The sequence below is a fragment of the Metapseudomonas resinovorans DSM 21078 genome (genome assembly GCF_000423545.1).
GTDB classification, from domain to species: Bacteria; Pseudomonadota; Gammaproteobacteria; order Pseudomonadales; family Pseudomonadaceae; genus Metapseudomonas; species Metapseudomonas resinovorans.
Window position 1 is genome coordinate 1 of record NZ_AUIE01000034.1, and the last position, 57,671, is coordinate 57,671.

Consider the following 57,671-nt stretch of genomic DNA (forward strand, 5'->3'; position numbering starts at 1 on the left):
TCCATGTGAGAGTAGGTCATCGTCAAGCTTCTATCCCAAACCCCCGAATCGTGAAAACGGTTCGGGGGTTTGTCTTTGCGCCGGAGAAAGTTTGCGGTGTCAGCGGCTTGTTGTGCTTGAGCTTGGCGACGGCCACATGGTTTTCGTTGGCGCGTATGTAAGCCTCGACCTGCTTGCGGTACTGGGCCAAGTTGATGCCGGTGCTGAAGTCGTTTAGCACTACCTCGGTCGATTCGCCGATCTGGCCGGTGAGCATGCTGTATACAGGGATGAATGTGCGGCGTTCGATCCTGTATCAGCGCTGGCTCGGCACGGATGGCTGGAATGCTCTCCATGACATCCAGTTGGTTGGCCAGCTCGCGGTAGGTGACGAAGTCGCCAGCGCAGCACTGCCAGCTGCAGATTGAGACAGCGCAGGTCGAACAGCTTGGCGGTGATGTGTTCGGCTCCTCGCTCGCTGGGCAGGCCGGCAACGTGCGCACGCAGGTCGCCCAGCGCAGCATCATCGAGATCGTTCCAGACACAGTGGTCGGCGAAGCGGACGACATATTCACGCTCGGTGCGCACGATGAAGTTGTCCTGATGCATCGCCGCCACTTCGCTATGCAGCTCGCCTGACCATCTGCAGGGTGCACCCCGGTTTGGACCGCTCGGAACCGCCCCTCTATAAGTCCTACGCGCTATGTGGTCTTTTGAGTCTGCACATGTGGGCAAAGGGCAGCGCACGATGGTGGCCGCACTGCTGCGCACGGTCTTCGCCCAGGACGGCCGTACCGAATGCCACCAGCAGTGGCGACTGGTAGCTGACCAATTGCGTGAGAAATACCCCAAGATCGCCGCGCTTATGGATGGCTGCGAGGACGAAGTGCTAGCGCACATGGCCTTTCCCAAGGCTCACCGGCAGCAGTTGCATAGCACCAACCCACTAGAGCGGCTCAACGCCGAGATCAAGCGACGCACCGAGGTCGTGGGCATCTTCCCCAATGATCCGGCGATCACACGGCTGGTCGGGGCGATGCTGATGGAGCAGAGCGACGAGTGGTGCCTGCAACGGCGCTACATGCAGTTGGAGGCCTTCGAAGCGGTCAGTGATAATCCGCAGGCCAAGCTGTCGGCAGTGATCAACTAAACGGCAAACTCAGTGGCCAGTGCCATGATGAGTTACACCACCTCCTGGGACACGATCGTGGGGAGCGTTCCACAACTACTCAGCGAGGGAACATGAGGATCGGTGCGATGATCGCTACAGGCACTTGGTGCCGCTGCGCTAACTGCAGGTGCGGTTTATTTGCATGGGAAGCTGAAGTAAGACGCTTTAGTAAGCCTTTGCTTTAAGTCGAAGGGGCATTGGTCTTCGACACGTTTTCGGTACACCGAGGCTGAAAAGAAAAAGCCCCCGAAATTCGCTAGGAAAATCAGGGGCTTAGTCTTGGTTTTTGGTGGAGCCGGGGGGATTTGAACCCCCGTCCGCCAGCTCTCCGCTTTCGGGACTACATGCTTAGCCAAGTCTACTGAGTTAGCTCTTTGCGGCCCGACTGGCAGGGTGCTCAGAGCGAGCTGTATGAGTTTTAGCCGTTACGTCTACAGCGAACTTGGCGGCGATCCTGTTCTATCTGACAGTCGTTTCGGGTTTACAGGCATCCCCTAATGACTGCTGGCAGCCGAAGCCGCCAGAAGGGTTAGGCCGCGAGGGCCGCCCCGTAGTTGTCGTCGTTGGCAACTAATAGTTTGCAGCAGCTAATTTACGAGGTCTGCTACCAGCTCGGCATGCCCCTAGAGTTTTGTTACCGGCGTCGAATCCTAATCGGCCCCAAATACTGCAGGGTGTACAACGGAGCGTAGTCTACGGCAAAGGGGCCAAAGCGTCGACCACGCTTTTGACCTAATGTCATGGGTGCTTGCTATATGATTGCAGGCTATTGTCAGGAAGACCTTTGAGCCGAGACGTCGCCATGCCGCGTTCTGCCCGAACCCCTTTGCGCCAGTGGATCTGGCGTGCCTTCGTACAGAGTGCCCTGATCCCGCTGATTCTGGTCGAATCGGTGTTGATCACGGCTTATCTGTTGACTAACAGTGCGATACGCGATGCCCAGGTGGACTACCTGCAGCAGAGCGCTCTGGAAGACCTTAGCAGCGCGGTGGTGCGCGAAGGCAAGGTGATCGATATGCGCCTGCAGGGCATCGAGGTGCCCACGCGGCTATTCCGCGACGCGGTAGGCCGGGCGTTGCAGGATCGCAGTTTCAAGCCTGATGACCTGGAGCGTCAGCGCCATGTGCTGAGCTCCGACGGTGTCTACTACACGCGCACCGACGACGGCCGTGCCGCGTCCTTCTATGCCAGCAGCACACCGGTGGAGCGCCAGGACCACGATAAGGCCCTGCGCCTGTCCCAGGTCGACCCGCTGATGCGCTCCATACGAGAGTCGAACCCGCTGGTGGCGGCTGTCTACTTCAACAGCTGGGACAGCTACAACCGCATCTATCCCTTCTTCATGACGCCTGAGCAGTATCCCCATGACATGGTGATACCCAACTACAACTTCTATTACCTCGCTGATGCCAAGCACAACCCGCAGCGCAAGACGGTATGGACTGACGTTTACCTGGATCCGGCCGGCCTTGGCTGGATGATGTCGGCCATTACGCCTGTCTACCGTGGCGACTTCCTCGAAGGGGTTGTGGGCCTGGATATTACCGTGGGGCAGATGCTCGGCGAGATCGGTAGCCTCAAGGTGCCCTGGCAGGGCTACGCGATGCTGGTAAGCCGCGACCACAGCATCATGGCGCTGCCTGAGGCGGGCGAGCGTGACTTCGGCTTGCGTGAGCTGACCCGTTTCTCCTACGACGAGGCGGTGCGTCGCGAGGTGCTCAAGCCCGAAGACTTCAATCTGGCTCGCCACCGCGAGATGCAGCCGCTGCTGGAGGCTATGGCTGTCGGCAAGGGCAATGTGCAGGAAGTGGAGCTGGGGGGGCGCAAGCAGTTGGTGGCCTGGGCCGAGATTCCGCAGACCGGCTGGCGGCTGATGATGGTGGTGGACGAGGCCAACATATTCAAGGAAACCAATCGCCTCGCCGAGCGTTACCAGCAGATCGGTTACTTGCTGATCGCCGGCCTGTGTTTCTTCTATGCACTGTTCTTCGCCTGGATGTGGTCGCGCTCGCGGCGCCTCAGCGGCGAACTCGCGACGCCCATGGCCGCCATCATGGGCATGATGAAGCGTATCGGGCAGGGCGATTTCCGCCCGCCCGCGCCGAGCAGTCGCATAGCCGAGCTGCAGGCCCTGGCTGAGGCGGTTCAGCTCAGCGGCGCCCAACTGCAGGCGAGCGAGGAGGAACGGTTGGAGGCCAGGCGCAACCTGGACCTGGTGCTGGAGAGCACCACGGAAAGCCTCTGGGAAGTAGACGCCATCACCCTCTCCATCAAAATGAGCGGGCGCTTCGTCAAACGCTTCGGGTTGCGCAGCGACAGCATCACCTTTGCCGAATTCAATGAGCGCGTGCACCCGGATGACGTGGAGCGGGTGCGCCGCCTGCGCATGTTGTTCTCGGTCAGCGACCAGGACAACTTCGACGCCGAATACCGCTTTGCCGATGTCGAGGGCCGTTACTCCTGGCTGCTCAGCCGCGGCAAGGTACTGGAGCGGGACTCCGACGGCCGTGCCCTGCGGGTGGCAGGCACTCATGTGGACATCACCCGGCTCAAGCAGGTGGAGGAAGAGCTGCGCATTGCCAGCCGCGAAGCCCAGGCGGCCAGCCAGGCCAAGAGCCGCTTCCTCTCCAGCATGAGCCACGAGCTGCGTACGCCGCTCAATGCCATCAATGGTTTCGCCCAGCTCATCGCTCTGGAAGCGGAGGGGCAGGAGGACCGTAAGGTGGAGGGCGACTACGCCCAGGAGATCGTCAACGCCAGCCGTCACCTCACCTCGCTGGTGGACGACATCCTCGATCTGTCGAGCATCGAGAATCGGCGCCAGAAGCTGCAGCTCAAGCCCGTGGATATAGGCCCACTGCTGGCCAGCTGTGCTGAGCTGATCCAGCCCGAGCTACAGGCTCGTCACCTACAGTTGCAGCTGGCGCCTCCACCTTCGCCGACGCTGCATGTGATGGCCGATGCCCGGCGTCTGCGCCAGGTGATGCTGAACCTGCTGTCTAACGCGGTTAAGTACAACAGCCCGGAAGGGATGGTGAGCATGGGTTACGAGATACGCCCGGCCGCCGTGCGCCTCTGGGTGGCCGACAGTGGTCCGGGCCTCAGTCAGGAGCAGCAGGCCATGCTGTTCCAGCCCTTCCAGCGACTGGGCCGGGAGAACTCCACCATTCCGGGCACAGGCATCGGTCTGGTGCTGTGCCGCGAGCTGGCGGAGTTGATGGGCGGTGAGATGGGCTTCAGCAGCGCGCCCGATATCGGTAGCCGCTTCTGGATCGACCTGCCAAGCATCGTTGGGTCGGATGACTACGAGCCGCCGGCGCTGGCCAAACTTGAGGTGGAAGAACCGCAGGTATTGCCGAAAGTGCTCTGCGTGGAAGATCACCCGGCTTGCCTCAAGGTGCTGCAGGAGGGCCTGCGGGACATGGCCGACGTGCGTGGAGCGGGGTCGGTCGGCAAGGCGCTGGGACTTCTGGCGGATATCACCCCGTCCCTGTTGCTGCTGGACCTGGATCTGCCCGATGGCGATGGTCTGGATGTGCTCGACTTCGTGCGCTCCAGCCCCCGACTGGCAATGATGCCGGTGCTGGTAGTGAGTGCGGCGGTGGATGAAAAGATCCTGGCCGAAGCACGTCGTCGTGGTGCTGACGCTTGCCTGAGTAAACCTGTGGACCTGAAGCAGGTACGCCGAATGGCACTCTCGCTGCTTGGTCAGGAGGCCTGACGCTCAGGATCCAGCTCGCGCTGGATCCTGAGTTGCTTTCTATTCGCTGGACTGCAGCAGATTCAGCGCTTGAGCCAGCACCTTCTCGGACTCGGCGTGATCGCCGGACTTATGTAGTTCCTCGCCCTCGACGCGAAGTTTTTTCACTTGCTCGAGTACGGCGGGGTCCGCGGGTGGATCGGTCTTCAGGATCTGGTCGATCTTCGCCATGTCCGCTGGGCAGTGTGAAGCGAGAACCGGGGCACTGAGCAGGGCGGCGGCAAGCAGAAGGGCAATACGGCGCATGTCGGACCTCCTTTTCGGGTTGACCGCTGGAGTATAGGAAAGCTCCAGCTTATGAGGTGGACTGCCCTGAAGCGAGTGGGGTTCAGCCGATGTGGCGCCGTGGTGGGCTGAAGCCCACCCTACAGATGGAAGTCCGGTTTTCGCCTTAGAGCGCTGCGCGAGCACGTGTCACGCGGTCCACCAGGTAGACCAGTCCGTGGTAGTCGATACCGCCATGCTGGGTCAGGCCGACTTCGCAGGTGCGACTGGTCGAGATGCCTTCCTCGCAGATTTGCACCGCGTCTTTCAGCGAGCGCAGCGAGTGCGCGTTCAGTTCTGGCGTGGTGAAGCCTTTGTCGCCTGCGAAACCGCAGCAGTGAATGCCTTCCGGCACAATCACTTCCCTGGTGCAACGCTTGACGATGTCGATCAACCCTTGAGCTTCCCCCAGGTGCTGGGTGCTGCAGGTGACGTGGACGGCCACTGGTTTGTCCTGGGGCGTGAACTCCAGCCGGTCCATCAGGTAGCTACGGATGAAACGCACTGGATCGAACAACTGCAGTCGCGAGTCCAGGCCGTCCTGCACCAGGCGCAGGGTGCAAGGGCTGGTGTCGCAGTAGACGGGGTCCAGGCCACCACGGCTGGCAGTCAGGAGCGCGTCCACCAGTTCGCGGCGCTTGTTTTCCGCTTGTTCGGCGTACCCCTTGGAGGCGAAGGGCTGACCACAGCAGAGGCTGTCCAGGTTCTCCGGGAACACCACCTGGTAGCCCGCCTTCTCCAGCAGCATGCGGGTCTTGTCGATAAGCGGCACCTGCTCGCGGTCACCCGCGGATGGGCCCATGGCGCGAGAGACGCAAGCCGCGAGGTAAACGACGCGAGGTCGCGCATCGGCGCTCGGCGGAGTGAAGTGGATGCGCGCTGCAGCCTGGGGCAGAGCGGGCGTCCATTGTGGCAGGCGGTTGCCTGAGAGTTGGCGCAGGGCACCGGATGTCTTCTCCAGCAACGGCGCTCCGAGTACCTTGCGTGCGCCATTGGCGATCCGCAGCGTCAGGCGTGCGCCCTTGAGGGCAGTGGCGAAGTGGTCGGCCAGCCAGTTGGCACTATCTGCATGGTGGGCGCTTTTCGCGCGCAGCTTGCGCACAAGGTCGCCCGTGTTAATGCCCACTGGGCAGCGCTGGGCGCAGAGGCCCGTGGCGGCGCAAGTGTCTACGCCCTGGTACTGATAGGCCTGTTCCAGCTCTTCGGTATCGACGCCGGCGCGTTGCTTGGCCTGGATGTCTCGCCAGATCACGATGCGTTGGCGCGGACTCAAGGTCAGTCCTTTGGACGGGCAGACCGGCTCGCAGAATCCACACTCGATGCACTTGTCGACGATCTCGTCCGCGGCTGGCAGCGGTTTGAGGTTTTTCAGGTGGATGTCGCGGTCGTTGCTGAGGATCACGTCCGGGTTGAGGATGCCGCGTGGGTCCAGCAGGCGCTTGATCTGCCACATCAGCTGGTAGGCATCGCTACCCCACTCCAGTTCGACGAAGGGCGCCATGTTGCGGCCGGTGCCGTGTTCGGCCTTGAGCGAGCCGCCGAACTCCACCGCCACCAGTTGTGCCACGTCATGCATGAAAGCTTCGTAGCGGGCGACCTGTTCGGGGCTGTCAAAGCCCTGGGTGAAGACGAAGTGCAGGTTGCCTTCCAGGGCATGGCCGAAAATTATCGCCTCATCGTAGCCGTGCTTGTCGAACAACTGGATGAGGCGATTGACCCCTTCGGCCAGTTGTTCGATGGGGAAGGTGACGTCTTCGATGATCACGGTGGTGCCGGTCTGGCGCACGGCGCCGACGGCGGGGAAGGTGTCCTTGCGGATTTTCCACAGCAGGTTGTAGACCGTCGGGTCTTCGCTGAAATCGACCTTTTGTTCCAGTGGGAAGTGGGCGATGGACGCCATGATCCGGGCCAGCTGTTCGTGCAGCAGGCTCTGGCTGGCGGCGCGGGACTCGATCAGCAGGGCGCAGGCGTCGCTCGACAGGCCCTTCACCCATTCGGGCATACCAGGCTTGTTCTCCACCGAGCGCAGGCTGCGACGGTCCAGCAGCTCCACCGCTGACACTGGCTGGCTCTTCAGCAGGGTAACGGCCTTGCAGCAGCTTTCCACGTCGGGGAAGACGATCAGCGCGCTGGCCTTGTGCGGGTGGTCGGGCACGGTGTCGTAGGTCACCGCACTGATGAAGCCGAGGGTGCCTTCGGAGCCCACCAGCAGGTGGCTGAGGATGTCCAGTGGTTCGTCGAAATCCACCAGGGCGTTGAGCGACAGGCCGGTGGTGTTCTTCAACCGGTACTTGTGGCGGATCTTCGCGGCCAGCTCGGTATTGGCGCGGGTCCTGCGGCCCAGCTCGGCCAGCTCGGCCAGCAGCGGGCCTTGGCTCTGGCGGAAGGCGGCAACGCTGGCAGCGTCTTCGGTGTCCAACAGAGTGCCGTCGGCCAGTACCAGGCGCAGACCGGCAAGGGTGTGGTAGCTGTTCTGGGCGGTGCCACAGCACATGCCGCTGGCGTTGTTGGCGACGATGCCACCGATCTTGCAGGCGTTGATAGATGCCGGGTCGGGGCCGATCTTGCGACCGAAGGGGGCCAGCCAAGCATTGGCCTGGGCGCCGATCACGCCGGGCTGCAGACGGATCTGTGCGCCGTGCTGGCGGATATCGCGGCCGTTCCAGTTATCACCCAGAACCAGCAGTACCGAATCGGTGATCGCCTGACCAGAGAGGCTGGTACCTGCAGCGCGGAAGGTCACCGGGACCAGTTCTGCATGGGCGGCCTTGAGCAGGGCGACAACTTCCGTCTCGCTCTCGACGCGGATCACCAGCTTGGGGATCAGCCGGTAGAAGCTGGCATCGGTCCCGAAGGCTAGCGCAGAAAGCGGGTCGTCGAAGCGACGCTCGCAAGGGATCAGGCGTTCGACGGTGTTGAGGAAAGGAATCGGCAGGCTCATGCGGTGTCCCGTCTATTGTTGCGGGCCGCGGCCGGCCCGCCGGGTTGTGTCGACCGGTCAGCGACCGAGTTCGCGTACCAGCGAGTCGGCGCTGATCTCGCCAACGGACTTGGCGCCGGTGAGCACCATGGCCACGCGCATTTCTTTCTCGATCAAGTCCAGCAGGTTGCTCACGCCTGCGCCACCGGCAGCGGCCAAGGCATAGACGAAGGCGCGACCGAGCATCACGGTGTCGGCGCCGAGCGCGAGCATGCGCACTACATCCAGGCCGGTGCGGATGCCGGAGTCGGCGAGGATCTTCAGTTCGCCCTTCACGGCGTCGGCAATGGCTGGCAGTGCGCGGGCGCTGGAGAGCACGCCGTCGAGTTGGCGGCCGCCGTGGTTGGAGACGACGATGCCGTCGGCGCCAAACTTCACCGCATCCTTGGCGTCTTCCGGGTCGAGGATGCCTTTGATCACCATCGGGCCTTCCCAGAAGTCGCGGATCCATTCCAGGTCCTTCCAGGAAATCGATGGGTCGAAGTTGGCGCCCAGCCAGCCGATGTAGTCCGCCAGTCCAGTCGGGTTGCCCCGGTAGGTGGAGATATTGCCCAGGTCGTGTGGTTTGCCGAGCAGGCCGACGTCCCAGGCCCAGGCCGGGTGGGTCATGGCTTGCAGTACACGGCGCATCGCCGCGTTGGGCCCGCTCATGCCGGAATGGGCGTCGCGGTAGCGGGCGCCGGGCACCGGCATGTCGACGGTGAATACCAGGGTGGTCACACCGGCGGCCTTGGCTCGTTCCAGGGCGTTCTTCATGAAGCCGCGGTCTTTCAGCACATAGAGCTGGAACCACATGGGCCGGTTGATGGCCGGTGCCACTTCTTCGATCGGGCAGACCGAAACGGTGGAAAGCGTGAAGGGAATGCCTTTGGCTGCTGCTGCCTTTGCCGCCTGCACCTCGCCACGGCGGGCATACATGCCAGTCAGGCCGACCGGGGCCAGCGCCACGGGCATGGACAGGGTCTCATCGAACAGCTTGGTCTCCAGGCTCAGCTCGGACATGTTCCTGAGCACGCGCTGGCGCAGGGCGATGCTGGCCAGGTCTTCAACGTTGCGGCGCAGTGTGTACTCGGCATAGGCGCCGCCGTCGATGTAGTGGAACAGGAAGGGCGGAAGCTTGCGCTGGGCGGCGGCGCGGTAGTCGGTGGAGGCAGAGATGATCATTTGGAGGATTACCCGGTTTTTCTATTGGCGGAGACCCCGGCTGGGCCGGGGCGCCGTCAGGCTTGTGCTCAGCGGGCGACCAAGGGGTCGCTGACGCCCAGCGCGTAGATCGCCACCAGTGCGATCAGGCCAGTGAACAAGACGTAGTAGAGCGTCGGCCAGACCGTCTTGCGCAGGGTGGTGCCCTCGCGGCCGAGCAGTCCGACGGTAGCAGACGCAGCGACCACATTATGGATGGCCACCATGTTGCCGGCAGCGGCGCCAATGGCCTGTACGGCCACGATCAGTGCCCCGGAGATGCCCAGGCTTTGTGCCACGCCGAACTGGAACTGGCTCAGCATCATGTTGCTCACCGTGTTGGAGCCGGCGATGAAGGCGCCCATGGCGCCAACGCTGGGTGCCAGCAGGGGATAGACGCTGCCGACGCTGTCGGCGACGTAGCGGGCCATGGTGATGGGCATGCTAGCCAGATCAGCAGCGTTGACGCCCGAGTTGATCAGGATGCGCACCATGGGCACGGTGAACAGCAGGACGAACCCCGCCCCGAGCAGCACGCTGCCGGATTCTTTCACTGCTGCAGCCAGCTCCCGTGCACGCATGCCGTGGAGGAAGAACGTGACGATCACCACGGCGATAAGAATCCCACCAGGGAGATACAGCGGCATGAAATCGGCCTTGACGCCGGATTCACCCAGAAGGTCCGGGAAGACCAGGGCGACGGACTTGAGCGCCGTGCCAACCTCGGGGAACACACGGCTGATGACCAGCAGGGCGCCGACCAGTACGTAGGGCAGCCAGGCGCGCAACGTGCTCATCGGACGTGCAGTCAGGCTGTCGAGCTTCATCTCGACACTGCCGAGCCACTCGTTCGGCCATTCGCTGGCCGGGGCAAAATCCCAGCTCCTTTTCGGAATCAGGAATCCCGAGCGAGCCGCGGTGGTGACGATGGCCAGGCCTACCAGGCCGCCCAGCAGGGAGGGGAACTCCGGGCCGAGGAATACACCGGTAGCCGCGTAGGGCAGGGTAAAGGCCAGGCCCGCGAAGAGGGCGAAGGGCAGCACTTCGAAGCCCGCCTTCCAGCTCTTCTCACGACCGAAGAAGCGGGTCAGCATCAGCACCATGATCAGCGGCATTACCGTGCCGACGGTGGCATGAATCAGCGCCACCTGGCTGGTGATGAGCTGCAAGAAGGCTTCCCAGGTGGAGCCATGCTGGACCAGTTGGGCTCCGATGGTGGCAGTATCCAGGCCGCTGTTCACGCCAATGACGATGGGGGTGCCGACTGCACCGAAGGAGACGGGCGTGCTCTGTACCAGCATGCCGAGGATTACCGCGGCCAGGGCGGGAAAGCCAATGGCGACCAGCAACGGAGCGGCGATGGCGGCTGGAGTACCGAAACCGGAGGCGCCTTCGATGAAACAGCCGAATAGCCAGGCAATGATGATGGCCTGGATTCGCCGGTCAGGGCTGATGGTGGCGAAACCGGCGCGAATCGCGGTGATGCCACCCGAATGCTTGAGGGTGTTCAGCAGCAGAATGGCGCCAAAAATGATCCACAGCACTCCGCCGGTAATGACCAGGCCCTGCACGGTGGAGGCCAGCACGCGGTTGAAACTCATGTCCCACACGGTCAACGCGATGCCCGCGGTCAGCAGGTAAACCAGGGGCATGGCACGCTTGGCCGGCCAGCGCAGGCCGATCAGCAGGATGGCCGCCAGGAGGATGGGGGAGAAGGCAAGGAACGCAAGCAGTCCGTTCGACATGTCGAGTCTCCGCTCAGCACTGCGCGTGGCGCGGTGGGTGGCAGGGGCGGGTGCTATCGGGCATGGCGTGGGGGAGAGGGTGCGGCATGCTGAAAACCTCGGCTCGTTCTTGGAATTGTTAGGAGTTGCTTTTGTAAAGTGGTAAGACCAATTTACAAGGCTGCGGGGAAAGAGTAAGAGCCGCGCATTCGTGATGTCAATTTCCAGCCTTGCGACTTTGGTCGAGCAGGACGAGGTTGCTGCGTCTGGACAGTGGGGATAGGCTTGCCTCCAGGGCTGGTTCCAGAGCTGGTTGGATGGTCAAACCAATAAGAGGTGAAAGATGGAAGTGGGGCTGGTGCGACAGCGCCGTTTGTCGGATGACATCGTCGACCAACTGGGCGCCATGATCCTCGAGGGGACGCTCAAGGCCGGTGAGCGCCTGCCCGCAGAGCGAGCGTTGGCCGAGCAATTCGGCGTTTCACGCCCGTCATTGCGAGAAGCCATCCAGAAGCTCGTGGCCAAGGGACTGCTGGTCAGTCGTCAGGGGGGCGGGACCTTCGTGGCCTCTGGGCTTGGTTCGACGTTCAGCGATCCGCTGCTGCAGTTGCTGGAAAACAATCCAGACGCGCAAAGGGACCTGCTGGAGTTCCGTCACACCCTGGAGGGCTCATGCGCGTTCTACGCCGCGCAGCGCGCCACGCCGGTCGACCATGAGCGGCTGAAAGCCGCTTTCGATACGCTGCAGGCCTGTTACGCCCCTGACAGCAAGGCCAGTCGCGAGGAGGAGGGGGCCGCTGATGCGCGCTTCCATCTGGCGATCGCCGAGGCCAGTCACAATGCCGTGCTGCTACACACCATTCGCGGGCTATTCGATCTGCTGAAGCACAACGTGGTGACCAACATTGGCGGGATGTACCTGCAGCGTGGCGAAACCCGCGAGATGTTGACCAGGCAGCACCGCGCCTTGTACGAGGCGATCATCGAGCGGCGTGCTGAGAAGGCACGGGACATTTCCCATCAGCACATCCAGTACGTGCAAGAGGTGCTGGAGGAAAGTCAGCTGGAGGCGCAGCGTTTGGCGCGGGCGCAGCGGCGGCAAAGCATCTGAGGCAAACAAAAACGCCGGGCATTGCCCGGCGTTGTCTTGTCCTGGGCTTATTCCTTGCCCTTGGTGCGCATGGCGCGCGCGATCTCGCGGTCGGAGTCGCGCTCCTTCTCCGTGGCGCGCTTGTCGAATTCCTTCTTGCCCTTGGCCAGGGCGATCTCGCACTTGATGAGGTGCTTCTTCCAGTAGATCGACAGCGCCACGCAGGCGTAGCCCTTCTGTTGCACCGCGCCGAACAGCTTGCCCAGCTCGCGCTTGTGCAGCAGCAGCTTACGGGTACGCACCGGGTCGGCGATCACGTGAGTGCTGGCCGTCTTCAGTGGGGTGATGTGGCTGCCGAGCAGCCAGGCTTCGCCGTCCTTGAGGAGCACATAGCTGTCCACCAGCTGTGCCTTTCCGGCGCGCAGACTTTTCACTTCCCAGCCGGCGAGAGCCAGCCCGGCTTCGAATTTCTGTTCGATGGAATAGTCGTGCAGCGCCTTCTTGTTGAGGGCGATGGTGCCTTCCGGATGTTTCTTTTGCTTAGCCATAGGCGGCGCATTATAGGGAGTCGCAGACGGCGCGGCTACGGCGGCGTAGGCTTGAGCGATACTGGCGAATCCCTGACAATGCGGCACTTTTTTGACCAGTCCGGCCCGACGTATCCCTAATGCAGCGCGGCTCGGAACCCTGTTTGAGGCCAAGATGACCACGCATATCCAGCGCTCCGCCCTGTTGCCGTTTCCTGCGCAGGCGCTCTACGACCTGGTCAACGATGTGGCGCGCTACCCGGAATTCCTGCCCTGGTGCTCGTCTGCAACCGTGATGGAAGTGAGCGAGAGCCATATGCTCGCCAGTCTCGAAGTCGCCAAGGGCAGCCTCAGCCAGCGCTTCGTCACCCGAAACAAGTTGGACAACGGGCAGGCCATCGAGATGAACCTGGAGGAAGGCCCTTTCACTCAGTTGCACGGTGTCTGGCACTTCAAGGCGCTTGGGGACAAGGCCTGCAAGATCAGCCTGGATCTGCGTTTCGATTACGCCGGCCCGATCATCAAGGCCACCTTGGGGCCGTTGTTCAATCAGGCCGCCAACACTCTGGTGGACGCGTTCTGCCAGCGGGCGAAGCAGCTTTATGGCTGATGTGATCCAGGTTGAGGTGGTCTATGCGCTGGCCGGCTGTCAGCGTTTGCTGCGCCTGACCTTTCCGCGCGGCATCAATGCTCGCGATGCGGTCATGCGCTCAGGGATGGAGCTGCATTTTCCCGAGCTGGACCTTGCCAACTGTCCGCTCGGTATCTTCGGCAAGGCACTGCCCAAGCCGGAGGAGCGTCTGTTGGATGAGGGTGATCGGGTGGAGATCTACCGGCCTCTGATTGCTGACCCTAAAGAGGTGCGCAAACAGCGTGCGGCGAAGGCCGCCCAGGTTCGTGCAGGTGAGCGGGACGCCTGAATCCCGTCCATGAAAAAGCCCGGGACCAGCCCGGGCTTTTTTGTTGCCGCAGGTTATTGCGGCGAGGTTTCCAGCGGTTCCGGAATCGGGACCGGTACAGGTTCTGCGCTATCCACTTCTTTCTGGATCTTCTCCAGCAGGGAGCCAGGTGCTGCCGGCTCTTCGGCCTTGGGCTGCGCTTGCTGCTCAGGTTTGGCCGGGGCGGTCGTGGTAGAGCTTTCGCCGCCGAGAATTGCTTCATCACGGCTCACGCCGGGCATGAAGTCGCCGGCCAGGCCGATCAATTGGTCGTTATTGTCGAACGCCAGACTGACGCGTTCCTGGAAGCGTTGGCCGCCACCCGGCTGGATGCTGTAGAGGTAATCCCAGCGTTTGGCGTGGAACGTGTCGGTGATCAGCGGGTTGCCCATGATAAACCTCACTTGACGCCGGGTCATTCCGGGCTTCAACTGGTCTATCATGTCCTGCGTAACGACGTTGCCCTGCTGGATGTCGATTTTGTAGACCCCGGGGAACGAGCAACCGGCGAGTGCGAGCAAGCCTGCGAAGGAGAGGCTGGTCAGCAGGAGCTTGGTGTTTTGCATCGGTGGGAGACTTCCACTATCTTGGACGGGCATCAAAAGTCCCGATCATACCTGCATTAAGGGAAGCTGCGAAAGCTGCATTCCTCGAGAAAGCTGACCATGGTTGAAAACAACGAACTGCGTAAAGCCGGCCTGAAGGTGACCTTGCCTCGGGTCAAGATCCTCCAGATGCTCGACTCCACCGAGCAGCGCCACATGAGCGCGGAGGATGTTTACAAGGCCCTGATGGAAGCTGGCGAAGACGTCGGCTTGGCCACTGTCTACCGGGTTCTGACCCAGTTCGAGGCGGCGGGCCTGGTAGTGCGCCATAACTTCGACGGCGGTCATGCGGTGTTCGAGCTGGCTGACAGCGGTCACCACGACCACATGGTGTGCGTCGATAGCGGCGAAGTGATCGAGTTCTTCGATCCGGAGATCGAGAAGCGCCAGAAGGAGATCGTCAAGGAGCGTGGCTTCGAGTTGGTCGACCACAATCTGGTGCTCTACGTGCGCAAGAAGAAGTAAGCACTTCGCGCACAAAAAGGCGACCTCTGGGTCGCCTTTTTCGTTTCTGGGATTAGCCTTGGGCGCTGGTCACCATCTTCCTCGCGTGGGCCAGGGACTCCTCGGTGAGGTCGACGCCGCCCAGCATGCGGGCGATCTCTTCGATGCGCGGTGCTTCTTGCAGCTTGGCCACCGCTGTGCGGGTTTCCTGGGTGCCGCGTTCCTTGTGTACGAAGAGGTGGTGATGACCCTGGGCGGCGACCTGCGGCAGGTGGGTAACGGTGAGTACCTGGCCGCGCTCACCTAGCCGGCGCAGCAGTTGGCCCACCACTTCGGCTGTCGGGCCGCCGATGCCCACGTCCACTTCGTCGAAGACCAGGGTCGGCACGCGGGAAGTCTGCGCAGTGATTACCTGGATGGCCAGGCTGATGCGGGACAGCTCGCCGCCCGAGGCGACCTTGGCCAGTGCCTTCAGTGGCTGGCCGGGGTTGGCGCTGACCAGGAACTCAACCTGCTCCAGACCATATTGTTGAGGTTCATCGACCTGGCTGGAATGCAGCTGGATGTTGAAGCGTCCGCCGGGCATGCCCAGGCGTTGCATTTCGGTTTCCACTGCGCCTGCCAGGCGGCCGGCCGCCTCGCCGCGCAGCCTGCTCAGTTCCGCGGCTTTCTCTTGGTAGTGACGTGCATAGGCGGCCAGTTCCTCGGCCAGGCGCTCAGCGGCTTCGTCGTCGGCATTGAGGGCTTCCAGCTCGTCCAGCAGCTTCTGTTGCAGCTCGGCCAGCTCGCTTGGCTGTACCCGGTGCTTGCGCGCCAGGGTGTAGATGGTGTCGAGTCGCTCTTCCAGTGCCTGCTGGCGCTCGGGGTCGGCGTCGAAGTGGTCTAGGAAGCGGTTCAGCTCGCCCATGGCTTCCTCGACCTGGATCTGCGCGCTGGACAGCAGATTGACCGCTTCGGCCAGGGCGCCCGGCTGAGAGTGGAAGGCAGTGAGGCGGTTGAGGCTGGCGGTCAGCGCACTGAGCACGTTGCCGGCATCACTCTCGCTGCACATGTCAGTGACCTGCCGGCAGGCAGCCAGCAGGCTTTCGGCGTTGGTCAGGTTCTTATGCTCCTGTTCCAGCTGTTCCAGCTCGTTCTCGCCCAGGGCAAGGTTTTCCAGTTCGTCCAGTTGATAGCTGAGCAGTTGGTGGCGGGCACGCTGCTCGTCGCCAGCGCGGGACAGGCGTTCCAGCTCCTGGCGGGTTTGCCGCCAGCGCTGGGCCGCTAGCTGCACCTGGCGAGCCAGGTCGCTCGCGCTGGCGAACTCGTCAAGCAGGCGACGATGGGTGTCGGCTTTGAGCAGGGACTGGTGTTCGTGCTGGCCATGGATATCGATCAGGAGCTCGCCGAGACTTTTCAAGTCGCCGAGCGGGCAAGGGGTGCCGTTGATATACGCGCGTGAACGACCCTCGGCTGTGATCACGCGGCGCAAGATGCAGGGGCCGTCCTGCTCGAGGTCGCGTTCATCCAGCCAGTCGCGGGCTTCGGCAATGTTGCTGACATCGAAGCTGGCGAGGATGTCAGCCTTGTCGGCACCGGGGCGCACCACGCCGCTGTCGGCGCGATCACCCAGGGTCAGGCCCAGTGCATCGAGCATGATCGACTTGCCGGCACCGGTTTCGCCGGTGATCACGGACATGCCGCCCTCGAGCTCCAGGTCCAGGTGCTCGACGATGGCGTAGTTATGGATCGACAGATGTACCAGCATGGTGCGACTCCCGCGCTGAGGTGGCTGTGTATTTATACAGTGTTTGTTTTCTGGCTGACAATTGCCTCTCCCCCTTGAACCGACAAATTGCGGCCCCATATAGGCGGACATATCAGCGGGTCTTTACCCGCAGCTGTCTTGTATGAGGAGGAAGGCATGGCCGACGAACAGACCCTGGATAACCAGACCCCCGAAGCGAATCCCGCTGCCGAAACCGCATCCGGTGACGATCTCGCCACCCGCGTACAGGTGCTGGAAGAGCAACTGGCCGCGGCCCAGGATCAGTCGCTGCGTGTTGCCGCCGAGCTGCAGAACATCCGCCGCCGCGCTGAGCAGGATGTGGAGAAGGCGCACAAGTTCGCCCTGGAAAAATTCGCCAACGACCTGCTGCCGGTCGTCGACAGCCTTGAGCGTGGCCTGGAATTGACCAGTGCCTCTGATGACGCGATCAAGCCGGTGCGCGAGGGCATGGAACTGACCCTGAAGCTGTTCCACGACACGCTAAAGCGTTACCAGTTGGAAGCCGTTGATCCGCATGGTGCGCCCTTCAATCCTGAGCATCACCAGGCCATGGCCATGGAAGAAAGCACCCATGTCGAGCCGGGCAGCGTGCTGAAGGTGTTCCAGAAGGGTTACCTGCTCAACGGCCGTCTGCTGCGTCCCGCCATGGTGGTGGTCAGCAAGGCGCCGAGTGCGACGCCGCCTTCGATTGACGAGCAGGCTTGAAATCCGGGCTCGGGCCCCCATCTGTTACATCAAGCGTTTATGTGCTGCCGCAGTCCGTGAAGAACGAGGCTGCGGAGAATCCAAAGTTTCGGGAGAGAGAATATGGGCAAAATCATTGGTATCGACCTGGGGACCACCAACTCTTGCGTGGCCATCCTGGAGAACGGCAGTGTCAAGGTGATCGAGAACGCCGAGGGTGCTCGCACCACGCCGTCCATCATCGCCTACACCAACGACGGCGAAACCTTGGTTGGTCAGTCCGCCAAGCGTCAAGCGGTTACCAACCCGCAGAACACCCTGTACGCAGTGAAGCGTCTGATCGGTCGCCGCTTCGACGAAGACGTCGTGCAGAAAGACATCAAGATGGTTCCCTACAAGATCGCCAAGGCCGATAACGGTGACGCCTGGGTTGAGGTGAAGGGCCAGAAGATGGCGCCGCCGCAGATTTCCGCGGAAGTGCTCAAGAAGATGAAGAAGACTGCCGAAGACTACCTCGGCGAGCCGGTGACCGAAGCGGTGATCACCGTTCCGGCCTACTTCAACGACAGCCAGCGCCAGGCCACCAAAGACGCCGGTCGCATCGCCGGTCTGGACGTCAAGCGCATCATCAACGAGCCGACTGCAGCAGCGCTGGCTTACGGCATGGATAAGGCCAAGGGCGACCATACCGTGATCGTCTATGACCTGGGCGGCGGCACCTTCGACGTATCGGTGATCGAGATTGCCGAAGTCGATGGCGAGCACCAGTTCGAAGTGCTGGCCACCAACGGTGACACCTTCCTCGGTGGTGAAGACTTCGATCTGCGCCTGATCGACTACCTCGTAGACGAGTTCAAGAAAGAGTCCGGCATGGACCTCAAGGGAGACCCCCTGGCCATGCAGCGCCTGAAGGAAGCCGCCGAGAAGGCCAAGATCGAGCTGTCTTCCGCTCAGCAGACCGACGTCAACCTGCCGTACATCACTGCAGACCAGACCGGTCCGAAACACCTGAACGTGAAGATTTCCCGCGCCAAGCTGGAAGCCCTGGTCGAAGACTTGGTCGCCCGTACCATCGAGCCTTGCCGCATCGCCCTGAAGGACGCCGGCCTGGACGTATCCGACATCCAGGAAGTGATTCTGGTCGGTGGCCAGACCCGTATGCCGCTGGTGCAGAAGCAAGTTGCTGACTTCTTCGGCAAGGAGCCGCGCAAGGACGTGAACCCGGACGAAGCCGTTGCCATTGGTGCTGCCATCCAGGGCGCCGTACTGGCCGGTGACGTGAAGGACGTACTGCTGCTCGACGTATCCCCGCTGACCCTGGGTATCGAAACCCTGGGTGGCGTTATGACCGCGCTGATCGAGAAGAACACCACCATTCCGACCAAGAAGTCGCAGGTGTTCTCTACTGCTGACGACAACCAGTCCGCCGTGACCATTCATGTGCTGCAGGGTGAGCGCAAGCAGGCTGGTCAGAACAAGTCCCTGGGCAAGTTCGACCTGGCCGAGATCCCGCCGGCTCCGCGTGGCGTACCGCAGATCGAAGTGACCTTCGACATCGACGCCAACGGCATCCTGCACGTGTCCGCCAAGGACAAGGCGACCGGCAAGCAGCAGTCCATTGTGATCAAGGCCAACTCCGGCCTGTCCGAGGAAGAAATCCAGCAGATGGTGCGTGATGCCGAGGCTAATGCCGAGGAAGACCGCAAGTTCGAAGAGCTGGCTGCTGCTCGCAACCAGGGCGATGCGCTGGTCCATGCCACTCGCAAGATGATCACCGAGGCTGGCGATAAGGCCACTGCCGAGGAGAAGGCTGCCATCGAGAAAGCGCTGGGCGAGCTGGAAGTAGCTGTGAAGGGCGATGACAAGGCTGAGATCGAAGCCAAGATGAATGCCCTGTCCCAGGCTTCCACCCCGCTGGCGCAGAAGATGTACGCCGAGCAGCCCCAGGCGGGCGAACAGCCGCAAGCCTCTACTGCGGACAAGGCTGGCGACGATGCCGTCGACGCCGAGTTCGAAGAGGTCAAGGAAAACAAGTAAGTGTCACGCTTGCTTCCGCTCCAGCGTGCGGGGCTAGTCGCCCCGCACGCCTGATCCGCCACGCGGGAGCTTGCTCCCGCGTTGGCGCGTCTGGGGCTGGTGAATTTGAGAGTGCAGGAAACCTATGGCTAAACGTGACTTTTACGAGATCCTCGGTGTCGAGCGTGGCGCCAGCGAAGCCGACCTGAAGAAGGCCTATCGCCGTCTCGCCATGAAATACCACCCGGACCGCAACCCGGGCGACAAGGCTGCGGAAGAGCAGTTCAAGGAGGCCAATGAGGCCTACGAAATTCTGTCTGACGCGAGCAAGCGTGCTGCGTACGACCAGTACGGCCACGCCGGCGTCGACCCGCAGATGGGGGCGGGCGCTGGTGCCGGTTTCGGCGGTGCCAGCTTCTCCGACATCTTCGGCGACGTGTTCAGCGATTTCTTCGGTGGTCAGCGTGGCGGTCAGCGTGGTGGTCCGCAGCGTGGCAGCGACCTGCGCTACACCCTGGAGCTGGACCTGGAAGAAGCGGTGCGCGGGACTACCGTGACCATTCGTGTGCCGACCCTGGTCAACTGCAAGACCTGTGAAGGCTCGGGTGCCAAGAAGGGCACCAGTCCTGTCACCTGCACCACCTGTGGCGGTATAGGCCAGGTGCGCATGCAGCAAGGCTTCTTCTCGGTCCAGCAGACCTGCCCGCGCTGCCACGGCAGTGGCAAGATGATCAGCGACCCCTGTGGCAGCTGCCATGGCCAGGGGCGCGTGGAAGAGCACAAGACCCTGTCGGTGAAGGTGCCGGCTGGTGTCGATACCGGCGACCGCATCCGCCTCTCTGGCGAAGGCGAGGCCTGTGCGCTGGGTGGTCCGGCCGGCGACCTCTATGTGGTGGTCAACGTGCGCGAGCACCCGATCTTCCAGCGCGACGGCAAACACCTCTACTGTGAGGTGCCGATCAGCTTCGCAGACGCGGCCCTGGGCGGCGAGCTGGAAGTGCCGACCCTCGATGGTCGGGTCAAGCTGAAGATTCCGGAAGCGACCCAGACCGGCAAGTTGTTCCGTCTGCGTGGCAAGGGTGTCGCCCCGGTGCGTGGCGGCGGTGCCGGCGACCTGATGTGCCGGGTTGTGGTGGAAACACCGGTCAACCTGGACAAGCGCCAGCGCGAGTTGCTCGATGAGTTTCGCAAGACGCTGCAGAACGACGGCTCCCATTCGCCCAAGGCCAGCAGCTGGTTCGAGGGCATGAAGCGCTTTTTCGGCGATCTTTAAACGACGAGCTGGAAGGGGCGGCGAAGTGTTTCAGGCTTTCCGTGCCGCCTTCCAGCTCCAGGCTTACAGCTTGGAGCTTTTATATGCGACGTATTGCTGTGATGGGCGCCGCCGGGCGCATGGGCAAGAACCTGATCGAGGCAGTGCAGCAGGCGCAGGGCGCTGGTCTGACCGCCGCCATCGATCGTCCGGATAGCACTCTGGTCGGCGCCGATGCCGGTGAGTTGGCCGCGCTTGGTCGAATTGGCGTCCCTCTGTCGGGCGATCTGGCCAAGGTTGTCGATGAGTTCGATGTGCTGATCGATTTCACTCACCCATCCGTGACCCTCAAGAACCTGGAAGTCTGCCGTCAGGCGGGCAAGGCCATGGTGATCGGCACGACCGGTTTTTCCGCTGAGGAAAAGGCCTTGCTGGCGACTGCCGCCAAGGAAATCCCGATCGTCTTCGCCGCCAACTTCAGTGTCGGCGTGAATCTTTGCCTCAAGCTGCTGGATACCACTGCTCGCGTGCTGGGTGATGAGGTGGATATCGAGATCATCGAGGCTCATCACCGTCACAAGGTCGACGCGCCTTCCGGTACTGCGCTGCGCATGGGTGAAGTGGTGGCTGATGCACTCGGCCGCGACCTGTCCAAGGTGGCCGTCTACGGTCGCGAAGGCCAGACCGGCGCCCGCGCTCGCGAGACCATCGGCTTTGCCACCGTGCGTGCTGGCGACGTGGTGGGTGATCACACTGTGCTGTTCGCTGCGGACGGCGAGCGCGTTGAGATTACCCACAAGGCCTCCAGTCGTATGACCTTCGCTCGTGGCGCCGTGCGTGCGGCGCTGTGGCTGGAAGGGCAAGAAGCGAGCCTGTACGACATGCAGGACGTGCTGGGATTGCGCTGAGTCGATATTCAGGATGTCTTTCGGGTGGACCGAAATGACGCATTCCTGTAAACTGCAGCTTTAGTGTGTCCACTAAAAGTTACGCAGAAATGGCTCAGATAAAAAAGCGGGGTGACGGTATCAACGTCATCCCGCTTTTTTACAACCTGCGTTTGCTTCAGCCTTGATCTACGGGAGGTCTTCTTGACTAAGCCAGCCATACTCGCGCTTGCCGACGGCAGCATTTTTCGCGGCGACGCCATTGGGGCCGATGGCCATACCATCGGTGAGGTAGTGTTCAACACTGCCATGACCGGCTATCAGGAAATCCTTACCGATCCTTCCTATGCCCAGCAAATCGTTACCCTGACCTATCCGCACATCGGCAACACCGGCACCACGCCGGAAGACGCCGAAGCCAATCGCGTATGGGCCGCCGGCCTGATCATTCGCGACCTGCCGCTGCTGGCCAGCAATTGGCGTAACAAGCAGTCGCTGCCGGATTACCTGAAAGAGAACGGCACCGTTGCCATCGCCGGCATCGATACCCGCCGCCTGACCCGCATTCTGCGTGAAAAGGGCTCCCAGAATGGCTGCATCCTCGTCGGTGACGACGCCACTGAGGAGAAAGCACTGGAGCTGGCGCGCAGTTTCCCCGGCCTGAAAGGCATGGACCTTGCCAAGGTGGTGTCCTGCGAAGAACGTTACGAGTGGCGTTCCAGCGTATGGAACCTGGAAACCGACAGCCATCCGGAAATCGCTGCCAGCGAGCTGCCCTACCACGTGGTGGCCTATGACTTCGGCGTGAAGTTGAACATCCTGCGCATGTTGGTCGCTCGCGGCTGCCGCCTGACAGTAGTGCCGGCGCAGACTCCGGCAAGCGAAGTGCTGGCGCTGAATCCGGACGGCGTCTTCCTCTCCAACGGCCCTGGTGACCCCGAGCCGTGCGATTACGCCATCCAGGCCATCCGCGAATTCCTCGATACCGAGATCCCGGTCTTCGGCATTTGCCTTGGCCACCAGTTGCTGGCCCTGGCCTCCGGCGCCAAGACCGTGAAAATGGGCCATGGCCACCATGGTGCCAACCACCCGGTGCAGGACCTGGATTCCAGCGTGGTGATGATCACCAGCCAGAACCACGGTTTCGCTGTGGATGAGTCGACCTTGCCGGCCAACCTGCGTGCCACCCACAAGTCGTTGTTCGACGGTACCCTGCAGGGCATCGAGCGCACTGACAAGGTCGCCTTCAGCTTCCAGGGGCACCCGGAAGCCAGCCCTGGTCCGCACGACGTGGCGCCGCTGTTCGACCGCTTCATCGCGGCTATGGCCGAGCGTCGCTGAGACCGCTGAAGAGGCTTGCGAAGATGATGCCGACCTTGGGAATCACCGACCTTTGGACCTATGTCCTGGGCACGCTGTTCATCGTCCTGCTGCCGGGGCCGAACTCGCTGTTCGTGCTCGCCACCGCCGCCCAGCGCGGCGTGGGCGCCGGCTACCGGGCTGCCAGCGCGGTGTTCCTGGGCGATGCGATCCTGATGCTGCTGTCGGCATTGGGGATCGCCTCGCTGCTCAAGGCTGAGCCGATGTTGTTCCTCGGCCTGAAGTACGTTGGCGCGGCTTACCTGTTCTATCTGGGTGTCGGGATGCTGCGGGGTGGCTGGCAGAAGTTGCGCCAGCCGGTCGAGCAAACCGCGCCAGTGAAGGACCTGGACGTCAATCAGCCGTTCCGTAAGGCGCTGCTGCTGAGTCTGTCCAACCCCAAGGCGATCCTCTTCTTCGTGTCCTTCTTCATCCAGTTCGTCGACCCGGGATACGCCTACCCCGGAGTGTCGTTCCTGGTACTGGGTGTGATCCTCGAAGTCATCAGCGCCCTTTACCTGAGTTTCCTGATTTTTTCCGGTGTGCGTCTGGCGGCCTGGTTCCGCCAGCGGCAACGGTTGGCTGCCGGCGCCTCGAGCGGCGTCGGCGCCCTGTTCGTCGGCTTTGGCGTGAAGCTGGCCACCGCAACCCTGTCCTGATTATTGCAACGAGAGTCCCATGCCCAAGCGTACAGACATCAAGAGCATCCTGATCCTCGGTGCCGGCCCCATCGTGATCGGCCAGGCCTGCGAGTTCGACTACTCCGGCGCTCAGGCCTGCAAGGCCCTGAAGGAAGAAGGCTTCCGCGTCATCCTGGTGAACTCCAACCCGGCCACCATCATGACTGATCCGGCCATGGCCGATGCCACCTACATCGAGCCGATCAAGTGGGCGACAGTCGCCAAGATCATCGAGAAGGAGCGCCCTGACGCGCTGCTGCCGACCATGGGCGGCCAGACCGCGTTGAACTGCGCCCTCGACCTCGAGCGTCACGGCGTGCTGGCGAAGTTCGGTGTGGAAATGATCGGCGCCAATGCCGACACCATCGACAAGGCCGAAGACCGCTCGCGCTTCGACAAGGCCATGAAAGATATCGGCCTGGCCTGCCCGCGCTCCGGCATCGCCCACAGCATGGAAGAGGCCTACGGCGTCCTCGAGCAGGTTGGTTTCCCTTGCATCATTCGTCCGTCCTTCACCATGGGCGGCACTGGCGGCGGTATCGCCTACAACCGTGAAGAGTTTGAAGAAATCTGCGCTCGCGGCCTGGACCTGTCGCCAACCAACGAGCTGCTGATCGACGAATCCCTGATCGGCTGGAAGGAATACGAGATGGAGGTTGTCCGCGATAAGAAGGACAACTGCATCATCGTCTGCGCCATCGAGAACTTCGATCCCATGGGCGTGCACACCGGTGACTCCATCACCGTCGCACCGGCCCAGACCCTGACCGACAAGGAATACCAGATCCTGCGCAACGCCTCGCTGGCGGTGCTGCGTGAGATCGGTGTCGAGACTGGTGGTTCCAACGTGCAGTTCGGTATCTGCCCGGACACCGGCCGTATGGTCGTGATCGAGATGAACCCGCGCGTATCGCGCTCCTCGGCCCTGGCTTCCAAAGCCACCGGCTTCCCGATCGCCAAGATCGCCGCCAAGCTGGCCGTCGGCTACACCCTCGACGAGCTGCAGAACGACATCACCGGCGGTCGTACCCCGGCGTCCTTCGAGCCGGCCATCGACTACGTGGTGACCAAGGTTCCGCGCTTCGCCTTCGAGAAATTCCCGAAGGCCGATGCCCGCCTGACTACCCAGATGAAGTCCGTGGGCGAGGTCATGGCCATCGGTCGTACCTTCCAGGAGTCCGTGCAGAAAGCCCTGCGTGGCCTGGAAGTGGGCGTTGCCGGCTTTGATCCCAAGCTGGACCTGAGCGATCCGGAGGCTGAAGGCATCCTCAAGCGCGAGCTGACCGTGCCCGGCGCCGAGCGTATCTGGTACGTCGCTGACGCCTTCCGCGCCGGCAAGACCATCGAGCAAGTCTTCGAGCTGACCAAGATCGACGAGTGGTTCCTGGTGCAGATCGAGGACCTGGTCAAGGACGAAGAGAAGGTCAAGACCCTCGGCCTGTCCGGCATCGACGCCGACCTGATGCGCAAGCTCAAGCGCAAAGGCTTCTCCGATGCGCGCCTGGCCAAGCTGCTCGGTGTGACCGAGAAGAATCTGCGCAGCCACCGCCACAAGCTGAAGGTGCTGCCGGTATTCAAGCGTGTTGATACCTGCGCTGCAGAATTCGCCACCGACACCGCCTACATGTACTCGACCTACGAGGAAGAGTGCGAAGCCAATCCGTCGACCCGCGACAAGATCATGATCCTCGGCGGCGGCCCCAACCGTATTGGTCAGGGCATCGAGTTCGACTACTGCTGCGTACACGCGGCGCTGGCGATGCGCGAAGACGGCTACGAGACCATCATGGTCAACTGCAACCCGGAAACCGTTTCCACTGACTACGACACGTCCGACCGCCTGTACTTCGAGCCGGTCACCCTGGAAGACGTGCTGGAAATCGTCCGCGTCGAGCAGCCGAAGGGCGTGATCGTCCAGTACGGCGGCCAGACCCCGCTGAAACTCTGCCGCGCGCTGGAAGAGGCCGGTGTGCCGATCATCGGTACCAGCCCCGACGCGATCGACCGCGCCGAAGATCGCGAGCGCTTCCAGCAGATGGTGCAGCGCCTGAACCTGCGCCAGCCGGCCAACGCCACTGCTCGCAGCGAAGACGAAGCCCTGGCCCTGTCGAAAGGCATCGGATACCCGATGGTGGTGCGCCCGTCCTACGTACTGGGCGGTCGCGCGATGGAAATCGTCTACCAGGAAGAAGAGCTCAAGCGCTACATGCGCGAAGCGGTGAAGGTGTCCAACGACAGCCCGGTGCTGCTCGACCGCTTCCTCAATTGCGCCATCGAAGTCGATATCGATGCAGTGTGCGACGGCGAAACTGTGGTGATCGGCGCGATCATGCAGCACATCGAACAAGCCGGCGTGCACTCCGGTGACTCTGCCTGCTCGCTGCCGCCGTATTCGTTGCCGCAGCACATCCAGGATGAGATCCGTGATCAGGTCAAGAAAATGGCCCTGGAGCTCGGCGTGGTCGGCCTGATGAACGTGCAGATGGCTGTGCAGGGCGAGGACATCTACGTCATCGAGGTCAACCCGCGCGCGTCCCGTACCGTGCCGTTCGTTTCCAAGTGCATCGGCGAATCGCTGGCCAAGGTCGCTGCCCGCGTAATGGCTGGCAAGAGCCTCAAGGAAATCGGCTTCACCAAGGAAATCATCCCGCCGTTCTTCAGCGTCAAGGAAGCGGTGTTCCCGTTCGCCAAGTTCCCGGGCGTCGACCCGATCCTCGGCCCGGAAATGAAGTCCACCGGTGAGGTTATGGGTGTCGGTGACACCTTCGGCGAAGCCTTCTCCAAGGCCCAGCTGGGTGCCAGCGAGATCCTGCCCAACACCGGCACCGTGTTCATCAGCGTGCGCGAAGACGACAAGCCGATGGTCACCCAGGTCGCTCGCGATCTGATCGAACTGGGCTTCGAGGTGGTCGCCACTTCCGGCACCGCCAAGGTGATCGAGGCGGCTGGTCTGCCGGTCCGTCGCGTGAACAAGGTGACGGAGGGCCGTCCTCATGTCGTTGACATGATCAAGAACGATGAGGTTACCCTCATCATCAACACCACTGAGGGGCGTCAGTCCATTGCTGACTCCTACTCGATCCGTCGTAACGCCCTGCAGCACAAGATCTACTGCACCACCACCATCGCGGCTGGTCAGGCGATCTGTGAGGCGCTCAAGTTCGGTCCCGAGAAGACCGTGCGTCGCTTGCAGGATCTCCATGCAGGAATCAAGGCATGACCAAATTTCCAATGACCGTCCAGGGCGCTCGCGCCCTGGAAGACGAACTCAAGCATCTGAAGACCGTACTGCGTCCGCAGATCACCCAGGCTATCGCCGAGGCGCGTGAGCTGGGCGACCTGAAGGAAAACGCCGAGTATCATGCCGCCCGCGAACAGCAAGGCATGGTCGAAGCGCGCATCCGGGACATCGAGGGGCGTTTACAGAACGCCCAGGTCATCGACGTCGCGGCGCTACCGCGCACCGGTAAGGTGATCTTCGGTGTGACCGTGGACATTGCCAACGTCGAAACCGACGAAACCGTGACCTACCAGATCGTCGGCGACGACGAAGCAGACATCAAGCAAGGCAAACTGTCTGTCAGCTCTCCCATTGCTCGTGCCCTGGTGGGCAAGGAGGAAGGGGACGTGGTGACCGTCAAGACTCCGAGCGGCATCGTCGAGTACGAGATTGTCGAAGTCCGCCACGTTTAAGTCTTCGCCTTTCAGGGCTGGCGCCATCGCCTGGCAGCTGGCCCAGACCTTCTGGGTTGGTGGCCTCTGGCTGCTGCACTTCGTCATGTTACCGGCGTTGGATCAAATCGGTCTGGCGCCGATGCTGGTGGAGGAGGTGGCTGCGAGTCTTCGGCCACTGCTGGTAGCTTTTGCTGGTTTCTGTGCCTTGCTCCAGGCTCTGCTGCTGATCCAGCATGCAGGGCTTGCGCGCCTTTGGCGCGATGCGCGTGCGCAGTTGCTGGCCGCCGTGCTGGCCCTGGTGGTGGTATTCCTACTGGTGCGCTTCTGGGCGCCGGAAGCCTTGTACTGGCTGAACTTCAGCTATCTGCTACTGGCTTTTTGTGGCCTGCTGCTGGTGATCCAGCCTTTGCCAGCAAAGCTGGTGGAGGGCCGGGCGCGCTGAGCGCGCGCCCTTGGCGGGAGACTCAGAGACCGCTGAAGCGGCTGATGTTGGAGAGGTTACGGTTTGGCTTTGGATTGCGGCGATAGACCAACGCCATCTTGCCGATGATCTGGACCAGCTCGCAGTTGCCGGCGGCGCAGAGTTCATCGATCAGGGCGCGGCGGTCATCACGCTCGATGATGCGGAACTGGACCTTGATCAGTTCGTGATCATTCAGCGCGCGCTCCAGTTCAGCCAGCACACCTTCGGTCAGGCCATTTTCGGCCACCGTCAATACCGGTTTCAGGTGATGACCGATAGATTTGTATTGCTTCTTGTGCTCCGGTGAGAGCGCCATAATCAGACCCCTGCGAAAAAAGGCTGGTAGTTTACCCGAGTGATTCCGGGGCGCACAGCCGAACACGAGGTATCCCGTGGCCAGCTCCAAGACTAGTCGTCGTTGGCTGAAAGAAGACTTCGACGACCCTTACATCAAAATGGCGCAGAAGGACGCTTTCCGTTCCCGTGCAAATTACAAGCTGTACGAGAGCCCGGACAAGGACTGAACTCTGCGGTCTGACATGACCGTAGTCGATCTCGGCGCCGCGCCGGGCACTGGGCTCAGGTCACCAGTTGGTATCCTGACAATGAATAGCATTCCCGATGTGACGTTCATTCAGGGGAAATTCAACGAGGATGCGGTCTTCGCCCGGATTCTCGACGCGATAGGCAAACACCCGGAAGGCCTTGTGATTTCCGATTTGGCCCCAATATGAGCGGTGTAAGGGCTGCCGACCAGCCGTGCTCCATGTACTTCCGTGAGCTGGCGCTTGACCGGACGGCCCGCGTCTTGCGATCGGGTGGCATCAAAATCTCCCAGTGGGAAGGTCTTGTTGCCACCACAAGCAAGTGCGGGGATGTTTGGCAAGGTGCATCTGCGAAAACCGCTTTCGTCGCGTGACCGCTCCCGGGAGCAATACCTGCTCGCGCGCGGCTTCCGTGGGGAATAGACTGCTACGGGGACATGAGTCATCGGTCCTCGTCTGCAGGCGGTGGATACTGCAGGGAGACTGCGAGGTCTCATAAAGGGTTACAGACGGCGCCTGCCAGGGGCAGGGGTTGTGTAGTAAGTTAGGCCGGTTAACCACCAGCCGTCATGCGGGGTGCGCTCCAGGAAGGGGCCCGTTCCAGAGGGTAGCTAATTGAACGATATGGCAAAAAATCTGATCCTGTGGCTGATCATCGCTGCTGTGCTTGTCACGGTGATGAACAATTTCTCCAGCCCGAGCGAACCGCAGACTCTTAACTACTCGGAATTCATCGAGCAGGTTAAAGAAGGCAAGGTCGAGCGTGTTACCGTCGATGGCTTCGTCATCACCGGCAAGCGCAGCGACGGCGAATCATTCAAAACCGTTCGTCCGGCAATTCAGGACGGTGGCCTCATCGGCGACCTGATCGATAACAACGTAATCATCGAAGGCAAGCAGCCTGAGCAGCAGAGCATCTGGACCCAGTTGCTGGTTGCCAGCTTCCCGATTCTGGTGATCATTGCGGTCTTCATGTTCTTCATGCGCCAGATGCAGGGCGGCGGCGGCGGCCGCGGTGGCCCGATGAGCTTCGGCAAAAGCAAGGCGCGGCTGCTTTCTGAAGACCAGGTCAAGACCACCTTTGCTGACGTTGCCGGTTGCGACGAGGCCAAGGAAGAAGTCAGCGAGCTCGTGGAGTTCCTCCGCGATCCGGGCAAGTTCCAGCGCCTGGGTGGCCGTATTCCGCGCGGCGTGCTGATGGTCGGCCCTCCCGGTACCGGTAAGACCCTGCTGGCCAAGGCTATTGCCGGCGAAGCCAAGGTGCCGTTCTTCACCATTTCCGGTTCCGACTTCGTCGAAATGTTCGTCGGTGTGGGCGCGTCCCGTGTTCGCGACATGTTCGACCAGGCCAAGAAGCATGCTCCTTGCATCATCTTCATCGACGAGATCGACGCTGTGGGCCGCCATCGTGGCGCCGGCCTGGGTGGCGGTCATGACGAGCGCGAGCAGACCCTCAACCAGTTGCTGGTCGAGATGGACGGCTTCGAGATGAACGACGGCATCATTGTGATCGCTGCGACCAACCGTCCTGACGTTCTGGATCCGGCGCTGCTGCGTCCGGGGCGCTTCGACCGCCAGGTGGTGGTTGGCCTGCCAGATATCCGCGGTCGTGAGCAGATCCTCAAGGTGCACATGCGCAAGGTGCCCATGGGTGACGATGTCGACCCGGGCGTGATCGCGCGTGGTACCCCAGGCTTCTCCGGCGCTGATCTTGCCAACCTGGTCAACGAAGCGTCCCTGTTTGCCGCCCGCGTTAACAAGCGTCTGGTGGAAATGAAAGAGTTCGAGCTGGCCAAGGACAAAATCATGATGGGCGCTGAGCGCAAATCCATGGTCATGTCCGAGAAGGAAAAGCTCAACACGGCATTCCACGAGGCAGGCCATGCCATCGTCGGTCGTCTGGTGCCTGAGCATGACCCGGTCTACAAGGTCTCGATCATTCCCCGAGGCCGTGCTTTGGGCGTCACCATGTTCCTCCCCGAGGAGGATCGTTACAGCCTGTCCAAGCGTGCGCTGACCAGTCAGATCTGCTCACTGTTCGGTGGCCGTATTGCCGAAGAGATGACCCTGGGCTTCGATGGTGTCACCACGGGTGCCTCCAACGACATCATGCGTGCCACCCAGATCGCCCGGAACATGGTGACCAAGTGGGGCCTGTCCGAAAAACTCGGTCCGCTGATGTATGCGGAAGAGGAGGGTGAGGTGTTCCTCGGTCGCAGCGCCGGTTCCCAGCACGCCAATATTTCCGGCGAAACTGCGAAGCTGATTGATCAGGAAGTACGCCGCATCATTGACGAGTGCTACAGCACCGCGAAGAACCTGCTGATCGAGAATCGCGACAAGCTCGACATGATGGCCGAGGCCTTGATGAAGTACGAAACCATCGATTCCGAGCAGATCGATGACATCATGTCCGGCCGCATCGCCCGCGAGCCCAAGGATTGGCAGGGCGGTTCCGGTACTTCTTCCGGCACTCCTGCCCCTCGCGAAGAAGCCAATCGCCCTGAAACCCCCATTGGCGGGCCGGCTGGCGAACACTAAGGCTTGTAGATGAAGTCAGTGCAATACCCGACCCGGTTGCCTTGCGGCAACCGGGTTCTTGATTTGGCCCAGCCGCACGTCATGGGCATCCTGAACGTCACCCCCGACTCCTTTTCTGATGGCGGTCGCTTCAACGCGCGCGATGCCGCGCTGCGTCACGCTGCAGAGATGGTGTCTGCCGGTGCGACCCTGATCGATGTTGGTGGCGAATCGACGCGGCCAGGTGCCCGGCCGGTCTCCCCGACCGAAGAGCTGGAACGTGTGGCCCCGGTGGTGGAAATCCTCGCCCGCGAGCTGGATGTGGTGATCTCGCTAGATACATCCACACCCGCTGTCATGCGTGAAGGCGCTCGCCTCGGCGCCGGGTTGATCAATGATGTGCGTGCACTGCGTCGTGATGGTGCGCTGGACGCCGCCGCTGATACAGGGTTGGCAGTTTGTCTGATGCACATGCTCGGCGAGCCGGGCAACATGCAGCAGGATCCGCAGTACCAGGATGTCGTACGCGAAGTCGGGGAGTTTCTCGCGGAGCGTACGCAGGCGTGCCTGGCTGCAGGGGTTCAGGGTGACCGGATCATCCTGGATCCGGGCTTCGGCTTCGCCAAGACCCTCGCGCACAACCTCAGCCTGTTCAAGCATATGGAGGCGCTGCGCGAGCTGGGGCGCCCTCTACTGGTTGGGGTTTCGCGCAAAAGCATGATTGGTCAGGCGCTGGGGCGGGAAGTCCATCAGCGGCTGTCCGGCGGCCTCGCCCTTGCGGCACTCGCTGTGGCCAAGGGCGCCTGCATTTTGCGCGTACACGATGTCGCGGAAACCGTTGACGCTGTCCGCATGATCGCCGCGGTGCAAGCGGCGGAATAAGAAAACACGGAGCACCCTCTCATGAGCAGAAAGTATTTTGGCACCGACGGTATTCGCGGGCGTGTCGGGCAGTTCCCGATTACTCCGGATTTCATGCTCAAGCTTGGCTGGGCAGCCGGTATGGCATTTCGTAAGCAAGGCAAATGCCGCATCCTGATCGGTAAGGACACGCGAATCTCCGGCTACATGTTCGAGTCTGCCCTTGAGGCCGGCCTGCTGGCAGCAGGTGCCGATGTGATGCTGCTCGGTCCTATGCCGACGCCGGCTATCGCGTACCTGACCCGTACCTTCCTGGCGGATGCGGGTATCGTCATCAGTGCCTCGCACAACCCGCACGACGATAACGGCATCAAGTTCTTCTCTGGCAAGGGCACCAAGCTCTCGGATGAGGTGGAGCTGATGATCGAGGGCCTGCTGGATCAGCCGATGACGGTGGTCGACTCTGCCCAATTGGGCAAGGTGTCCCGTATCAACGATGCCGCAGGTCGTTACATCGAATTCTGCAAGAGCACCACGCCTATCAGTACCGACTTCGCCGGTCTCAAACTGGTGGTCGACTGTGCCCACGGCGCTACCTACAAGGTCGCCCCGAACGTGTTTCGCGAACTCGGCGCTCAGGTGAGCGTGTTGGCGGCGCAACCTAACGGTCTCAACATCAATGACGACTGCGGTTCCACTCATATGGCCAGCCTGCAGGCTGCTGTGGTGGAGCAGAACGCGGATGTCGGTATCGCCTTCGATGGTGACGGTGACCGTGTTCTGATGGTCGATCACACCGGTGCGGTAGTGGACGGCGACGAGTTGATCTACCTGATCGCCCGTGACCTGCATGGTCGCGACAGGCTGAATGGCGGCGTGGTTGGCACGCTGATGAGTAACCTGGGCCTGGAGTTGGGTCTCAAGGAACTTGATATTCCCTTCGTTCGAGCGAAGGTAGGCGACCGCTACGTAATGAGTGAGCTCCAGGCCAATGACTGGACGCTGGGGGGGGAGAATTCAGGTCATATCGTTTGCAGCCATTTCACCACTACGGGGGACGCCATTGTCTCCGCCCTGCAGGTGCTGTTGGCCTTGCAGCGCAGTGGACAGTCCCTGGCAGAAGCGCGTCGGGGCATGCGCAAGTGCCCGCAAGTGCTGATCAATGTGCGCTATGCCGGGGGGGATGTAGACCCGGTCAACCATCCGGCTGTGCAGGACGCATGTGCTCGCGTCACGAACCAGATGGCCGGTCGTGGTCGTGTCCTGCTGCGCAAGTCTGGTACGGAGCCGTTGGTGCGTGTGATGGTCGAAGGCGACGACGAGAAGTTGGTGCGCGGCTACGCAGAAGAGCTGGCGAAAGTCGTGACTGAGGTATGTGCTTGATTTGTCTTGCTAGTTGGATTTCTCTTGGGTAATATCTGCGCCCACTTTGATCGACGAGATAAAGCATGCGCCGACCTCTGGTAGCCGGTAACTGGAAAATGCACGGTACCCGCGCCAGCGTCGCAGAGCTGATCAAAGGCTTGCGCCAATTGGCCTTGCCTGCTGGCGTCGAAGTCGCGGTAATGCCGCCCTGTCTGTACATCAATCAGGTCATTCAAGGCCTGGACGGTAAGTCGATTGCCGTCGGTGCGCAGAATTGTGCGGTAGAGCCGGTGCAGGGAGCCCTCACCGGAGAGGTCGCGGCAAGTCAGTTGGCAGACGTAGGTTGCAGTCTGGTTCTGGTTGGTCATTCGGAGCGTCGCCTGATTCTGGGTGAAAGCGACGAAGTCGTGAGTCGCAAGTTTGCTGCTGCTCAATCCTGTGGTTTGATTCCGGTGCTTTGCGTCGGTGAGACCCGGGAGCAGCGCGAAGCTGGTGAGACGCTCGAGGTTGTTGGGCGTCAGCTGGGTAGCGTGATCGAAGAGCTTGGTGTGGGTGCATTTGCGCGGGCGGTAATTGCCTACGAGCCGGTTTGGGCGATAGGTACGGGGCTGACAGCTTCACCGCAGCAAGCGCAAGAAGTCCACGCGGCGATTCGGTCGCAGCTCTCGGCAGAGAATGCCGAAGTGGCTCGCGGCGTCAGAATTTTGTACGGCGGCAGTGTGAAGGCGGCCAGTGCGGCCGAGTTGTTCGGCATGCCGGATATCGATGGGGGGCTCGTTGGTGGGGCGTCCCTGAATGCGGATGAGTTCGGTGCGATTTGTCGCGCCGCAGGAAGCTGACAAGATGCTGGAAACTGTCGTTATTGTGGTGCATCTGCTGGGTGCGCTGGGTGTTGTTGGCCTGGTGTTGGTTCAGCAGGGGAAAGGTGCAGATGCCGGTGCTTCGTTCGGTTCCGGTGCTTCGGCGACCGTCTTCGGAAGTCAAGGTTCTGCTACCTTTTTGAGTAGAGTTACTGCTATACTCGCCGCGGTTTTTTTCATTACCAGCCTGGGTTTAGCGTACTTTGCTAAAGACAAGGCTGATGCGCTGAGCAATGTAGGTCTGCCGGATCCGGCGGTTCTCGAGGTTCAGCCAAGCAAGCCGGCAGCTGACGATGTGCCGGTGCTCGAAGAGCAGAAGCCAGCCACCCAGTCGGGTGATGTGCCTCAGGCTCCAGAGCAGAAGTAAGGCAAGTTTTGCCGAGGTGGTGGAATTGGTAGACACGCTACCTTGAGGTGGTAGTGGCCATAGGCTGTAGGGGTTCGAGTCCCCTCCTCGGTACCATACAAAGAGATGCCCGCAGTGATGCGGGCTTTCTTCTTAGTGGGATGTTCGGTTGACCATGCAAGGTGCTGGCCGTATACTCTCGCACCAGCTTTGACGCGGGGTGGAGCAGTCTGGTAGCTCGTCGGGCTCATAACCCGAAGGTCGTTGGTTCAAATCCAGCCCCCGCAACCAGTAGTCGCGAAGCCCCTTTTTAGGGGCTTTTTGCTAGCTGGACAGTTGACCTCCGATCACGGATCAGGCGGTTTGAATGGATGGGCGTTTCGCCCATTTTTTATTTGCACAGCATGCGAGAGGCAATCAGGTGTCGAGCAAGCTAGAACAGTTGCAGGCCTTGTTGGCCCCGGTAGTCGAAGCGCTCGGTTATCAGTGCTGGGGCATCGAGTTCCTGTCTCAAGGGCGGCATTCACTGCTGCGGATCTACATCGATCACGAAAACGGCATTCTCGTCGACGATTGCGAGAAGGTTAGCCGGCAGATCAGTGGTGTTCTCGACGTCGAGGACCCGATCAGCAGTGAGTACACCCTCGAAGTATCGTCGCCGGGTATGGATCGACCGCTGTTCACCCTTGAGCAGTTCGCGGCCCATGCTGGTGAGCTGGTTAAGATCAAACTGCGTTCGCCCTTCGAAGGACGACGCAATTTTCAGGGGCTTCTCCGCGGGGTGGAGGAGCAGGACGTGGTGGTTCTTATCGAAGACCGCGAGTTCCTCCTGCCGATCGAACTGATCGACAAGGCCAACATCATTCCCCGTTTTGACTGAGACGCGGATCCCGCGGATCCAATGGATTGCGAAAGGCGAGGCGTACGATGAGCAAAGAAGTACTGCTGGTTGTTGAGTCGGTATCCAACGAAAAGGGTGTACCGGCTGGCGTGATTTTCGAGGCGCTGGAGCTGGCCCTGGCCACTGCTACCAAGAAGCGTTATGAGGACGAAGTCGACCTGCGTGTGGAAATCAACCGCCACAATGGTGTTTACGACACCTTCCGTCGCTGGACTGTTGTCGAAGAGGACGATTTCGAGGATCCGGCTATCCAGCTGACCCTTGATCAGGCCCAGGAACGGGATGAAAACGCCAAGATCGGCGACGTCATTGAAGAGAAGATCGAGTCCATCGAGTTCGGCCGCATCGCCGCGCAGACCGCCAAGCAGGTCATCGTGCAGAAGGTGCGTGAAGCCGAGCGTGCTCAGGTGGTTGAAGCCTACCGCGAGAAGCTGGGCGACATCATCTCTGGCACCGTGAAGAAGGTCACTCGTGACAACGTGATCGTTGATCTGGGCAACAACGCCGAAGCCCTGTTGGCCCGCGAAGACATTATTCCCCGTGAAACCTTCCGTGTCGGGGCCCGTGTGCGCGCCCTGCTGAAGGAAATTCGCACCGAGAACCGTGGCCCGCAATTGATCCTGTCGCGCACTGCGCCGCAGATGCTGATCGAGCTGTTCCGCATTGAAGTGCCGGAAATCGCCGAAGAGCTGATCGAAGTGATGGCCGCCTCCCGCGATCCGGGTTCCCGCGCCAAGATCGCTGTCCGTTCCAAGGACAAGCGTATCGATCCGCAGGGTGCCTGCATCGGTATGCGCGGTTCCCGCGTCCAGGCCGTATCTGGCGAACTGGGTGGAGAGCGCGTCGATATCGTTCTGTGGGATGACAACCCTGCGCAGTTCGTGATCAACGCCATGGCTCCGGCCGAAGTGGTGGCGATCATCGTCGACGAAGATGCCCACGCCATGGACATCGCCGTTGCCGAAGACAATCTGGCCCAGGCCATTGGCCGTGGTGGCCAGAATGTGCGCCTGGCTAGCCAGTTGACTGGCTGGACGCTGAACGTGATGACCGAAGCGGATATCCAGGCCAAGCAGCAAGCCGAAACCGGCGACATCCTGCGCGCCTTTGTCGATGAGCTGGAAGTGGACGAAGAGCTGGCTCAGGTACTGGTTGAAGAAGGCTTCACCAGCCTGGAAGAAATCGCCTACGTACCCATGGAAGAAATGCTCAGCATTGAAGGTTTCGACGAAGAAATCGTCAACGAGCTGCGTGCCCGTGCGAAGGACCGCCTGCTGACCAAGGCCATCGCGACCGAAGAGAAGCTGGCGGATGCCCAGCCTGCCGAAGACCTGCTTTCCCTGGAAGGCATGGACAAGGACCTGGCTGTTGAACTCGCTGTACGTGGCGTTATTAACCGCGAAGACCTGGCCGAGCAGTCGATCGACGACCTGCTCGACATCGACGGCATGGACGAAGAGCGTGCCGGCAAGCTGATCATGGCCGCCCGAGCCCACTGGTTCGAGTAAGTATCGCGGCCTGAGGAGAGAAGTGCATGACGCAAGTCACGGTGAAAGAACTGGCCCAAGTGGTCGATACACCGGTGGAGCGCCTGCTGCTGCAGATGCGCGAGGCGGGATTGCCGCACACCAGCGCCGAGCAGGTTGTAACCGACAATGAGAAGCAGGCGCTGCTGGCTCATCTCAAGAGCAGCCACGGCGAGCGCGTAGAAGAACCGCGCAAGATTACCCTGCAGCGCAAGACCACCACCACGCTGAGGGTCGCCGGCAGCAAGACCATCAACGTCGAAGTACGTAAGAAGAAAACGTACGTCAAACGTAGCCCCGACGAGATTGAGGCAGAGCGTCAACGCGAGCTCGAAGAGCAGCGCGTGGCAGAGGAAGCTGCTCGCCTGAAGGCCGAAGAGGAAGCTCGTCTGCGCGCCGAAGAAGTTGCCCGTCGCGAAGCTGATGCGCGTGCGAAAGACGCCGTTGATCCTGCCAAGGCTGATGCCCCGGTTGCGGCTGCCGAGCCAGTTGCCACTCCGGCAACTGCCCCGGTAACCGCTCAGGTCGGTGCTGCTGCACCGGCTGCTGCTGCTGCCGCTGATCGCAAGAAGGAAGCGCCGCGTCCGGAGCGCGCTCGTGACGAGGATGATCGCCGCGACCGCAAGCACGCACAGCACCGTCCTTCGCTAAAGGAAAAGGAAAAGGTTCCGGCTCCCCGCGTTGCCCCGCGCAGTACCGAGGAGGAAAGCGATTCCTTCGGTCGTCGCGGCGGACGTGGCGGCAAATCCAAGCTGAAAAAGCGCAACCAACATGGGTTCCAGAGCCCAACAGGACCTATCGTGCGTGAAGTCAGCATTGGCGAGACCATTACAGTGGCCGAGCTGGCCGCTCAGATGGCCGTCAAGGGTGCCGAAGTCGTCAAGTTCATGTTCAAGATGGGCACTCCCGTGACCATCAACCAGGTGCTCGATCGCGAGACCGCTCAACTGATCGCCGAAGAACTCGGCCACAAGGTCAAGCTGGTCAATGAGAACGCCCTGGAAGATCAACTGGCTGCGTCCCTGAAGTTTGAAGGCGAGGTGCTGACGCGTGCGCCGGTCGTGACCGTCATGGGTCACGTCGACCACGGCAAGACTTCGCTGCTGGACTACATCCGCCGTACCAAGGTGGCCAGCGGTGAAGCCGGCGGCATCACCCAGCACATCGGTGCTTACCACGTCGAAACCGATCGTGGCATGGTGACCTTCCTCGACACCCCGGGCCACGCTGCGTTCACCGCTATGCGTGCTCGTGGCGCCAAGGCGACCGACATCGTCATCCTGGTGGTGGCTGCTGACGACGGCGTGATGCCGCAGACCATCGAAGCGGTGCAGCACGCAAAAGCGGCTGGCGTACCGATCGTGGTTGCGGTCAACAAGATGGACAAGCCCGAAGCCAACCCGGACAACATCAAGAACGGCCTGGCCGCGTTGGATGTGATCCCGGAAGAGTGGGGCGGCGATACCCAGTTCGTACCTGTGTCGGCCAAGGCTGGTACCGGTGTCGACGAACTGCTTGAAGCCGTACTGCTGCAGGCTGAAGTACTGGAACTCACTGCTACTCCGTCGGCCCCTGGTCGTGGCGTTGTGGTCGAGTCTCGTCTGGACAAGGGCCGTGGCCCGGTGGCTACCGTGCTGGTCCAGGACGGTACCCTGCGTCAGGGCGACATGGTTCTCTGCGGCGTCAACTATGGCCGCGTCCGCGCCATGCTCGACGAGAACGGCAAGCCTGTGAAAGAAGCTGGTCCGTCCATCCCGGTCGAGATCCTCGGCCTGGACGGTACGCCGGACGCCGGTGACGACCTGACCGTGGTCGCTGACGAGAAGAAGGCCCGCGAAGTTGCGCTGTTCCGTCAAGGCAAGTTCCGCGAAGTCAAGCTCGCGCGCCAGCAGTCCTCGAAGCTGGAGAACATCTTCGAGAACATGGGGCAGGACGAGAAGAAGACCCTCAACATCGTGCTCAAGTCCGATGTGCGTGGCTCTCTCGAAGCCCTTCAAGGCGCCCTGGCAGACATCGGCAACGAGGAAGTCCAGGTGCGTGTGGTCGGTGGCGGTGTCGGTGGTATCACCGAGAGCGACGCCAACCTGGCGCTGGCGTCCAACGCCGTGCTGTTCGGTTTCAACGTGCGTGCTGATGCCGGTGCGCGCAAGATCGTCGAGCAGGAAGGTCTGGACCTGCGCTACTACAACATCATCTACGACATCATCGAAGACGTTAAGAAAGCACTGTCCGGCATGCTGGGCAGCGAAGTCCGGGAGAACATCCTGGGTATCGCCGAGGTGCGCGACGTGTTCCGCTCGCCGAAGTTCGGCGCGGTTGCCGGCTGCATGGTTACCGAGGGGCTGGTACACCGCAACCGTCCGATCCGCGTACTGCGCGACGATGTAGTGATCTTCGAAGGCGAACTGGAATCCCTGCGCCGCTTCAAGGACGACGTGTCCGAGGTGCGTGCCGGCATGGAGTGCGGTATCGCTGTGAAGAGCTACAACGACGTCAAGGTCGGCGACAAGATCGAAGTCTTCGAGAAGGTCCAGGTGGCGCGCACGCTGTAAGTGTCGCGCTTGCCACAAGCCGGGAGCCAGGAGCTGGAAGCCATCGCTTTCTACTCCTGGCTTTTGGCTTTTTAAGTGTTCATGAGTGAAACGAAATGGCTAAAGACTACAGCCGTACCCAACGCATCGGTGATCAGATGCAGCGTGAACTGGCGCTGCTGATTCAGCGTGAGATCAAGGACCCGCGCCTGGGTCTGGTGACCATTACCGCGGTGGACGTAAGCCGTGACCTGTCCCACGCCAAGGTGTTCATCACCGTGATGGGCCAGGACGACAATGCCGAGAAGGTCGAGTTGAACCGCGACATCCTGCAGGATGCCGCCGGTTTCCTGCGCATGCAGCTGGGCAAGGCCATGAAGCTGCGCAGCGTACCGCAGCTGCACTTCCACTACGACGCCAGCATCCGTCGCGGTGCTGAGCTGTCGGCGCTGATCGAGCGCGCTGTGGCAGAAGACCGCAAGCACCCGGGCAACGACGAGGAGTAATGGCGTGGCCCAGGTAAAACGTATCCGCCGTAACATCAGCGGCGTGCTGATTCTCGACAAGCCGCGCGGCATGAGCTCCAACGCTGCGCTGCAGAAAGTGCGCTGGCTGCTCAATGCCGAGAAGGCTGGTCACACCGGCAGCCTCGACCCGCTCGCGACCGGCGTTCTGCCGTTGTGCTTCGGTGAGGCGACGAAGTTCTCCCAGTACCTGCTGGATGCTGACAAGGGTTACGAAACCCTGGCTCAGCTAGGGGTCACTACCTCCACCGGCGATGCCGAGGGTGAAGTGATCGAGCGTCGCGAGGTGACCGTCGGTCGCGAGGATATCGAAGCGCAATTGCCGCGTTTTCGAGGCGAAATCAAGCAGATACCACCGATGTACTCGGCTCTGAAGAAGGACGGTCAACCGTTGTACAAGTTGGCGCGTGCTGGCGAAGTAGTGGAGCGCGAGGCGCGTTCTGTTACTATTGCGCGCCTGGAATTGCTGGCGTGCGAAAACAGCCAGGCAAGACTGGCCGTAGCCTGCAGCAAGGGCACCTATATCCGTACCCTGGTCGAGGATCTCGGCCAGGCCCTGGGATGCGGCGCCCACGTAGCAGAACTGCGCCGGACCCAGGCAGGCCCCTTCGGGTTGGGCCAGGCGATCAGTCTGGAGACACTGGAGAAGGCCCACGCCGAAGGCGGCAACGAGGCACTGGACCAGTTCCTCCTGCCGGTCGACAGCGGATTGGAACACTGGCCGCTGATCCAGCTGACAGAGCACAGCGCCTACTACTGGCTTCACGGCCAGCCGGTGCGGGCCCCGGAAGCGCCGAAGTTCGGCATGATGCGAGTGCAGGATCATACCGGTCGCTTCATCGGTATCGGTGAAGTGAGCGACGACGGGCGCGTAGCGCCGCGTCGACTGATTCGGTCGGAATGACCGATCCGAGGATGGCTGTTAATAGGCACGGTCAATCCTCTTTTTTGAACACGGGACACAGGTCCCGGCCTATTACTCTCAGAGGAAGCCCATCATGGCACTGAGCGTTACTGAAAAAGCCCAGATCGTTAACGAGTACAAGCAAGCTGAAGGCGATACCGGTTCTCCGGAAGTGCAGGTTGCCCTGCTGACCGCCAACATCAACAAGCTGCAGGATCACTTCAAGGCCAACGGCAAAGACCACCACTCCCGTCGTGGTCTGATCCGCATGGTTAACCAGCGCCGCAAGCTGCTGGACTACCTGAAGGGTAAGGACACCTCTCGTTACAGCGCCCTGATCGGTCGTCTGGGTCTGCGTCGCTAAGCGACACAGATGAGCTGGAAGCTGGAAAACCGGAAGCTGGACATCGTTCCAGCTTTCGGCTTTCCAGCTTCTGGTTTTTTAGGGGATTGAAACGGGTCCGACTCCCGACACTCCCACCATTTCCCCCAAGGCAACACAGAGAAGGAAAACACCGTGAACCCGGTAATCAAGAAGTTCCAGTTCGGTCAATCGACCGTTACCCTCGAGACTGGCCGTATCGCCCGTCAAGCCTCCGGTGCCGTTCTGGTCACCATGGACGAAGATGTCACCGTACTGGTGACTGTGGTTGGCGCCAAGCAAGCCGACCCGGGCAAGGGGTTCTTCCCGCTGTCCGTTCACTACCAAGAGAAAACCTACGCTGCCGGCCGTATCCCCGGTGGTTTCTTCAAGCGTGAAGGCCGTCCTTCCGAGAAGGAAACCCTGACCTCGCGCCTGATCGACCGTCCGATCCGTCCGCTGTTCCCGGAAGGTTTCCTGAACGAAGTGCAGGTCATCTGCACCGTGGTTTCCACCAACAAGAAGACCGATCCGGATATCGCCGCCATGATCGGTACCTCTGCCGCCCTGGCAATCTCCGGCATCCCGTTCAGCGGCCCGATCGGCGCCGCTCGCGTGGCCTACCACGAAGAGACTGGCTACCTGCTGAACCCGAACTACGAGCAGCTGAAAGCCTCTGCCCTGGACATGGTCGTTGCCGGTACCGAAGACGCCGTGCTGATGGTTGAGTCCGAAGCGCAAGAGCTGACCGAAGACCAGATGCTGGGCGCCGTTCTGTTCGCCCACCAGGAATTCCAGTCCGTGATCAATGCGGTCAAGGAATTTGCTGCCGAAGCCGGCAAGCCGACCTGGAACTGGAGCGCTCCTGCCGAGAACACCGCTCTGCTCAGCGCCATCAAGGCCGAGTTTGGCGAAGCCATCTCCCAGGCTTACACCATCACCATCAAACAGGATCGCTACAACCGCCTGGACGAGCTGCGTGACCAGGTCATCGCCCGCTTCGTTGGCGAGGAAGACGGTCAGTTCCCGGCTGGTGAAGTGAAGGATGCCTTCGGCCTGCTGGAATACCGCACCGTTCGCGAGAACATCGTCAACGGCAAGCCGCGTATCGACGGCCGTGACACCCGCACCGTACGTCCGCTGAACATCGAAGTCGGCGTGCTGGACAAGACCCACGGTTCCGCCCTGTTCACCCGCGGCGAAACCCAGGCCCTGGTCGTTGCCACCCTTGGCACCGCCCGCGATGCCCAGCTGCTGGACACCCTGGAAGGCGAGCGCAAGGACGCCTTCATGCTGCACTACAACTTCCCGCCCTTCTCGGTGGGTGAGTGCGGCCGTATGGGCAGCGCCGGTCGCCGTGAAATCGGCCACGGTCGTCTGGCCCGTCGTGGCGTTTCCGCCATGCTGCCGAAAGGCGACGAGTTCCCCTACACCATCCGCGTGGTTTCCGAGATCACCGAATCCAACGGTTCCAGCTCCATGGCTTCCGTCTGCGGCGCCTCCCTGGCCCTGATGGACGCCGGTGTGCCGATGAAGGCCCCGGTTGCCGGTATCGCCATGGGTCTGGTCAAGGAAGGCGACAAGTTTGCCGTGCTGACCGACATCCTCGGTGACGAAGACCACCTGGGCGACATGGACTTCAAGGTAGCCGGTACCGCCAAGGGCGTGACCGCGCTGCAGATGGACATCAAGATCAACGGCATTACCGAAGAGATCATGGAGATCGCCCTGGAGCAGGCTCTGGAAGCGCGCCTGAACATCCTCGGCCAGATGAACCAGATCATTGCCCAGTCCCGCAGCGAGCTGTCGGCCAACGCTCCGACCATGATCGCGATGAAGATCGACACCGACAAGATTCGTGACGTCATCGGCAAGGGCGGCGCCACCATCCGTTCGATCTGCGAAGAGACCAAGGCCTCCATCGACATCGAAGACGATGGCAGCGTGAAGATCTTCGGCGAGACCAAGGAAGCTGCCGAGGCTGCGCGTCAGCGCGTTCTGGGCATCACCGCTGAAGCCGAAATCGGCAAGGTGTACATCGGCAAGGTCGAGCGCATCGTCGACTTCGGTGCCTTCGTCAACATCCTGCCGGGCAAGGACGGTCTGGTGCACATCTCGCAGATCAGCGACAAGCGCATCGACAAGGTTACCGACGTGCTGCAGGAAGGCCAGGAAGTCAAAGTCCTGGTTCTCGACGTCGACAACCGCGGCCGCATCAAGCTGTCGATGAAGGACGTGGAAGCTGCCGAGGCTTCCGGCGTCTGACAATCGTCAGCCGATAAAAGAGAGGGCCCCTTGCGGGCCCTCTTTTTTTGCCAGGAGAATGGCGAACCGCCATCGTGCCTGGAACAGTCATGGACAAGACGCTCTGCCAGTACCACCCCGCCCAACCCGCCACCTGGCACTGTGTGCCCTGCCAGCGCCATTTTGGCGACTGCTGCATCCCACTCAATGCCGACGCCCCGGATGACAGCCCGGCGTGTCCGCTATGTCGCAGTCAGTTGACCTTCCTCGGCGCTGCCAATACTGCCCAGCCCTTCTGGGAACGTCTGCCTCAATTCTTTGGCTATGGCATGCAGGCGGGACCGCTGGCGTTCAGTGCGCTACTGGCCCTGGCCGGCCTGTTCATGCCGCGCTCGCTCATTCTCTGGGTTGCCCTGTTGAGTGTCGCCACCAAGTACTTCCACAGTGTTATCGAGGCCAGTAGCGAAGGCGAGCGCGAGGCGCCGAGCCTGATCAGTGCCTTCAGCGGCGAAGGCTTCTCGCTGTTCTTCAAGCAGATGCTGGTGTTTGCCATTGCCTTCGGTGCGCTCTGGCTGGCTGCGGACTTCAACAGCGAGACCCTGTTCTGGGTAGTGAACATCGCCATCGTCCTGCTGCTGCCGGCCAGCATCATCCGTTTGGCGTTGAGCAAGGAACTGGGAGCGGCGCTGAGTCCCGACCAGGTCGGCGAGGTGATCAAGGCGATGGGCTGGCGTTACCTTATTCTCTGCGCCTTCCTCTTCATCCTCTGGCAGTCCCCCGGCTATGTGGCTTGGCTGCTTTCCAGCGGTCTGCCCAAGGTGGTGCTGATGCCCATCGCCACGTTCCTGTTCGGTTACTTCGGTGTGGTGATGTGCAGCATGATGGGCTACGCCGTGTTCCAGTATCAGGGCGCCCTGGGTTTCGCAATTGCTGAAGAAGGCACCCAGCAGGGAGTGCCGGAGAACGAATGGCGCCGTCGCAAAGCGCTGGCCGAAGCCGAGATTCGCCTGAAGGAAGGACAGAGCGACGGCGCCCTGGAAACGCTCGCCAACGCGCTGCACCGCGATCCTGATGACCTGCGTCTGAACGAGCGCTACCACCAGTTGCTGTTTGGCTTGGGTGCCCAAGAGCGCTGCCTGCGCCACCTGGATCATTATCTGCCACTGGCCGCCCGGCAGAGTCCGGCCCTGGCCGCCACCGCGCTGCTCAATGCTCGCCAATTCAAGGCCGACTTCCTGCCGGCTGACGCCCTGATCTGCGAGCAGGTCGCCGCGGCGCTGCTGGATCGTCACAAGGTGCGCGAGGCCCTGAGCCTGCTGCGCAATCTCCATCAGCGCTTCCCTGATTACCCGCACATCCCTCGCGCCTACCTGCTCGCGGCCCGTGGCTTCGCTGAGGGCCTGGGGCAATTGGAGCCTGCGCAGAAGCTGCTGGCCTATGTTCGCGCGCGGTATCCCGCCTCGCCACTGCTCGACCAGATCAGTGCGCTAGAAATCACCATTGCGCGGTTGAGCAGCTCTGGCTGAGGATTCGGGCTTCATCGTGCAGTCTGCAAGGCGAGTGGGGGGCGAACTTGCAGACTGCATGCAGACTGATTCTGATTGATGAGCTTAAGTTTCTGTTTTTATGGGGTTTTTCTGTTCTTAGGAAGCTGGCACAGGCTTTGCGACATTCCTGGTGTCCCTGCAGCCGGGAGTTTGCTGCAGATGTTCCGAAGAAGAGAGGAGACCCACCTCATGAAACAGTCTTTCACCCAGTGGACCTTTGCCGCTGTCACTGCTGCCGCCCTGAGCCTGCCGTTCGCGGCCGGCGTCCATGCAGAAACCAGCGGTCACACGATGTTGGCAGCCAGCGAGACCATGCAGAAAGCCGAAGAGGCGGTCTCCGATACCTGGATCACCAGCAAGGTGAAATCCACCTTCCTGGCCGACAAGAACCTCAGCGGCATGGATATCAAGGTTGAAACCAATCAGGGCGTGGTCGCGCTGTCGGGGATGGTGAAGACCGATGCCGAGCGTGATCTGGCCATCGAAACGACCAAGAACATCAAAGGCGTCACTGCGGTTTCTGCCGACGGCCTGAAATCCGCCGAGTAATTCCGGGTAGACCGGGTAGGAAGACAAGGCCCCGCGGTTGCGGGGCCTTGTCGTTGGTGGCGATTAGCGCGCCAGGTGCTGCTGGTAGAGCGCCAACTGGCGGGTTTGCTCCGCTTCGGGGAAGGCTTTGCGCAGGTACTGGCCGAGCTCGCCCACACCGCGCAGGTCCTGGCGCTGACCCAGTTGCTTGGCCAGTTGCAGCGTCAGGCTTGGGAGCTGAGACGGCACTGGGCTTGCCTGGCAAAGCCGGCGCCAGGGCGCCAGGGCGCGGCTGCTGTCGCCGGCCTTGATCAGTCGCTGCAGCAGGTGCAGGAGCACGGCGGGGTGCTGCAGCAGGCGTTGTTGTGGGTCGGCGACATCGTCCGCCAGTTTCTGCAGCAGCGGCAGGGCAGCGGTCTGCTCCGGCAGGTTGAACAGCTGCTTCAGTACGGCAGTCAGCAGCGGCTTGTCCTGGCGGCTCTTGGCCAGCGGATAGAGGCGTTCCAGCAGTGGCAGCCGGCCGGGATAGCGTTGCAACAGGTCGAGCCCACGGGGGGCGGCCTGATCAAGGGCGAAGCGACTGATGAGTTGATCCAGAGCGGCGAGCTCTCGCTTGAAGGGGGCGTCCGGGTCCTCCTTGTTCAGGTAGACCTTGTCGACTTTGATGAAGCCCGCCAGGTGCAACAACCAGGTGGCGAGGAAGCCGAAGGCGAGGCCTCCGAGGTGGGCGTAGTAGTTCACGTGATCGTCGGCCGACAGCACGCCATACAGCTCCTTGCCGAGCCAGGCGGGCAGTATCCACAGGGCGGGCGCCTTGAAGTAACCGATCAAAGGGCCGAGCCAGTAGAAGAACCTGATCTTGCGCAGACCGTAGACGCCGATGGTCATGCCCATCAATCCTGAGACCGCCCCCGAGGCGCCGATACCTGCTACCCAGACAGGGTCCAGGGCCCACCAGAGCAGGTGCGAGGCGAGGCCGCTGGCCAGGTAGAGGCCGAGGTAGACCCAGCGCCCCAGGGCCGCTTCCAGCGCGAAGCCGCAGATGAACAGGAAGATCATATTGCCCAACAGGTGATCGAAGCTGCCATGCAGGAACATGGCGCCGAACAGCCCCTGCACGCTGAATTTGTTGGGGATGAAGCCGAAGCGCTGGGCGCTGATTCTGTCCCGTGCCGCCTCGGCCTTCTGCCGCGCCTGTTGCCAGTCAGTGTCAGCCTGGTAAGCCGGGGAGCGATGCAGCCAGTCCTCGAACTCGAGGTCGCGGAGGATGATGATCGCGAGGTCCTGGCGGCGCATGGCGTCGATGGCGCGGCGCTGGTCCGCGTCGAACTTCTCGCGTTCTACCAGGTGATCGACGAACAGGGCGCGCTCACGATTGAGCAAGCCGCCATCCAGATAGAGCTGCTGCGCCTCTTGTCCCCGCGCCTGGTCGCCGCCCTGGTAGACGATGTAGATCAGCGTATTGAGCAGGATCAGCAGCAGGGTGATGACCGGCGGTCGTCGCCAATCCAGGGGTTGATCGGCAGGGAGAATGATCATCGCACGCGCCTCAGTCGCGCTTGCTATCGATCTGGTTGAGGCGGCCGCCAACGAATCTCAGGTAGTAGTACATGCCGTTGCTGGGACCGTAGACCCACTCTTCCGTCTGCATTTCCTGGCGTCCGCTGCTGGTTTCCGTGTAGCCGATAAAGCTGCGCGAAGCGGGGTCGCCGCACTTGCGCTGGACCTCGACGCTACGGTCGCCGAGGCTGACCAGTTTGCTTTCGCAGCGGAAGGTGCTGGCATTGGCCTCTGAGACCAGGAGAAGGGCGGTTGCGAAGAGGCAAACGAGGGCTTTCATATGGCGGGCATCCTGTCCTGAGGTAATCAGCCGCAGAGCCTAGCATCCTGCCTGAGAGCCTGTCAGTTGCTCCGTTTGCTGCTGATATTGCGCAGGCGATTGCCCTCGAAACGGAGGAACTGGTACATGCCGTTGCGTGGCCCGTAGACCCATTCTTCCACTCGCACCTCGTTGCGCATGTTGTACTTGTCGACCACTTCCCGGAAGCCCAGGTCCGCGCGGCTGACTGGCTCGCCGCACTTTTCCAGTACTTCGCTGGTCGTGTCGTCGAGGCTGATGAGGTTGCTGTTGCAGCGCAGGGTGGAGGATGCCTGGGCGTTTCCCAGTACCAGCAGCAGGGGTAGGCAGAGCAGGAGGCGGAGTCTCACGGGGATGTCCGAGATGGTGGAGGTGATTAGAGCCTACACCCGGTGGCTTTGTGACGTCAGCGGCTGCGCCGTGTTTCGATGCGCACCAGGCGATTGCCCTCGAAGGTGAGGATGCTGAGCATGCCGTTTTTGGGCCCGTAGACCCACTCTTCCACGCTGAACTCGCGTCGGTCGTAGGAGCCCAGGGTGTAGCCGACGAGGTCGCGATGCACCGGCTCGCCGCACTTCTGCAGGACTTCGAAGGTGCGGTCGCCGATGCTGATCAGCTTGCTGCCGCAGCGCATGGTCTCGGCCACGGCCGGAATGGCCAGGACGAGCGCCAGCAGGGCGAACGGCAGCGTGCGCATGGGGTCTCCTATTCACTGTCCAGATGCAGGGGCGAGATCACCTCTCCTGCCTGGTTGGGCTCCACCAGGCTGACGTCCAGCAGGAAGATGCGGTCGTCTGCGAGGCCACCGCGATCCACCAGGTAATCCTTGATGCTGGCGGCGCGAGCCTGGCCCAACTGGCGTAGCAGCAAATCGCTCTGGGCCCAGGAAACCAGCACGGCTTCGCGCAGTTTGGCGGCGCGCTGGTCGCTGTCCAGGTCCTTCCACTCGGCCGGCGGCTGCTGCTTCAGGCGGGTGCGGTAGATACCCTCCAGCATAGGCGCCTTCTCGTCGTCCGGGACCTCGATCTGGCTGGCCTCGGCCGGAACCTTGTCGCCCCGGCGCTGGGCGATCTTGTAGTAGGTGCTCTGGAACTCCCGATTCAGGCGTTGCTCCGCCAGCAGGGGACCGTCGGCGGTCTTGGCGCTGGCGCCTTCCACCTCCAGGCGCAGGGTCGGACGTTTTTTCAACGCGTCAGCCAGGGTATCCAGCGACTTCTGTGCCTCGGCGTCCAGCTCGCTGCTGCCGGCCGGGAAGGGCACCTGGCCGAGGTCTTCGCTGCTGCCGCCGACCAGCCCGGCGACAAAGTTGAACGGCGCCTGCACGGCGCGCAGCACCAGGTTGCGCAGGGTCTGCCAGACGATGGGGGCGACGCTGAATTGCGGATCGTTGAGGTTACCGGCCACCGGAAGCGAGATGTCGATCTTGCCTTCGGTGTCCTTGAGCAGGGCCACGGCCAGGCGCACCGGCAGGTCGACTGCGTCGGGACTGGAGACCTGCTCACCGAGCTGCAGCTGTTCCAGCACCAGATGGTTTTCGGCTTTCAACTGGCCCTTCTCGATCTGGTAGTGCAGGTCCAGGTTCAACCTGCCCTTGCGGATGCGGTAGCCGGCGAACTTGCCGGAATAGGGCGTCAGGGTGGTCAGCTCGACACGCTTGAAGCTGGTGGCGATGTCCAGGCTGTCCAGCGGGTCGAAGGGGTTCAGGCTGCCCTTGATGGTCACGGGCGCATAGCGGTCTACCTTGCCGTTCACCGTTACCTTGGCGGGCTTGGGATTACGGTTGTCGAGGGTGCCGATTTCGCCATTGAGCTGCTGGATGGCGGTGGCGAAGTTCGGCGTCAGGCTGAAGTCGGCGAAGTTCGCCGAGCCGTCCTTGATGTCGATGCCACCGATACGAATACCCAGGGGCTTGCCGGCGGGTTCCGGTTTGGCAGGGGCGGTGGCTTGGACACCGGCTTCGGCGGGTTGCTTGATCACCAGGTCGCTGGCGTTGGTGGTCAGGTCTTCGTTGATGATGAAGCGCGCGTAGGGCTGGTTCAGGCTCACCTTGTCGATGTTCAGGCTGTCGCCATGCTGGTAGTTGAGGCCATCCACCAGCAGCTGCTGCCATCTGACGAAATCACGTTCCTTGATCGTGTCCAGGGTATGCAGCTGGTTGACCAGCGCTCGGCCGGTGATGCCCAGGGCCAGAGGTTCGGTGCTCTTGAGGTCTACGTTGAGGTCGCTGTCGAGCATGCCGCTGCGCAGTTCCAGGCGCACGAAGGGACTGAGGTAGGCCTGTGCGACCCGCAAGTCGACGTCGCGGGTCTGCACCTGCAGCTTGGCAGTGGTCGGCTTGAGCTGGACCTGGCCAACCGCCTGCACCTTGCCCTGCTTGCCGAGTCCGGTGTCGAGGCTAAGGTTGAAGGGTGTTTCGCCGCGGCTGTCGAAGTCCTTGAGGTCGAGGTTCAACGGGCCGAGTTCCAGTTGTACCGGGTCCTTGGGTACCCGGTCGGCCAAGTGGACCTTGTAGCCGCGAAGCTGAGTCTCACGCAATTTCACCACCCAGGGCTTGCCGGGTTCGTCCGTGGACTCGGCCTGGTCAGGTGCGGGCTTTTCTTCGGCCTTGGGCGCGAGCTTGGCCTCGCTGGCGAAGAGCTTCTGCCAATCGAGCTGGCCGTCCGATTCCCGGGCAGCCCAGGTCTCCAGATTCTGGCTGTGGATCTTGCCGATCAGCACTTCCTGCTTGACCAGGTCCAGGGAGCTGTCGCTGACCTCCAGTACTTCCAGGTTGACCAGCGGGCGGTTGTCCGGTGCCTTGATGGCGAAGGGCGCGACCTTGATCCAGATCTTGTCCAGATTCAGCTGGGTGCCCTCGGTCAGGCTCAGCCTGTAGTCGGTGGACAGGCTCATGACGCCTTCCTGCAGGACCAGGGGCACGGCGTCGCGAACATAGGGCCAGAAGGCCTTCATCTTCCCGTCAGTGATCTTCAGCTGGCCGCTGGAGGTGAATGGCACCAGGCTGATCTGGCCTTGCCAGTCGACACGACCGCCGTAGGGACCGGTGGCCACCAGCGACATCTCGGCGTTGTCGTCGGGCAGGGTACTGAGGTTGTGCAGCTCAAGGTTGAGGGAGTCGTAGACGAATTCGATCGGCTCGCTCGGGCGCTGGTCTTCGAAGTGCAGGCCGCCTTCGCTCAGCTCGATGCGGTCGATACGCAGCGGAAAGGGATCGCCCGCGGGTTCCTCTGGCTTGGGTTCGCTGGGCGGCAGCTTGAACAGCTGGGCCAGGTTGAGCGTCCCATCCTTGGCAAACAGCACCTCGGTTTTGGACTTGTCCAGCTCCACATCCGCCAGGTGCAGGGCGTTGGACCAGAGGCTGTCCAGCTGCAGGTTGGCGTAGAGGCGCTCGAAGCCGAGATGCTCGGTCTTGTCGTCGCCGATGTGCAGGCCCCAGAGCGTCAGCTCCAGGCTGAAGGGGTTGAGCTGGATGCGCTCCAGCCGCGCGGGGACGGTGGCGTACTGGGCCAGTTGCTGGTTGGCCACCCGCAGGGCGATCCCCGGGATGATCAGAAAACCAAGCAGACTGTAGAGGGCTACGACGATCAGCAGGGCGCAGGCGGCCCGTTTCAATCCTTTGTACATGAGGCGTCAACTATCCCGGCAAAGAGTGCGTTGGATTATGGCACGGCCTCAGGGTTCCGCCTGACGGTTGGCTCTCGTTGTCGCATGGCCTTCAGAGTTGAAGAACCAGGGTCTTGAGCGGTGGGCGCCCATCGCTTGAGGGGAAGTCGGAAGCGGGCGCCAACTGCTGGCAATCGCGTACGGGTCGACCCAGTTTGCTGGCACAGCGCAGCACTTGCTCGCGCCAGTCCTCCATGGCCACCCTTGCCAGGTTGTTGCTGCACACCAGCACGCCATTCTCGGCGGTCGCCAGCAGGGCAGGCTTGAGCAGGCTCTGGTAGTCGCGTAGCAGGTCCACGGTACCGAAGGCGCTCTTGGCCCAGGCCGGCGGATCGAGGAACACCAGGTCGAACTGGCGCTGTTCCAGGCGTATGTAGCTGGGCAGGCGCTGGCCGTGGCGGCGGGCGATGGGCTGCCCGGCCAACTGGCGGATGGCGGGGAAGTAATCGGACTGGATGAAGTGCATGGGCGCCAGCTCCGGGTTCAGCGCACCATTCTCGCGGCCGACGGCCAGGTTGCCCTCGGCAAAGTCCAGGTTCCAGACCTCGCTGGCGCCACCGGCGGCCGCACACAGGCCGACGCCACAGGTGTAGGCGAAGAGGTTGAGTACTGATTTTCCGGCGCTGTTGTCCTTGACCCAGCCTCGGGCGTTGCGCAGGTCGAGGAACAGCAGCGGGTCCTGGCCGGGATGGCGGCCGCGTACCCGGTAGTTCAGGCCCCATTCGCGACCCACCAGGTCTTCTAGGGCTGCGGCGTCAGCCTGGTACACCGGGTCCCGGCGGTCGACACGCGAATTACCTTGGGAGCGGTCGTTGTAGACCAGCATCAGTTTCTCGCCGAGGAACGCGTCCACCGTGGCGGCCAGTGCCAGCAGGGGCTCGCGTTCCAGTGGCTGGTGGAAGCTCTGCACCATCAGCTGCGGGCCGTAGCGGTCGACGGTCAAGCCGGGGGCGCCTTCCTGGCTGCCATGGAACAGCCGGTAGCAATCGGTGCCTTGGGCATGGAGTTCGGCCAGCAGCGGCTGACGGGCGTCGAGGGCGGCGCGCAGCGCCTGGGAGAGAGCAGAGGACATGCGCGGCGTCTCGCAAAAAGGGGCGCGCAGTTTAACAAAGCGAGTCTGTCGTGGCGCGGTGCCGGTCGACGACGGATCGTCGCCCGGTCCACCGCTCAGCGGGGCGGCAGCCCCATGCGGCGGCGCGCGCGATGGACGGCACCATTGCGCATGGCCCAGCGCAGCAGCGGTGCCACCTGCCAGACCAGATCGCGTACCACGCGCCGCTGCCAGGGGCGCTGGTGCAGGCCGAGCATGGCGCTGGCCCAGTCCGGCAGCAGGTCGATTCCCGCCTGCATCATCAGGACGCCGAACGGCTTGGCCATGGCGCTGGGTGCCGGGGCACCGAGAAGGAGGCGCACGACCTCCAGGCTGCGCTCGTCGCAGAGTAACTGTGGACGCATGGCGTCCAGGTAGTCCGCTACTTCCTGGCGGGACTTCGGTACGTCTTCGGCGCCCAGGCGCTCGGCGACGAGGGCGATTTCGGCGTAGTAGCGGTCCTGGTCTTCGCCGGAGAGGTGTGGGTTGAGGTAGCGCAGATGAGCCTTGAGAAAGCTGCTGACCTCGGCCACGTGGACCCAGGTCAGCAGGGCCGGGTCGCTGGCGGCGTAGGGCCGGCCGTCAGGGGTGGTGCCGACCACCTGCAAGTGGATGGTGCGCACCTTGTCAATCAGCCAGTCGGCATCCTTGACCGTGCCAAAGGTGGTGCCGGAGATGAATTGGCCGGTGCGGCGCAGGCGACCGAGCATGTCCTCGCGAAAATTGGAGTGGTCCCAGACACCGGAGAGCGCCAAGGGATGCAGCATCTGCAGGAGCAGCGCGCTGATGCCGCCGATCATCATCGAGGTGAAGTCGCCATGGACTTTCCAGGTCACCGAGTCCGGGCCGAACAGGCCGGGGTCGCCCTTGGGGTTCTCGAAGTCGAGCTGGCCGAGGGCGAGGCCGGTGAGGCCGATGATCTGGCTTTCGATACGGCGGCGAATGAATTCCATGGGCGAAGCGTTTCCAAGCGAAAGGCGCCAGCCCCCTGAGGGAGCTGGCGCCATGGCGGGTCTTACTGGTTGAGGCGCTTGTCGATCAGGCTCTGCACCACCGACGGGTCGGCCAGGGTGGAGGTGTCGCCGAGATTGTCCAGCTCGTTGCAGGCGATCTTGCGCAGGATGCGGCGCATGATCTTGCCCGAGCGGGTCTTCGGCAAGCCCGGCGCCCACTGGATCAGCTCGGGCTTGGCGAAGCTGCCGATCTCCTTGCTGACCAGGGCCAGCAGTTCTTTCTTCAGCTCCTCGGAGGGTTCCAGTCCCTTCATCGGCGTGACAAAGGCGTAGATGCCCTGGCCTTTGAGGTCATGCGGGTAACCCACCACGGCGGCCTCGGCGACGGCGTCGTGCAGTACCAGCGCGCTCTCCACCTCGGCCGTGCCGATGCGGTGGCCGGAGACGTTGATCACGTCATCCACGCGGCCGGTGATCCAGTAGTAACCGTCTTCGTCACGTCGGGCGCCGTCGCCGGTGAAGTAATAGCCGGGGTAGGCGGAGAAGTAGGTATCGATCATCCGCTTATGGTCGCCATAGACGCTGCGAATCTGGCTCGGCCAACTGGCCTTGATCGCCAGGACGCCGCTTCCTGGGCCGTCTATCTCCTTGCCTTTTTCGTCCAGCAGCGCCGGTTGCACACCGAAGAACGGGCGGGTGGCCGAACCGGGCTTCAGCATCGTGGCGCCGGGCAGCGGGGTGATGAGGATGCTGCCGGTCTCGGTCTGCCACCAGGTGTCGACGATGGGGCAGCGTTTGTCGCCAACCACGTTGTAGTACCACTCCCAGGCTTCCGGGTTGATCGGCTCGCCGACACTTCCGAGCAGGCGCAGGCTGGTGCGAGCGGTCTTCCTCACCGGATCTTCGCCTTCTCGCATTAGTGCGCGGATGGCGGTGGGGGCGGTGTAGAAGATGTTCACCTGGTGCTTGTCGATCACCTGCCAGAAGCGAGAGGCATCCGGGTAGTTGGGTACGCCTTCGAACATCAGGGTGGTGGCGGCGTTGGCCAGGGGGCCGTAGACGATGTAGCTGTGGCCAGTGACCCAGCCCACGTCCGCGGTGCACCAGTAGATGTCGCCATCGTGATAGTCGAACACGTACTTGTGGGTCATCGCCGCACCCAGCAGGTAGCCGCCGGTGGTGTGCAGCACGCCCTTGGGTTTGCCGGTGGAGCCGGACGTGTAGAGGATGAACAGCGGGTCTTCGGCGTCCATCCATTCCGGCGGGCAGTCTTCGCTGGCCCCGTGCAGGGCCTCGTGATACCAGAGGTCGCGTCCTTCGGCCCAGTCGATCGTGCCCTGGGTTCGCTGGACCACCAACACCGAGGACACCTTCGGGCAATCCTTCAGGGCCTTGTCGACATTCTGCTTCAGCGGGACGTACTTGCCACCGCGTACGCCTTCATCGGCGGTGATCACGGTGCGGCAGTCGGCGTCGAGGATGCGGTCGCGCAGGGCGTCAGGGGAGAAGCCGCCGAACACCACCGAATGCACCGCGCCGATACGTGCGCAGGCGAGCATGGCGTAGGCCGCTTCAGGAATCATCGGCATGTAGATACAGACCCGGTCGCCCTTCTTCACGCCACGGCTCTTCAGGACGTTGGCCAGGCGCGCGACATGGCTGTGCAGCTTGCGATAGGTGATGTGCGCGGATTCGCTGGGGTTGTCGCCTTCCCAGATGATGGCGACCTGCTCGCCGCGCTGTTCCAGGTGGCGATCGATGCAGTTGTAGGCGACGTTCAACTTGCCGCCTTTGAACCACTCGGCTTCGCCCTTCTTCAGGTCGCTGTGATGCAGTTGCTCCCAGGGCTTGAACCAGGTGAGAAAGCTGGTGGCCTGCTCGCCCCAGAACAACTCGGGCTGCTCGATGGACTGCTGGTAGAGGCGCAGGTAGGCATCGTTGTCGATAAGGGCGTGCTTGCGCACGGCGTCTGGCACGGGGTGAAGGCTGATCTCGTACATGGCGGGGTCCTTGTTGTTGTTAAGCCGAGATGGCGACAAGGGTGCATCCAAGCCGTCACCGGGTTCAAGGGTTGTCCACTGAGTTTTGAACCCAAGGTCCGCTGGATCGTTCAGCGCTGCGGATACTCGAGCTGGGTGGCTCCTCTGGCGGCCTTGCTGGCGGCGAAGGCGGTGAGAACAGGGGCGTCGCTGTGTTGCAGGGCGGAAAAGAACCGGTTCGGTAGTGCGATAACCCGTGCCCGACGTTCGCTCCGGAGATGGGGCTAACGCCTTGGGCCTACCGACAGCGGTTCTGTCGGTAGGCCCAAGGGTTGGGGCCTACCTGCGGTCCAGTCAGGGAATGAATTCGCCCCCACAGTCCCCTGGATGCGCCCGTGGGGTGACGATCAGCCGCGATGGCGCGCGCGGAAGAAGTCGATCAGACCCTGGGTAGAGCCGTCTTCGGCTTGGGCTTCGTCCTGGCCCGTGAGGCGCGAATAGACGGCCTTGCCGAGTTCCTTGCCCAGCTCCACGCCCCATTGGTCGAAGGCGTTGACGCCCCAGAGCACGCTCTGCACGTAGACCTTGTGCTCGTACATGGCGATCAGTGCACCCAGGCGGCGCGGGCTGATGCGTTCCACCACCAGGGTGTTGCTCGGGCGGTTGCCGGGCACCACCTTGTGCGGCGCCAGGCGCTGCACTTCGTCCTCCGGCAGGCCCTTGGCGCGCAGTTCGGCTTCGGCCTCGTCGCGAGACTTGCCGAGCATCAGGGCCTGGCTTTGAGACAGGCAGTTGGCGAACAGCCACTGATGGTGGTCAGCCACCGGGTTGTAGCTGGACACGGGGACGATGAAGTCCGCCGGGATCAGTTGGGTGCCCTGGTGCAGCAACTGGTGATAGGCGTGCTGGCCGTTGCAGCCGACTCCGCCCCAGATCACCGGACCAGTGCCGGCGGTCACCGGAGTACCGTCCTGGCGCACGCTCTTGCCGTTGGATTCCATGTCCAGCTGTTGCAGGTGATCGGTGAAGTTACGCAGGTAATAGTCGTACGGCAGGATCGCGTGGCTGTGCGCGCCCCAGAAGTCGCCGTACCAGACACCGAGCAAGCCGAGGATGACCGGGATGTTGCGGTCGAAGGGCGTGCTCTGGAAGTGCTGGTCCATGCTGTAGGCGCCGGACAGCAGCTCCTTGAAGTTGGAGATGCCAATGGACATGGCAATCGGCAGGCCGATCGCGGACCAGAGCGAGTAGCGACCGCCGACCCAATCCCACATGGGGAAGATGTTCTCTTCGCGAATACCAAAGGCGATAGCCGCTTCCTTGTTACTGGATACGGCGATGAAGTGCCGGTACAGCTCTTCCTCGCTGCCGCCCTGGGCCAGGTACCAGGCGCGGGCGGCCTGGGCGTTCTTCAGGGTTTCCAGGGTGCCGAAAGACTTGCTGGAAACAATGAAGAGGGTGGTTTCGGCGTTCAGGCGGCAGGCCAGTTCGCGGAACTCGCTGCCATCGATGTTGGCCAGGTAGTGGCAACGCACGCCCTTCTGGGCGAAGGGCAGCAGCGCTTCGGAAACCAGTTGCGGGCCGAGGAAGGAACCGCCGATACCGATGTTCACCACGTCGGTGATGGGCCTCTCGGTGTAGCCGCGCCACAGGCCGTTATGCACGTAGCCCACCAGTTCGGTCATCTGGTGCAGGACGCGGTGCACTTCGGGCATCACGTCGATGCCGTCGACCCGCACCTTGTCGCCGATAGGGCGGCGCAGGGCGGTGTGCAGCACCGGGCGGCGCTCGGAGGCATTGATCACGTCGCCGCGGAACATGGCCTTGATGGCATCGCCGAGCCGGGCTTCGTCCGCCAGCTTGACCAGCAGGTCCAGGGTGTCGGCACGGATCAGGTTCTTCGAAAAGTCCAGCAGCAGGCCACAGGCGCTGTGGCTGAATTGCTTGAAGCGCTCGGGGTCTTCGGCGAAGGCCTGGCGCAGGCTGAAGCCGGCAAGTTCCTGGCGATGCTGGTGGAGCGCAGCCCAGCTGGGCAATTGGGTGACATCGAGCGGCGTCAGGTGGTGGTCCATGGCGTACCTGTGTGCGACGTATGAAAAAGCCCGGAAAGGTCCGGGCTTCGGGTCATGCAGCTGTCCGGTCTCAGGCGACCTGTACCGGAATCGCGTTGCTGGTGTGGCTGAGTTCGTTGCCCGGAGCCATGTACAGCATACGCGGTTTGAAATTGGCCAGTTCGGCCTCGCTGTAGTGGGCGTAGGCACAGATGATCACGCGATCACCTACTTTGGCCTTGTGCGCCGCGGCACCGTTCACCGAGATCATCCGGGAACCGTTTTCAGCGCGAATGGCGTAGGTGGTGAAACGCTCACCGTTGTCGACGTTGTAGATCTGGATCTGCTCGTATTCGCGGATACCGGAGAGGTCGAGCCATTCACCATCGATGGCGCAGGAACCTTCGTAATCGAGCACGGCGTGGGTGACTTCGGCGCGGTGCAGTTTGGCCTTGAGCATGATGGCGTGCATGGCATTTTCTCGTCGTGGCGCGGGCGGCGGCTGAGTTTGCCCGAACCCCGGAGGGGGTTCAAGGCTGCGGCGGGAGTTGGTCAGGCTTGCGCTTCGAGGGTGAAGGCAAGGTTGTCGATCAGGCGGGTGTTACCCATGTAGGCGGCACCGAGGATCACCAGTTGCTGGTCCTGGCTGCCTGCGGGGCGCAGGTTCAGAGCCTCGCGGACTTCCAGGTAATCAGGGCGGAATCCAGCCTTGGCCAGTTCGGCCTGGCCTTCCTGTTCCAGCGCGGCGAAGTCGCGGCGGCCCGCGCGAATGGCCGAGGCCAATTGCTGCAGGGTGCGGTACAGGGCAGGTGCGGCGGCGCGCTGGGCGTCGTCCAGGTAACCGTTGCGCGATGACAATGCGAGGCCATCGTCAGCGCGAACCGTGGGCTCGCCGATGATCTGGATCGGCATATTCAAGTCTCGCGCCAGCTTGCGGATCACCGCCAGCTGCTGGAAGTCTTTCTCGCCGAATACTGCGAGGTCGGGCTGGACCATGTTGAACAGCTTGCTGACCACAGTGGCAACGCCTTCGAAATGGCCAGGGCGGCTACCGCCACAAAGACCC

At 62.0% G+C, this 57,671-nt stretch carries 49 protein-coding genes, 2 tRNA genes, 1 other RNA gene and 2 pseudogenes (1 of these 54 running past the window's edge); 33 read left to right on the top strand and 21 right to left on the bottom strand.

All coding sequences use genetic code 11. The features are described from left to right. Positions 1-22 precede the first annotated feature (22 nt). Positions 23-256, bottom strand: coding sequence for a hypothetical protein (locus tag G559_RS30980; protein WP_028629980.1), 234 nt, complete (start codon positions 254-256; stop codon positions 23-25). A 110-nt stretch (positions 257-366) separates the two neighbouring features. On the opposite strand from G559_RS30980, the gene G559_RS30985 reads away from it, so the two are divergent. Then, a complete protein-coding gene (locus tag G559_RS30985; RefSeq protein WP_028629981.1) occupies positions 367-618 on the top strand; it encodes a hypothetical protein in 252 nt (83 codons plus the stop codon). A gap of 82 nt (positions 619-700) precedes the next feature. Continuing rightward, positions 701-1,129 (top strand): annotated as a pseudogene (locus G559_RS0120165) (IS256 family transposase); the annotation flags it as partial. Between the two features lie 308 nt (positions 1,130-1,437). On the opposite strand, the gene ssrA reads toward G559_RS0120165, so the two are convergent. Continuing rightward, positions 1,438-1,812: a transfer-messenger RNA gene (gene ssrA, locus G559_RS30010) on the bottom strand. A gap of 140 nt (positions 1,813-1,952) precedes the next feature. Between ssrA and G559_RS0120170 the strand changes: the two genes are divergently transcribed. Further along, on the top strand, positions 1,953-4,871 hold the full coding sequence (locus G559_RS0120170; protein ID WP_028629983.1) for an ATP-binding protein: 2,919 nt from the start codon (positions 1,953-1,955) through the stop codon (positions 4,869-4,871). 39 nt (positions 4,872-4,910) lie between these two features. On the opposite strand, the gene G559_RS0120175 is transcribed toward G559_RS0120170, so the two are convergent. The 4 genes from G559_RS0120175 to G559_RS0120190 form a co-directional block, all read right to left on the bottom strand. Further along, positions 4,911-5,156: a hypothetical protein gene (locus G559_RS0120175; RefSeq protein WP_028629984.1), complete on the bottom strand. Its 246-nt coding sequence runs from the start codon at positions 5,154-5,156 to the stop codon at positions 4,911-4,913. Between the two features lie 145 nt (positions 5,157-5,301). Continuing rightward, positions 5,302-8,115: an FAD-binding and (Fe-S)-binding domain-containing protein gene (locus tag G559_RS0120180; protein ID WP_028629985.1), complete on the bottom strand. Its 2,814-nt coding sequence runs from the start codon at positions 8,113-8,115 to the stop codon at positions 5,302-5,304. Positions 8,116-8,172: 57 nt separating this feature from the next. Beyond that, complete coding sequence (lldD, locus tag G559_RS0120185; RefSeq protein ID WP_028629986.1) at positions 8,173-9,318, bottom strand: FMN-dependent L-lactate dehydrogenase LldD; 1,146 nt, start codon at positions 9,316-9,318, stop codon at positions 8,173-8,175. Between the two features lie 68 nt (positions 9,319-9,386). Next, positions 9,387-11,081: an L-lactate permease gene (locus G559_RS0120190; protein ID WP_028629987.1), complete on the bottom strand. Its 1,695-nt coding sequence runs from the start codon at positions 11,079-11,081 to the stop codon at positions 9,387-9,389. 322 nt (positions 11,082-11,403) lie between these two features. Between G559_RS0120190 and G559_RS0120195 the strand changes: the two genes are divergently transcribed. Then, positions 11,404-12,171, top strand: a complete 768-nt coding sequence (locus G559_RS0120195) for an FCD domain-containing protein (RefSeq protein ID WP_028629988.1) — start codon at positions 11,404-11,406, stop codon at positions 12,169-12,171. Between the two features lie 47 nt (positions 12,172-12,218). Here the strand turns inward: G559_RS0120195 and smpB are convergent, their stop codons facing one another. Continuing rightward, positions 12,219-12,698: an SsrA-binding protein SmpB gene (smpB, locus tag G559_RS0120200; protein WP_028629989.1), complete on the bottom strand. Its 480-nt coding sequence runs from the start codon at positions 12,696-12,698 to the stop codon at positions 12,219-12,221. Positions 12,699-12,852: 154 nt separating this feature from the next. Here smpB and G559_RS0120205 point away from each other — a divergent pair, with 154 nt between their 5' ends. Beyond that, positions 12,853-13,287, top strand: coding sequence for a type II toxin-antitoxin system RatA family toxin (locus tag G559_RS0120205; protein ID WP_028629990.1), 435 nt, complete (start codon positions 12,853-12,855; stop codon positions 13,285-13,287). Next, positions 13,280-13,597, top strand: a complete 318-nt coding sequence (locus G559_RS0120210; protein WP_028629991.1) for an RnfH family protein — start codon at positions 13,280-13,282, stop codon at positions 13,595-13,597. The genes G559_RS0120205 and G559_RS0120210 overlap by 8 nt, the downstream gene beginning before the upstream one ends. Positions 13,598-13,650: 53 nt before the next feature. Here G559_RS0120210 and G559_RS0120215 read toward each other — a convergent pair whose 3' ends face one another. After that, complete coding sequence (locus G559_RS0120215; RefSeq protein ID WP_028629992.1) at positions 13,651-14,181, bottom strand: outer membrane protein assembly factor BamE; 531 nt, start codon at positions 14,179-14,181, stop codon at positions 13,651-13,653. A gap of 99 nt (positions 14,182-14,280) precedes the next feature. Here G559_RS0120215 and fur point away from each other — a divergent pair, with 99 nt between their 5' ends. Further along, positions 14,281-14,685, top strand: coding sequence for a ferric iron uptake transcriptional regulator (gene fur / locus G559_RS0120220; protein ID WP_028629993.1), 405 nt, complete (start codon positions 14,281-14,283; stop codon positions 14,683-14,685). Between the two features lie 52 nt (positions 14,686-14,737). On the opposite strand, the gene recN is transcribed toward fur, so the two are convergent. After that, a complete protein-coding gene (recN, locus tag G559_RS0120225) occupies positions 14,738-16,411 on the bottom strand; it encodes a DNA repair protein RecN (RefSeq protein WP_028629994.1) in 1,674 nt (557 codons plus the stop codon). Positions 16,412-16,567: 156 nt separating this feature from the next. Here recN and grpE point away from each other — a divergent pair, with 156 nt between their 5' ends. From grpE to G559_RS0120270, 9 genes are all read left to right on the top strand, one after another. Further along, on the top strand, positions 16,568-17,137 hold the full coding sequence (gene grpE / locus G559_RS0120230; RefSeq protein ID WP_028629995.1) for a nucleotide exchange factor GrpE: 570 nt from the start codon (positions 16,568-16,570) through the stop codon (positions 17,135-17,137). 102 nt (positions 17,138-17,239) lie between these two features. Next, entirely contained in the window at positions 17,240-19,153 is a 1,914-nt protein-coding gene (gene dnaK / locus G559_RS0120235) for a molecular chaperone DnaK (protein ID WP_028629996.1), read from the top strand. A gap of 124 nt (positions 19,154-19,277) precedes the next feature. Continuing rightward, a complete protein-coding gene (gene dnaJ, locus G559_RS0120240) occupies positions 19,278-20,405 on the top strand; it encodes a molecular chaperone DnaJ (protein WP_028629997.1) in 1,128 nt (375 codons plus the stop codon). Positions 20,406-20,488: 83 nt separating this feature from the next. Beyond that, positions 20,489-21,292 carry a 4-hydroxy-tetrahydrodipicolinate reductase gene (gene dapB, locus G559_RS0120245; protein ID WP_028629998.1) on the top strand — a complete coding sequence of 268 codons (804 nt, stop codon included), beginning with the start codon at positions 20,489-20,491 and terminating at the stop codon, positions 21,290-21,292. A 183-nt stretch (positions 21,293-21,475) separates the two neighbouring features. Next, a complete protein-coding gene (gene carA / locus G559_RS0120250) occupies positions 21,476-22,612 on the top strand; it encodes a glutamine-hydrolyzing carbamoyl-phosphate synthase small subunit (protein WP_028629999.1) in 1,137 nt (378 codons plus the stop codon). A gap of 26 nt (positions 22,613-22,638) precedes the next feature. Further along, entirely contained in the window at positions 22,639-23,289 is a 651-nt protein-coding gene (leuE, locus tag G559_RS0120255) for a leucine efflux protein LeuE (protein ID WP_028630000.1), read from the top strand. A gap of 19 nt (positions 23,290-23,308) precedes the next feature. Then, positions 23,309-26,530, top strand: coding sequence for a carbamoyl-phosphate synthase large subunit (gene carB, locus G559_RS0120260; RefSeq protein WP_028630001.1), 3,222 nt, complete (start codon positions 23,309-23,311; stop codon positions 26,528-26,530). Further along, positions 26,527-27,003, top strand: coding sequence for a transcription elongation factor GreA (greA, locus tag G559_RS0120265; RefSeq protein ID WP_028630002.1), 477 nt, complete (start codon positions 26,527-26,529; stop codon positions 27,001-27,003). The genes carB and greA overlap by 4 nt, the downstream gene beginning before the upstream one ends. Continuing rightward, entirely contained in the window at positions 26,981-27,427 is a 447-nt protein-coding gene (locus G559_RS0120270) for a hypothetical protein (RefSeq protein WP_036997614.1), read from the top strand. The genes greA and G559_RS0120270 overlap by 23 nt, the downstream gene beginning before the upstream one ends. A gap of 22 nt (positions 27,428-27,449) precedes the next feature. Here G559_RS0120270 and G559_RS0120275 read toward each other — a convergent pair whose 3' ends face one another. After that, on the bottom strand, positions 27,450-27,764 hold the full coding sequence (locus G559_RS0120275; RefSeq protein WP_028630004.1) for a YhbY family RNA-binding protein: 315 nt from the start codon (positions 27,762-27,764) through the stop codon (positions 27,450-27,452). Positions 27,765-27,840: 76 nt separating this feature from the next. Here G559_RS0120275 and G559_RS29135 point away from each other — a divergent pair. The 17 genes and pseudogenes from G559_RS29135 to G559_RS0120365 all read left to right on the top strand — a co-directional run bounded on the left by G559_RS29135 (position 27,841) and on the right by G559_RS0120365 (position 45,032). Further along, positions 27,841-28,416: pseudogene (locus tag G559_RS29135) on the top strand (SAM-dependent methyltransferase). A gap of 201 nt (positions 28,417-28,617) precedes the next feature. Further along, a complete protein-coding gene (gene ftsH / locus G559_RS0120290) occupies positions 28,618-30,534 on the top strand; it encodes an ATP-dependent zinc metalloprotease FtsH (protein ID WP_028630006.1) in 1,917 nt (638 codons plus the stop codon). 9 nt (positions 30,535-30,543) lie between these two features. After that, on the top strand, positions 30,544-31,395 hold the full coding sequence (folP, locus tag G559_RS0120295; RefSeq protein WP_028630007.1) for a dihydropteroate synthase: 852 nt from the start codon (positions 30,544-30,546) through the stop codon (positions 31,393-31,395). Between the two features lie 21 nt (positions 31,396-31,416). Next, on the top strand, positions 31,417-32,757 hold the full coding sequence (glmM, locus tag G559_RS0120300; protein ID WP_028630008.1) for a phosphoglucosamine mutase: 1,341 nt from the start codon (positions 31,417-31,419) through the stop codon (positions 32,755-32,757). Positions 32,758-32,822: 65 nt separating this feature from the next. Next, positions 32,823-33,578, top strand: coding sequence for a triose-phosphate isomerase (gene tpiA, locus G559_RS0120305; RefSeq protein WP_028630009.1), 756 nt, complete (start codon positions 32,823-32,825; stop codon positions 33,576-33,578). A 4-nt stretch (positions 33,579-33,582) separates the two neighbouring features. Further along, the gene (gene secG, locus G559_RS0120310) at positions 33,583-33,966 is read left to right on the top strand and encodes a preprotein translocase subunit SecG (protein WP_028630010.1); all 384 of its coding nucleotides are present in this window, start codon (positions 33,583-33,585) and stop codon (positions 33,964-33,966) included. Positions 33,967-33,976: 10 nt separating this feature from the next. Beyond that, positions 33,977-34,062: transfer RNA gene (locus tag G559_RS0120315), tRNA-Leu, on the top strand. 97 nt (positions 34,063-34,159) lie between these two features. Then, positions 34,160-34,236 (top strand) — tRNA-Met (locus G559_RS0120320). Between the two features lie 130 nt (positions 34,237-34,366). Beyond that, entirely contained in the window at positions 34,367-34,825 is a 459-nt protein-coding gene (rimP, locus tag G559_RS0120325; RefSeq protein WP_028630011.1) for a ribosome maturation factor RimP, read from the top strand. A gap of 47 nt (positions 34,826-34,872) precedes the next feature. Next, a complete protein-coding gene (gene nusA, locus G559_RS0120330; protein ID WP_028630012.1) occupies positions 34,873-36,354 on the top strand; it encodes a transcription termination factor NusA in 1,482 nt (493 codons plus the stop codon). 26 nt (positions 36,355-36,380) lie between these two features. Continuing rightward, the gene (infB, locus tag G559_RS0120335) at positions 36,381-38,924 is read left to right on the top strand and encodes a translation initiation factor IF-2 (RefSeq protein ID WP_028630013.1); all 2,544 of its coding nucleotides are present in this window, start codon (positions 36,381-36,383) and stop codon (positions 38,922-38,924) included. 95 nt (positions 38,925-39,019) lie between these two features. Next, complete coding sequence (gene rbfA, locus G559_RS0120340; protein WP_028630014.1) at positions 39,020-39,409, top strand: 30S ribosome-binding factor RbfA; 390 nt, start codon at positions 39,020-39,022, stop codon at positions 39,407-39,409. Positions 39,410-39,413: 4 nt separating this feature from the next. Next, entirely contained in the window at positions 39,414-40,331 is a 918-nt protein-coding gene (gene truB / locus G559_RS0120345; protein WP_028630015.1) for a tRNA pseudouridine(55) synthase TruB, read from the top strand. Positions 40,332-40,425: 94 nt separating this feature from the next. Next, positions 40,426-40,695: a 30S ribosomal protein S15 gene (gene rpsO / locus G559_RS0120350; protein ID WP_016494768.1), complete on the top strand. Its 270-nt coding sequence runs from the start codon at positions 40,426-40,428 to the stop codon at positions 40,693-40,695. Positions 40,696-40,848: 153 nt separating this feature from the next. Next, on the top strand, positions 40,849-42,957 hold the full coding sequence (pnp, locus tag G559_RS0120355) for a polyribonucleotide nucleotidyltransferase (protein WP_028630016.1): 2,109 nt from the start codon (positions 40,849-40,851) through the stop codon (positions 42,955-42,957). Positions 42,958-43,046: 89 nt separating this feature from the next. Next, positions 43,047-44,462 (top strand): hypothetical protein, encoded by a 1,416-nt coding sequence (locus tag G559_RS0120360; RefSeq protein ID WP_028630017.1) that lies wholly within the window; start codon positions 43,047-43,049, stop codon positions 44,460-44,462. 210 nt (positions 44,463-44,672) lie between these two features. Continuing rightward, the gene (locus G559_RS0120365; RefSeq protein ID WP_028630018.1) at positions 44,673-45,032 is read left to right on the top strand and encodes a BON domain-containing protein; all 360 of its coding nucleotides are present in this window, start codon (positions 44,673-44,675) and stop codon (positions 45,030-45,032) included. A 63-nt stretch (positions 45,033-45,095) separates the two neighbouring features. Here G559_RS0120365 and G559_RS0120370 read toward each other — a convergent pair whose 3' ends face one another. The 11 genes from G559_RS0120370 to panC form a co-directional block, all read right to left on the bottom strand. Next, a complete protein-coding gene (locus G559_RS0120370) occupies positions 45,096-46,550 on the bottom strand; it encodes a rhomboid family intramembrane serine protease (RefSeq protein ID WP_028630019.1) in 1,455 nt (484 codons plus the stop codon). 10 nt (positions 46,551-46,560) lie between these two features. Next, positions 46,561-46,851, bottom strand: coding sequence for a DUF2845 domain-containing protein (locus G559_RS0120375; protein WP_028630020.1), 291 nt, complete (start codon positions 46,849-46,851; stop codon positions 46,561-46,563). 62 nt (positions 46,852-46,913) lie between these two features. Beyond that, on the bottom strand, positions 46,914-47,219 hold the full coding sequence (locus tag G559_RS0120380; RefSeq protein ID WP_028630021.1) for a DUF2845 domain-containing protein: 306 nt from the start codon (positions 47,217-47,219) through the stop codon (positions 46,914-46,916). A 56-nt stretch (positions 47,220-47,275) separates the two neighbouring features. Continuing rightward, positions 47,276-47,566, bottom strand: coding sequence for a DUF2845 domain-containing protein (locus tag G559_RS0120385; protein WP_028630022.1), 291 nt, complete (start codon positions 47,564-47,566; stop codon positions 47,276-47,278). An 8-nt stretch (positions 47,567-47,574) separates the two neighbouring features. Further along, entirely contained in the window at positions 47,575-50,493 is a 2,919-nt protein-coding gene (locus G559_RS0120390; protein ID WP_028630023.1) for a DUF748 domain-containing protein, read from the bottom strand. A 91-nt stretch (positions 50,494-50,584) separates the two neighbouring features. Continuing rightward, positions 50,585-51,604: a class I SAM-dependent rRNA methyltransferase gene (locus G559_RS0120395; protein WP_028630024.1), complete on the bottom strand. Its 1,020-nt coding sequence runs from the start codon at positions 51,602-51,604 to the stop codon at positions 50,585-50,587. Positions 51,605-51,699: 95 nt separating this feature from the next. Then, positions 51,700-52,575, bottom strand: coding sequence for an oxygenase MpaB family protein (locus G559_RS0120400; RefSeq protein ID WP_028630025.1), 876 nt, complete (start codon positions 52,573-52,575; stop codon positions 51,700-51,702). 62 nt (positions 52,576-52,637) lie between these two features. Further along, on the bottom strand, positions 52,638-54,575 hold the full coding sequence (acs, locus tag G559_RS0120405) for an acetate--CoA ligase (RefSeq protein WP_028630026.1): 1,938 nt from the start codon (positions 54,573-54,575) through the stop codon (positions 52,638-52,640). 386 nt (positions 54,576-54,961) lie between these two features. Further along, entirely contained in the window at positions 54,962-56,626 is a 1,665-nt protein-coding gene (gene pgi, locus G559_RS0120410) for a glucose-6-phosphate isomerase (protein ID WP_028630027.1), read from the bottom strand. A 70-nt stretch (positions 56,627-56,696) separates the two neighbouring features. After that, the gene (gene panD, locus G559_RS0120415) at positions 56,697-57,077 is read right to left on the bottom strand and encodes an aspartate 1-decarboxylase (protein WP_028630028.1); all 381 of its coding nucleotides are present in this window, start codon (positions 57,075-57,077) and stop codon (positions 56,697-56,699) included. 80 nt (positions 57,078-57,157) lie between these two features. Further along, positions 57,158-57,671: the 3' portion of a pantoate--beta-alanine ligase gene (gene panC / locus G559_RS0120420; protein ID WP_028630029.1), read on the bottom strand. 347 nt of this gene lie beyond the right edge of the window; the window shows 514 of its 861 coding nt (coding positions 348-861); its start codon lies off the right edge, out of view; the stop codon is at positions 57,158-57,160.

Coding starts and splice junctions, on each gene's coding strand:
- G559_RS0120215 (WP_028629992.1), bottom strand. CDS start 14,181: ATGCAAAACACCAAGCTCCTGCTGACCAGCCTCTCCTTCGCAGGCTTG.
- dnaJ (WP_028629997.1), top strand. CDS start 19,278: ATGGCTAAACGTGACTTTTACGAGATCCTCGGTGTCGAGCGTGGCGCC.
- lldD (WP_028629986.1), bottom strand. CDS start 9,318: ATGATCATCTCTGCCTCCACCGACTACCGCGCCGCCGCCCAGCGCAAG.
- recN (WP_028629994.1), bottom strand. CDS start 16,411: ATGCTGGTACATCTGTCGATCCATAACTACGCCATCGTCGAGCACCTG.
- G559_RS0120370 (WP_028630019.1), bottom strand. CDS start 46,550: ATGATCATTCTCCCTGCCGATCAACCCCTGGATTGGCGACGACCGCCG.
- G559_RS0120175 (WP_028629984.1), bottom strand. CDS start 5,156: ATGCGCCGTATTGCCCTTCTGCTTGCCGCCGCCCTGCTCAGTGCCCCG.
- acs (WP_028630026.1), bottom strand. CDS start 54,575: ATGTACGAGATCAGCCTTCACCCCGTGCCAGACGCCGTGCGCAAGCAC.
- rpsO (WP_016494768.1), top strand. CDS start 40,426: ATGGCACTGAGCGTTACTGAAAAAGCCCAGATCGTTAACGAGTACAAG.
- G559_RS0120360 (WP_028630017.1), top strand. CDS start 43,047: ATGGACAAGACGCTCTGCCAGTACCACCCCGCCCAACCCGCCACCTGG.
- dnaK (WP_028629996.1), top strand. CDS start 17,240: ATGGGCAAAATCATTGGTATCGACCTGGGGACCACCAACTCTTGCGTG.
- ftsH (WP_028630006.1), top strand. CDS start 28,618: ATGGCAAAAAATCTGATCCTGTGGCTGATCATCGCTGCTGTGCTTGTC.
- folP (WP_028630007.1), top strand. CDS start 30,544: ATGAAGTCAGTGCAATACCCGACCCGGTTGCCTTGCGGCAACCGGGTT.
- G559_RS0120195 (WP_028629988.1), top strand. CDS start 11,404: ATGGAAGTGGGGCTGGTGCGACAGCGCCGTTTGTCGGATGACATCGTC.
- panD (WP_028630028.1), bottom strand. CDS start 57,077: ATGCACGCCATCATGCTCAAGGCCAAACTGCACCGCGCCGAAGTCACC.
- G559_RS0120170 (WP_028629983.1), top strand. CDS start 1,953: ATGCCGCGTTCTGCCCGAACCCCTTTGCGCCAGTGGATCTGGCGTGCC.
- G559_RS0120190 (WP_028629987.1), bottom strand. CDS start 11,081: ATGTCGAACGGACTGCTTGCGTTCCTTGCCTTCTCCCCCATCCTCCTG.
- carB (WP_028630001.1), top strand. CDS start 23,309: ATGCCCAAGCGTACAGACATCAAGAGCATCCTGATCCTCGGTGCCGGC.
- fur (WP_028629993.1), top strand. CDS start 14,281: ATGGTTGAAAACAACGAACTGCGTAAAGCCGGCCTGAAGGTGACCTTG.
- leuE (WP_028630000.1), top strand. CDS start 22,639: ATGCCGACCTTGGGAATCACCGACCTTTGGACCTATGTCCTGGGCACG.
- rbfA (WP_028630014.1), top strand. CDS start 39,020: ATGGCTAAAGACTACAGCCGTACCCAACGCATCGGTGATCAGATGCAG.
- glmM (WP_028630008.1), top strand. CDS start 31,417: ATGAGCAGAAAGTATTTTGGCACCGACGGTATTCGCGGGCGTGTCGGG.
- G559_RS0120180 (WP_028629985.1), bottom strand. CDS start 8,115: ATGAGCCTGCCGATTCCTTTCCTCAACACCGTCGAACGCCTGATCCCT.
- G559_RS0120205 (WP_028629990.1), top strand. CDS start 12,853: ATGACCACGCATATCCAGCGCTCCGCCCTGTTGCCGTTTCCTGCGCAG.
- tpiA (WP_028630009.1), top strand. CDS start 32,823: ATGCGCCGACCTCTGGTAGCCGGTAACTGGAAAATGCACGGTACCCGC.
- nusA (WP_028630012.1), top strand. CDS start 34,873: ATGAGCAAAGAAGTACTGCTGGTTGTTGAGTCGGTATCCAACGAAAAG.
- smpB (WP_028629989.1), bottom strand. CDS start 12,698: ATGGCTAAGCAAAAGAAACATCCGGAAGGCACCATCGCCCTCAACAAG.
- infB (WP_028630013.1), top strand. CDS start 36,381: ATGACGCAAGTCACGGTGAAAGAACTGGCCCAAGTGGTCGATACACCG.
- G559_RS0120390 (WP_028630023.1), bottom strand. CDS start 50,493: ATGTACAAAGGATTGAAACGGGCCGCCTGCGCCCTGCTGATCGTCGTA.
- G559_RS0120400 (WP_028630025.1), bottom strand. CDS start 52,575: ATGGAATTCATTCGCCGCCGTATCGAAAGCCAGATCATCGGCCTCACC.
- G559_RS0120375 (WP_028630020.1), bottom strand. CDS start 46,851: ATGAAAGCCCTCGTTTGCCTCTTCGCAACCGCCCTTCTCCTGGTCTCA.
- secG (WP_028630010.1), top strand. CDS start 33,583: ATGCTGGAAACTGTCGTTATTGTGGTGCATCTGCTGGGTGCGCTGGGT.
- G559_RS0120395 (WP_028630024.1), bottom strand. CDS start 51,604: ATGTCCTCTGCTCTCTCCCAGGCGCTGCGCGCCGCCCTCGACGCCCGT.
- G559_RS30980 (WP_028629980.1), bottom strand. CDS start 256: ATGCTCACCGGCCAGATCGGCGAATCGACCGAGGTAGTGCTAAACGAC.
- grpE (WP_028629995.1), top strand. CDS start 16,568: ATGGCCGACGAACAGACCCTGGATAACCAGACCCCCGAAGCGAATCCC.
- greA (WP_028630002.1), top strand. CDS start 26,527: ATGACCAAATTTCCAATGACCGTCCAGGGCGCTCGCGCCCTGGAAGAC.
- pgi (WP_028630027.1), bottom strand. CDS start 56,626: ATGGACCACCACCTGACGCCGCTCGATGTCACCCAATTGCCCAGCTGG.
- G559_RS0120275 (WP_028630004.1), bottom strand. CDS start 27,764: ATGGCGCTCTCACCGGAGCACAAGAAGCAATACAAATCTATCGGTCAT.
- dapB (WP_028629998.1), top strand. CDS start 20,489: ATGCGACGTATTGCTGTGATGGGCGCCGCCGGGCGCATGGGCAAGAAC.
- G559_RS0120210 (WP_028629991.1), top strand. CDS start 13,280: ATGGCTGATGTGATCCAGGTTGAGGTGGTCTATGCGCTGGCCGGCTGT.
- G559_RS0120385 (WP_028630022.1), bottom strand. CDS start 47,566: ATGCGCACGCTGCCGTTCGCCCTGCTGGCGCTCGTCCTGGCCATTCCG.
- G559_RS0120365 (WP_028630018.1), top strand. CDS start 44,673: ATGAAACAGTCTTTCACCCAGTGGACCTTTGCCGCTGTCACTGCTGCC.